Here is a 56,771-nt window from a genome sequence, read left to right on the forward strand (position 1 = left end):
TGCATTCGGACGACGCGTTCAAAATATTCGGTGGTTGCCCCTACAAGAAAAGGCGCCGAACCCAGAAAGGATTCGGCGCTGAATTGCGACGTGTAAACGACCGGCAAGCCGGTGGAGATACACGTTCTTGTTGTTGCCCTCTAATGCCGGCTGGGCGGCGTCAATGGACCACTGACGGTGTCGCACCGTCAGTGGCTGATAAGTCCTCCCGCCCAGGCGGCACATACTGTGGGTCCGGGATGCAAACGACCACGTGAAGTGTCTCGACTACAAAGCCTTGAATCACAGACCGCGGCGCTGCCTCGACTTCGAGCAGCAGCTTGTAGAAGTCCAGACCGCGGGCCTCTGCCTCCAGTTCATAGCGTGCCCGCATGACCTGTTGCTTCGCGTCACGCCACTGCTCGCTATTGATGTCATCGACAAGTCGCGCTGAGTTCAGCAGGGCCAGCTGCTGCGTCTCCGTAACAGACACCGCAAGTGTCACTCCATGGCGACTTTCGACAGCTTCGATAAACCAATCACGCGAGACCTTGTCGACAAGCGGCACGATGTACATCGCCTGCGTCGACGCAGCTTGCATATGAATAACCGCGCAGGGCATGCCGTTCTGCGTTGCTGCGACGCCCATCCCAACGCCGTGTGGGACCAGCGGGCTCTCCAAGAGCTGGACAACTGCCTCAGGAAGTTCGCACAGCAACGCATGCCCTTGGGAAGTGGGTTTTTTCTTGAGTGTTGTGAGTTCCTCCGCAAACTGAATGGGGTCGAGAACGATGCCGGCGGACCGGTGAATTTTGATGGTCATAGAGTCATTTCTCCTGGGGTGGTAGTTGGCCTGCTTCGTGTAGCTACTGACCCCCAGAACCGCATCCGCCAACCTCGGAGATGCGCCGAGGTTGGCTCTTACCTCCCTCGGCGCTTGACGTACCCACTTTCCTGTAACGCCCGTAACAGGCTGCCGTCGTTTTCGCCCTGGACCGCCTCCAGGAGCTGCGACCAGGTTTTGTAGGTCCGCGTTGTGCGGACAGAATACATCGTCTGCGTATTTTTGATTTGCTATATTGGCCGACTGCGAAAAGCCACCATCACGCATGAAGTGCGACGGAAGCGACAACGGACGGTTTTGATAAGCTGGAGGGGGTTATGGCCACGCTGCAACCAAATGCGCAGTCTGGCGCAGGACATTCAATGTCAACACCTGTAAACGAGAGATGAAAATTACTATCGTTCTGCCATTCAAAGGTGATTTAAGTAACGCAACGAAACAGTGATTGCATTAGCTGACGTTCGAAGAACTGCCGTGCCGCTCCAATTAAGCTTTGAGCTGACCGTTATCGTGCACTATCAAATTGAGGGGATGACTACATGTTGAATATGGACGCTGCTGCTTCAGCACGAAATCGTCTAAAGACAGCAGTTGACTGCTACAACTCACATCAAGAGCAAACAAAAAAACTCGCAGAGCAGCTCTATGCGCTCCGTCGGTCGAGCAGCGAAGAGTTGATTGGACCTATAGAGTCCTTCGTAAATGGATTGGCGTCGATTCCAAAAGAATTTAATCGAGCATTTGCGGCGTATCACGTCGAACTTCAGACTTTTGACGGCGTGGTTGCAGAGACCGATACGCGCCTGAAAGACATCAAGGTTACAGGCTCCACAGCAACCGGAGCGGGCGTCGCGGCCGGCGCAACCACTGCGATGCTGGCTCCAACCGCCGCAATGGCCATTGCGACTACCTTTGGGACCGCGTCTACAGGTACGGCCATTGCAACGTTGTCTGGTGCAGCAGCTTCGAATGCTGCTCTCGCATGGTTGGGTGGCGGTGCCATAGCCGCCGGTGGAGGGGGTATGAGCGGTGGTGGTGCATTGCTCGCTTTGGCTGGGCCGATTGGGTGGGGGTTCGCGGGAGCCGCGGCTGTAGCAGGAGCGGTCTATGTCGCAAATGCAAATAGCAATGTCGCGAAAGAAGCTGATGAGAAGCTGAAACCAATTGAAATCGGAATTTGTACGCTCAAACTGGCTATTCGGGAAATATTGCAGCTATTGGACCTTACACGAGAGCACGTTCAAGGCATGAATAAATTGTTCTCGGACCTCAGTGTCAATGCTCCGAAGTCATACGCAGAATTCGATGCCAAGCAAAAACAGACGCTAGCTGCGTTGATTAATCACGTGCAATCTTTGTCTGCTTTATTAAATAAAAAATTACAAGACGCTAGTAATGGAGCTTATTAGTGAAACAAAAAATTAATATTCCAGATTCGTCTTCAGTTTCCGACCAGTTTGCCGGCATTTTCGTTGATGGAATTAATGCAACCAGGTTTCGAGACGCAAACGGGCAGTTAGCAGCCCAAGATGCTTCTTTCTTGAAATCTATCGCGGAGATGGCCAAGGTCCGCGACTTCATTGGCGCCCCCGAACACATTTTAGGTCGAGATAACACCAAACACGGCGAGATTGCCGAGCAAGTCGAGGTGGCCGTGAGGCGCGCTCGAGATGTTTTGGGGGGTATGGAACCCACGGCGACGTTCGATGGAGTTGGCAGAACGGCACCTATGGATTACCGGGTTGGAGGCATTGACGTCCAGTCCAAATTCATTAATGGAAGCAATAACACCTTGAGCCATGTGATTGACCATATGGACCGTTATACGAACTTCGGTCGAGATGGCTCCATCTATCAAATCCAGAAGGAACAAATTGACCAAATTAATTCGGTTCTAAATGGCAATACTGGCGACTTAAGTGCAAAAACAGTCCAAGCAATCCGCGATAAAGTGCAACACATCGAACAATTATCCGGTAAGTCGTTTGATGAAGTCGTTAGACCTTCGGTATCCGACTATTCGGAGGTGCAGGTCGGTAAAATAAATCAGACAATTGACCGACACGAGAGCGACCTTCGCGGGCAAAACGAAACACTGAAGAATCAGATTCAGGCTAGGCATCAACCATCAGTCGCCGAAGGCTTCAAGGCCGCAGGTAGCGCTGCTGCTGTAGGAGCAGCTGTAGGCTTTACAGCGAAGGCATGGGTCAAGTATCGGGAGGGAAAGAATATCTTCAAGGGCGATTTTACTGCGGAAGACTGGGAAGAGGTCGGTGGCGCAGCGCTCAAAGGAGGCGTCGGTGGGGCTATCGCAGGTGGTGCTATTTATGTCTTGACGAATAGTGCGGAGCTGTCAGCTCCTTTCGCCGGCGCATTTGTGTCAGCAGCAAAGGGGGTCGCATCGCTGGTGTCCGATTACCATGCGGGCAAGATTTCGATGGGAACGCTTATTGATAATGGCCTATTTGTTTGTAGCGATGCGGCTCTCGTCGGTATTTGCACGGCAGCGGGACAAACGTTAATCCCAATTCCTGTGATTGGGGCAGTAATAGGGTCGTTTGCTGGTAAGCTTTTATCGCTTTTTCTTGGAAGCAGAGTGCAAGCAGCTCAGAAGCGTCTGAATGTTGAGTTGCAGCAGTTTCGTAAGGCAGTCGGAACAAAGTATCAATCTCTGTTGGAAGAAATGGATGCCAAGTTCCAACAACTGGGCGATTTGACCAATGTTGCGTTCGATGTCCGGCTCAATGAAAACCTTCTGGCCAACAGCGTGGCGCTGGCACGCGCGTATGGGGTCCCAGACGAACGGCTTCTTCACTGCGAAGGTGAGCTGGACAAATTCATGTGCGGTTAGGTGCCAAGTGGGCAGGTGTTGGTGGGCTGCTTTGCCATCGGCTTGCTGCAAGCTAATGGCCCCGCCGCTTGACGTACCCACTTTCCTGTAACGCGCGCAACAGCGAGCCGTCGGTGTCCCCCTGGACTGAATCCAAAAGCTGGGACCAAAGCTTGTATGTGCGGGTGGTGCGGACGCCTTCTGCGGGCGCTTTGCCGTAATGACCGGCGGCCACGGATTGGGCGGCAGTACGGATGCCGGTGAGTGCCTCCGCCAGCGGGTCGGCGGACTCGGTGGTTACGGCGGTTACGGCCGAGCCCTTCGCATGCAGTCCCCCCACCACCTGCTGCAGCTGTTCAACAAGGGCGGCCGGGACGGGTTGCCCAGCACTGCGGTCAGCCGCTTCACCCAGCAACCGTAACGCCTCTTCAATCCGCCACGCAGGGTCCATCTCACGTTGCTCTGCCGCACGATTTTCCTCCGAGGCTCGCTGCCGGGCTGGGGTGCAGACTTTGGATTCAACAAAGGCGAGTTCGGCGGGCGAAAGCTTTGATTGCAGGTTGGGCGAGATGGCGGCGGCAGTGAGGGGGATGCTGCCCACGTATCGCTGGTGCGTGTAGCCGTGGGTGTTGCCGGCGGTGCCCTTGGGGACCCAGGCTGAGCGGTAGAGCAGGGCACGGTTACGGCGGGTTTTGATGTGCATGTTGCTGACTCCGGTGCTGTTGTGTGCATCGTGTAGTCACCACTGTTGGAAAGGAAGCGTCACCCCACAAACGCGGCGCGCTTGAGCGAGCCGTCAAAGATGACCTGCTATCGGCTTCTGGCTAGTCGTTCAGGCTCAACTAAACGCTGTCGGTGGCAATGCTCGCCTGTCCGTTGGCCTCTGGAGTAGCCGCAGGGAGATAGTCCCACGGGAGGTCTTCGTAGAAGCCTTGGACTCGCGCGTAGGCTTCTTCGAATGGCGGTAGCTCGCCTTCGACTTCTGGGGCAAGGTCTTCGTATCCCTCACTGGCCATCCTCTTGATTTCAGGATTGGCAAACGAGCCTCTATTGGGCTCAATTCCGCGTTCGCGGCACGAGGTTGCCAGCAGTTCAAGTAGCCCCTTCTTATCTTCTGCCGTGAACGCGGCCCCGGAGGCTAGCAGGAGGTTTAGGTCGTAAACGTCTTGGCGCCTGTTTCTGTTTCGAATTGGTTGCTGCAGTAGAGAGCGCATTTTCTCTGCGAGCAGGTTCTCGAAGCTATAGACCTGAAGCCCGTCTACATCGCCAAGGCCCAAAAGCTCAACGTCGTAGACAGCCTCGTTGTAGCTGTAGTCAATCTGCACGACAGTGGTGGCCTGTCCGCTGTTGAGCCTCGCGACGGCTGCGATTTTGCTTCTCTGCGCGTATCCGATGCTCACCGAGAGTGTGGGGAACTTTGCATCAGGCCGACGCGGGTTGATTACGGCTCGCTGTCGCCTACACATGGTGTCATAGGGTAACTGGTCGTTCGCTAGCGCAAGCTGCTGGTCGAGTTCCTCTAACAACTCCTTTTCGGAGTTCTTGGCGTACTTTTCGCGTGTGGAGAAGTCCGCATCCTTTGTGAATCGGCTGCTGTCGTATCTGATGGCCATCAGCATTCCCCCCTTCATGACCATCGTCGACCGAAGTGCGAGGGAGGTGCTAATTGCGTGGAGAACGATATGGACAGCTTCTCGGAAGCTGGCTTTCCCTAGGGGGGCCTTTTTGACCCATTCCGGGAGGTCGAGTTCTTCAAGCATCGTCGAATTCCTGCTCTGGAGAGCTAAGTGACGGCACGTTTATGGATAGCTTCCACGTCTCGGAGTAGTTCGAGACGTACTCGCCGTCGGGGTCCAGCTTTCGAGAGCCACCGCGCTGCGCATAGGTTTGCCACTCGCTTGCTGCGTCGAACTGCAGGTGACACACCTCCGTCAGCACGTAGCCAGCGCGAACCTTGTCGATGGACTGACCGTGGCGGCTCACTTCGTCCACGATGAGCTTTAGGTTGCGCTTTGCTTCGCGTCGATAAACGTCAATGACGTGTTGCATACCGCCGCACGACTTGGGTTCGCGCAGCATGTCGAGGAAGACGCGACCAATCGTTGCGACTCTTAGAGGCGAGCCAGCGACGTTCCGAAATGCTCCAAACTGGCTCCGCTCATGAACATGGATAGTTGTTCCTAAGAGGTTGCTCAGAGCCGGGAGCGTTAGTCGAGGGAGGCCAGACTGCTTATACGCCACCAAGTCCTCTGCAAGGTCTCTTGCCATGCGCGCCTTGGCTTGCTTGCGCCATTCGATTGCCGGAGGCCTGGTTAGATAGAGGATTTTTGGGAACCTGTCGGTGAGGCCGTGGTGCTCCATGGCGCTCAGATGCGACACATACGCGAACGGGTCGAGGCAGCATGCAATCTCCGCGGGACTTGCCGCGGAGTGACCGAAGAGCAGATAGGCGCTGCGGGCGCCGCTTATCTTGACCAACAGCCGGACGGCGAGGAGCGCATCCATGACCCGCTCGTACTCCCTCTTAGACGCCTCGATTTCCAGAGACTTGCCCTTCAAATAGACCAGCTTGCCGAGTTCGTAAGCGGTAATGGCCGGTCCGGTGGACGCGCTTAGGCTTTCCGCGACGAGAGGGAGAAGGTCAGTGTGCGCTGGGACTGCTAGGTTTTTTGGATTCGTCATAGCGCCGTACGCTGTGTCCTGAGGACACAGCGTACGGCGCTATGCTTGAAAAATCAAGCATCCGCGCAGCAGTTCTATACGTCCAGCTGCTACACTTGCGTCCTCAGGACGCAAGTGTAGCAGCTGGAGCTACCGTAGCCTAGTCCTCCAGACGATTTGCATCGGAGACGGGCTTTGACTTCTTCGCAGTACGGCCTTACACTGCGTCCTTAGGACGCAGTGTAAGGCCGTACTGATTGACTTCAATCTGCCCCTTCTAACCAACGCGGCCTAAGCGGTGGATGGGCTAGCTGTCGCAGCAGCTCACAGTGCGTCCGGGCATGCGACTCGCGCTTGCCTTCGCTCTGCTCTCACCTATCCAGTTGACTGCCGACCTGGATACACCTTAGTTTGCCTCGACTATCCTGCAGCGTGTTCCTGGTTGAGCCTTTCCAGCAGCCTAGTGACCGCGACACCAAGAGTTGTTGGGAACGTCGAAAGCGCTACGCGCAGATAGTCACCTAGTCTAGTCATCAGACTTGATGGGCGTCTTCCGCGGCGACGGCATGCCAAGCGGCGCTGCTGAAGCCGGCACTCGGATGCAACATGCGAACCGCCAGCACGCGCCTCACGGGTTGACTCATCCTCGGCTGCGGAGCCAAGTCGTACCAGCACGACAGTGCTCTTACGTTCTTTTGAATCGTCGGGCCAGCTGTTGCCTCTTCAGGCAACCAGTTCCAAAGCGTGTACCCGAGGACCCACACCACGTCGGGTCGAAGGACTTCAAGCGTTGCGAGGAAGGGTTCCTTGGCCGCTTCAATCATTTCAGATTTCGGTCCGACACGGGGGCCGTGGCCAACCGATTCCTGAATGAAATTGGCGTACGCGACAGAGTCCCAGAAGCGTCGCTTTTCGTCCAGCGTCGGCGCGTGCCCGATGGCAACCATCGCAATCTTTGTCCAGTGCGCCACACTGTCTTCACCTGAACGCTGCTCCTCAATGCATTGCCGCGTGAGGTCAGCGGTCACGGGCACGTCCGAATCCCACTGGTAGTGAGATTGCCCAAGGATGAGGGTGCGACGCCCCCAAAGACCCTCTTCAAAAGCCCCGCCAACCCATGGCTGAAAATACACGGACGCAGGGAATTCGGGATACGTTCCCATCGAGACGCCTCCATAGTCAAACTCGCCGATTCCGCAGCGAGACGTCAGCTTAGCGTTCTGCAACTCTGACATGGAATCCGTGTAGAGGTCGCACAGATGGTGCCCGTCGCAAGCCACCAGTTCCGCGTCGCGGATGCACGGGGTGCGACTGATTGAGGCCCTTCGAGGGTTGGTGCGGGCGCTATCGGCGACTGGTCCAGAGCCAGAACGTCCGGGCTGACGCGCTTCAAGCCATGCCCGCATCACGCGCCCTCTTCCCGGCGCCGTCTGGTGTGCCTACACTCAAAGCCACTGGAGCACGCAATGACCTCGTATGACCGCAAGAACGACGTCATCGACCTGCTCGCAATGAAGTAGGCCAGCGTGGCACGCATGCTCGCGACGGCCAAGGCGCTCCACGACAGGAGCGAGCTGCGGCCTATGCCAATCCCTGCTCACGTCGCGCTACCTACTGCGGAACCTCTTCGAGTGAGGACTAAGAAGTGAGCGGATTGACCGAATGCGACCAGGATAGCCCCGGCGTCGCGGAGACCATTCGGGCGATGTCGGCAGACGAGGTGCGCAAGCTTCTCGAAGAAGCGCGTGCGTCGGAGCTGCGCCGAACGCTGGAGGATGTGCAGGCAGTTGTCGCCGCTTGGCACGAGTTCGGTAGCCATCCGACTCCTTCGAAGGCTACGGGGTAGCGCTCCCTGTGCATCGCTGAGATGCCGACGGTTACACCGCCGCGGGCACCACGGGAACACGTCCCCTGGCATCACCGTGACCACGGTGGCTGGCAACTGGCGGCACTCTCACCATCGACACGGACATCATCGAGTGCGCCTGGCCCGATGGCACCACAGGCCATCACCTCGACGGACCCGCGGGCGGACGGCGCTGCGTCCAGCAGCGTCCATCGATGAAACTGTTGCTGCGAGTAGGGGTCACGCTACACCCAGTCGGTACGTCAGTGAGGAGGCATCTGCCGCGACCGGGCACGGCAAGGCGGTGCGAACCGCCGCCGGCCCAGCGCAGCATGCCCTCGTGCGAACAGCTCGGCGCGACCAGCGCCGAGACACTGCAGCGCGGGTCCCGCGATTTCATCGATGAAACTCCGCGCCTGAGCCCGCCCTCGCCGGACGAATTTCATCGATGAAACTGGGGCGACCAGGCGCTCGGCAGCACGGCTGCATGAAACCGTGGGCAAGCTGCGACAGCACGGCTGCTGGCAGAACAGTTGGAGCCGACGTCGATAGCACAGTGGCCTTGCAAGTACATCCGGGACGGCGGCGGTTCGCACCGGCGCAGCCGGGCGACGGAACAGCCGACCTTGAGAGACGTCGCGACGAAAACGTGAGCGACGCGCGCCCCTGGCGCGCGAGGTTGCCCGCTGGGGAAAAACCTCCTGCCCCCTGCCAGCGGGCGACCGCTCGGTCAGCCCCTTGAGTCACCCAGATTAAGAACGCGGCGGCGTGGTGCGCAGGACGCTGAGCCTCGGTTGCGCGGTCGTTGCTATACGCAATAAGCCCCGCCGCATCGCAGGAAGTCTGGTCGATGGGCGGCCCCGAAAACTTTCAGCGCTGAAAGACCGCCTATGTCGAAACCCAACACCTCCGCAAAGACAGATGCCACAGCCGACTGTGCTCCCGTGTCATCGCCGCCGGTCACACGTCACACCACCGCCGACATCACTGCGGCAGATGGTGTCATCAACCCTGCGAGCACTCGTAACGGTGTCACTGTCGTGCCCTCCACGAGCGGCTCCGTAACACCCGCCACGGTTACCGGAGCCACCAAGCCCTCGTGCCGCATGCCGACCCGCGGCATCACGGCAAGGGCTTCCAGCCTGTGGCTGCGCGATGTGATTTATGAACGCTCACTCAAGTTAGTCGACCGATTCCGGGTTATCAGGACTATCGACATCGCCGCCTGGTGCTTCCCGGAACGCCCCTTCAAGGCGGCCTTGACCGCCGCCCAGCGCGCCGTGCGCGGCATGGTCAAACAGGGGCTGTTACGCCGTTACAGGACCGACCGATTTCAGACCGTCTATGGACTGACCCAGCGCGGTGTCGATTGGCTCGGTGAACACGGTTACGCCGCAGCCTCCTCGGTGCGGCGGGTTAGCGACATGACCAATCCCGAGCACCGCCTCTGGGCCCAGTTTCTGGTCATCTGCGCCCGGGCGCGCGGCCTTCGGGCGCTGACCGAATCGGAGCTGTTGCAGGAACTGAACGCCGGAGCGAAAAAGCCCGTGCAGGGTTACATCACCGTCTCCGTCAGGCGGGGTAATGGCACCGTCCTCAAGAACCTGCGGCCCGACGCCGTGGCGTTTGAGAAAGCCGGGCTGGATGCCATCTGGTTTGAGGTGGACCGGAGCAAGCGCGGCTCCGAGCGCCAGGCCGACCTGGTCGCCCTGATTCATGCGCTTGGCCGCAAAACGGCGGACGGTAAAACCCTGCGCCAGGTCGTGGTGCAGTGCAAAACCGAGCGCATCGAGCGCGATGCCATTCGTCTCGTCGAACAACTCGCGGCAGCGAGCAATGGCCAGGTGCTCACCGAGGGTCGCAGCCACATCCGCCGCCGGGAGCATGGGGTCTACGAAGTCTGGGCTGCGGTTCCCTATAAGTATCGCGATGGCCGTGTCAGCCTGACAGACGACTGCATCGGCCACATCATCGTGCAGATGCTGCCGACCTGGCTTCCCAAAGTCCGCATCGATGCGACCAATCGTTGGAGCACGGATGGGTGGTTCGAAGCCAATTTCTTGCCCTTCAAATTGCCCCCTGCGCGCGGTCGTTGGGAGTTGCCCGTATCGCCGTTTTTGCCCAGCGAGGAGGAGACCGAGTGACGGTAACCCCTGGCCTAGGGAGTCTCTTTTTCGCACCCAGTCATCAACTTGCGTGCGAGCTCCGCCGCCATATTGGGCGCTCCAAGCCCCAGCCGCGCGTCCGTGAGCACGAGTCGATGTTGTTCCTCTCCTGCCTTGTCGGCTGCTTTATACGGTGGCTAATGCCTGAGCTTCCGGCATCAGTGAGATGACTTGGTGAGCTGTTGAATTCGCCATTTCCGCCAACTCGCGCTAGAGGCTCTGGCCCCGGCGTGCCGGTCCGCTCGGCCCCACCAATCGGCGGAGCCGAGGTCTTCCGTCCTCAGACAGGCACAAAGACGACCCGTCCGCTTAGACGGCAGCTTTGCCGGATGTGCCGATGGGCGATGAGCTGTTGAAACACCCCACCGGTCAGAGGCACTGACTGCCCTGCATGCTTCAGGCGGTAGGTAATAGGCGCCCCTGACATCTGCTCGATGATGGCGCCTTCGTTTAGCAGCGAGAGCGCTGCGAGGTACTGACGATGCCCTTCCATGATGAATCCCCTTTCGATGGGCGCACGAACCCTCTGTCGTGCGTCTTCATTGGGGGTCTTGCAGGCGGGGAGCCCGCGGAGGTGGGTCAGTTCATTTGTGAATCCTACTCCGCTCGTGGCGGCTCAACGCGGTCATTTCTGTAGTCGCTATACGTTGTGATGGCGTCCGCCATCGTCATTCGAATGAGGACAACAAACTTATGCAAGTTTTTGGAAACGTGGCCACGGATGCGGCACGCAAGGAAAGCAAAACGAGCGGCAAGGCCTACTGGGAGTTCCGTCTCGCCGAAAGCCAGCGCGGTATCGACAAGGAGCCGACCTGGTACACCGTGCGGGTCATGAAAGATTCCAACCCGGGTCTCGTGAAGGGCGACTTCGTCAAGGTGACGGGCAAGTTGAAAACTGATTTTTATCTTTCCCGCGAGGGCAAGCCAACCGGCACGCTGTTGATTCTCGCGTTTGAAGCCACGAAGCTTGCCCGGCGGGCAGCGGTCGAGGAGACAGCGGGCGCCGAGGGAGCCGGAGGTACTGACGATTAGGCCAGGCGATGCCAATCACTCATTCACCTTAAATTTAGATTTTTTTCGCCCCCGACCCCGGCTAGCCGTTCTGTTAGGTATTGCTAAGCCATCCCGGTTGATTCAAGCCCCTCCCGCCTCGGCGCGAGGGGCTTTGTTTTGTTGACTGGGGCCCGACGCCTAGCGGGCAGGTCTGGCTGATAGTGGCTGATGTCCTCCGGAGCGACGGGTCCCCGGGCTAGGCCCAGGTGCATGGTCGGGGTTTTTCCGTCCCGGCCCACCTCGCCGTAGTTGAAGTCAGTGCGGAAGATGGTCAACACCTTGACCAGAACGTCAGGGTTGTAGGCGCTTTTGCCGAACCAGAGCCTCCGGTCGGTGTTGAAGCTGGCCACCGCGCGTTCCGCTAACGTGAGGCCAGGCCTCACCTGCATACATGGCGGGGCGGCTACGCTGCGTCAGGAATGTCATAGATGGTCACCTCGATGGAGCCATCTTCATGTTCGAAGACCTCCAACGCCTGATTGACCAGGTCATCCATCGCCGCGAGCTCGTTGAGGGCTATCTGAAATAGGTCGAGCTGCCGCTGCAGGTCGAGGGTGTGCACGGAGTTCAAGCACACGAGACCCGCGTGAATCGGCTGCCTCGCGTGCTCCCCGCCGAGATTGCCTGGCCCGCCACCGCGGAAGTCGACAGAGTTGTGGGTCACCAGCGTGAAGTCACCGGCAACCACGTGTTCGATGAGTACCCAGTCTTTGGTTCCTGCCAAACCCCGGTCGCGCACGCAAGTGGACTCGACGTGGCCCGCGTCAATAGCCATCTGTACGAGTTCCGGTGTGAGGCACTCGTCGATGAGGAACCGGAACGTCATGCAGCGGCTACGCGCTTGACGACGCGCGTGACACGACGCGGGAGCCCTGGATTCGCCTCTGAGATGCGGCGCGGCCGGCCACGGCGAGGATGGACTTCGTTGTAGACCTTGGCGGACTGGATGTGCGCTTCGGTCAGGAACGGGTACGACGCCTTCAGGCGACCCATGTCGATGCCAGCGGCCAGCGAGCCAAGCACGATGTCGACGGGCACCCGAGTGCCTGCGAACACCGCCGCTCCGTCCATGACTTCTTGGTCAGTGGTCACCAGCGCTTCCGCTTGGTCGACTTCCTTGGCACGGGCTAGCGCGCTCTGAATGTAGGGTTTGACGTCAACGACCAAGGTCTTGCGCTCGACCTTCCAGCTGACGGCGTCCAGCAGCATCCAGGTGAGGACGCGGTCCTTCACCGCCAGCTGTTCGACCCGCGCTGTGAGTTCCTCGAGCACCTGCCGACGAGCGCCCGCGAGGAGCAGGTCTTCGTTCGCGAAGTAGAACTTCGCGAAGGCAGCCGCCAAGAGGGTAAACCAGCGGCTGTTGCCTCGCTGTTCGAAGAGGGTCTCTGGCAACAAGCGTTCGTCCACAACCCGATTCATTTGCCGGTCCGTCAGGTCAGCGATGAACGCAGCTTCTGCGGTGGGGATGAAGAGTTGAGTGGACATGGTGACTAATACCTCCGGACAGTCGGAAGTATAGTTCAAAGGGCTCCGGCATGCACAGGACTGACGCAACACCTGCTTGTCTACCGGCGCATCCATCCCGCCGCAACGGGAGAGGCAGTACAGGCTCAAGTTAATTGGATATGCGCAGGAGCTCCTCGGCAATGGCTAGCCGACCCCGGAGGCGTTTTATTTAAGGAAAGAGGTGGCTAGACGTGTCAGCTGGAGCCAAAACGAGGCTTCAGCCGGCACGAAGGTCGCGGTCGGTCGACAGGCGTGTCCCCTGAAGACCGGCCCGCGAGAAAAAAATGAATCATTCGGAAAAACTGCTCACCCTGGAGGACCTGGCGGAAATGCTAGGCCGCAGTGCGCAGACCATCAAAAAAGACCTGCGCCGCAACCCGGATGCAGTGCCGCCGCGCCTCCAACTGCCCGGCACCCGGCTGCTGCGCTGGAGAGCAACAGATGTCCAAGCCTGGCTAGGCCAATTCGTCCGCGGAGCTCATCATGACTGAGCGCTCCAAGACAGCGTCACGCGTGCCTGCATTCTCCGCACCGCTGGACATCCGCACCCTGCTCACCAGCGCACCGCCTCCGCTGGACCATGTCCTGCCGGGACTGCTCAGCGGCACGGTGGGCATGTTGGCCGGGCCTGGAGGCGTCGGCAAAACCATGCTCGAGCTCCAGCTTGCCGTAGCGCTGGCCACCGGGACGTCGGCCTGCGCCGGTTTGTTCTCCGGGCTGATGCCAGCGGCCGCGCCCGCCCGTGTGGTGCTGGTCACCGCTGAGGAATCCGCGGTGGTACTGCAGCACCGGCTGCATGCGATTGCCTGCGCGCTGTTTGAGCAGCGGGAACGCTTTGGTATCACCCGTGACTATGCAGAATTTGTCACGCAACTGGGGAGCAATCTGCACCTGTTCGCCGGTGCGTCACACCGTTACGCGCTGCTCGACCGCAACATGAAGCGCACCACAGTGTTGCAAGACCTGGCCAACGCCAGCGAGGGAGCACGCCTGGTGCTCATCGACCCGCTGCGGCAGTTTCATGAGGGCGACGAGAACGATTCCGCGGCGATGAATCTGGTGGTGCAGACCTTGCGTCGCCTGGCCGAGCGCACTGGTGCGGCGGTGGTGTTCGCCCATCACGCCACCAAGGCAGCCACGTTTGCCGGGCAGGGCGATGCCGCAGGGGCGGCGCGCGGTTCCTCCGCCCTGACCGATGGCGTGCGCTGGCAGCTCAATCTCAGCCGCATGAGCCGGGAACAGGCGCAACAGGCCAGCCTCGCGGAAGACGCTCGTGGGCAGTTCCTGCTGCTCGATGTCGCGAAATCGAACTACCTGCCGCCGCAACCGACGCAAACGCTGCAGCGCTTGGCAGGCGGGGTTCTGGCGCGAGTCGTGGCTGCCGATGGGCGCGACGGATTCCAGCTGAGTGCGGATAAGACGCGGCGAGCCCCAAGCCCGCGGCAACTCAAACTCCAGGGGAGTCGGCGATGAAGCAGACCAGCACGTCCCGCATCGTGCGGCTCGACCCGGCGACAGGGCTGAGCTGCTTGTTTCGACCCCTGCCCAAAAGCAAGGTGCGACCCACTCTGGATGTCGAGTACCGCCCGAAGCACGGCGGGTTGACCCTGCGTTTCAGCGCGCGAGAAGCGCTGGGCATGCCCGAGCAAACGCTGCTGCTGACCCTGCTCGAGCTCGCGCAGGAGCACTATGCCGTCGCAAGCCGCAGCGCCGTGGTCATCGACCGGTATACCCAGGGCATTGGGCAAGACCTGTGGCGCGCCCTGCATGAGAGTCAGATAGCGGCCGATGGCGAAACACTGTACATCCGCACTTCCTGGCGTGAGCTTGCCGGACGCTGTGGCAGCCAGGGCGGACGCAGTCAGCAGCTGCGTGAGGCGCAGTTGCGCCGACTTTGCGAGGTGGTGGTCTGGGAAAAAGCCGACGACGCTCAGCGTTCTTTCCGGCAGTCCCGGCTGGTCAGCGTCGTTCACGGCAGCGACCTGCGCCTTCACCTCGCGGTGAACTGCCGTTTGGCCGGGGCCGTGATGGGCAGTCTCTACGCGCAGGTCTCGCTGACCGAACGCCAGATGCTGGCGACGGACACCGCCCAGGCGATGCATGCCTTTCTGTCGACCACCCTGCGGCCGGGGCGGTCGGTACCTATCGGCATCGACACCTTGATGCACCGCCTCTGGAGCGATGCCGCCGACGGCATCCCCGAGGGCACGCTGCGGGCGCGCAGAAAAGCGGTGCGTGACAGTCTGGAGGCCATAGGCGCTTTGCCGTCCTGGACCGTGGCTTGGCTGCGCCCCGGCATTGCGGAAATCCAGCGCAGCAAGGGCAGCGCCGAGGTCCGCGCGCGCCGAAGCCAATCGCCAGCGTCGGCGATTCCCGACAAGGGAGGGTCAACGGCACTCGTTCCGGCGACTGCCGAGCACTTCGACGCGACCCGGTTCCTGGTGGGCGTTGCCGATAGTCCACGCGCAGGGACTATGGACAACGAACCCATGGACTATCGGCAACGGGGGGATGAGCAAAATCCAAGTAAAAACAATGAGATGGCGACTTTGGAGGCTGCTGTACTAATCTAAACAAGGCGAACCCCGGGGCGATGACCGCCCGGGGTCGCTAACCCCTTCCGCTTGCAGCACGGACAGGGGTTGGGGCATTCCGTCCGGGGCTCGCGCCCCGGTAAACCCTCCATGGAAACCCCTGGCATGCAAAGCCCATGGCCTCGCTCATGGTCATGGCGCCTTCGTCCTGCCCAACGCGGCCACGCGGGGACAGAGCTGCCGAGCATGGCCCCTCAGGGCCAACTGCCGGTTGCTACACAGGATTGAGGTGTGATTTGTGCCTCATCCCAACCAGGACAACTCAAGAAAGGCCAAGATGTCGAAAGTCATTGAACTGAAAAAAAAGAGCGTCGCGAAAGAGCCCTCCTCTGAGGGCGCGCCCAGCGAATCTGAACAAAGCGTCGGGGTGTGGGCCGAGGAGGAGATTCCCAAGGGCGGCCCGTTGATGGCGATGCTGATGCAGTCTGCCCGGGAGCGTGCCCAGACCATGGCGGACCTCGCTGCAGAGCTGGATGTGACGTACGGCTACATCGTGCAGTTGCGCAACGGCACGCGCTCCAGCGCAAACATCAGCGACGCGTTCGCGACCAGGTGTGCGCGCTACCTGGGTCTCCCAAGGCTCACCGTGCTCATGCTTGCCGGACGCGTGACGAGCGCGGATTTCTTTGAAGAAAACGCGCTGAATTACCTGAGTCTCGCCCGGGCTTATGAGCACATCCGCAGCGACCCCTACTGGGGGCCCAGGGCGCCCGCGCTTTCGGAAGAAGAGGCGAGCCGCCACCCCGGGTTGCTCGCCTTGGCGGTTTGGCTCTATGAAGGGGTGACCGGAACCACTCTGCTGCCTGGGGTGTCCGACCCGCGGGAGTTGGCGAGAGCCATCGACGCGTTTCGTGGCCCGCAGAAGAAGCAGAAAAAGTTGTGACCGCCAGCAGAGTTTTTGAAGCGTGATTTATTTGACCGAGGCTCTGCCTCGGTTTTCTTTGGGCCAATTGGCCCTTTACTTCAATCTCGCTCGGTACCGTGCCGAATCAGGCCTCACCGAAACTCCCGCCCCCGCGTCGCCAACCCTCCCAGCAAGGGCGTCAAGTCCTCCAGGTACCCGGCGATGAGGCTGGCCGTGTCGCCCTCCCGCTGCCAAGTCCCGGCGACAGCCAACAGCCTGGACCGCAGCAACACCGTGCGCTGTCGCTGCCGCAGGCTCTTCCAGCAAATCACCTGCACCGTCCCGGTCTCATCCTCCAGCGACACGAAGGTGGTGCCCTTGGCCGTTTCCGGTTGCTGTCGCAAGGTCACGATGCCGCAGGCGCGCACGATGCGGCCGTCTGGCGCCTGGGCGAGTTCCGCCGCCGTCTGCAGCCGTCGCTTGGCCAGCAGCGGTCGCAGTAACGCCAGCGGATGCCGCCGCAAGCTCAGGCCGGTCGTGGCGTAGTCAAACACAATGTCCTCGCCTTCCGGCGGCGCGGGAAGCTCCAGCCAATCCTCTTGGGGCGCCGCGTCATCCAGCAACGCCGGCAGGCGCTCCACCGCCGTGGCCTCCCACACCTGCTGCCGCCGATGCCCGGACAGCGACCGCAAGGCGTCCGCCGCGGCCAGCTGCCGCATCGCCGGGGTGTCCAGTTGCGCCCGCTTGGCCAGGTCCTCGGCATCGACCGGCGGGCTATGCAGGCGCGCGTTGGCAATACGCCAGCCGACTTCCCTCCCCAGCCCCTTGACCAAGCGCAAGCCGAGTCGCACGGTGGGGTAGGGCACCCCCTCCTCCAGCGTGCAGTCCCAGTCGCTGTGCAGCACATCGACCGGCCGCACCGTCACCCCATGGCGCTTGGCATCCTGTACCAATTGCGAGGGGGTGTAAAAACCCATCGGCTGACTGTTGAGCAGCGCCATCAGGAACTCCGCTGGATGATGCCGCTTTATCCAGGCACTGGCATAGACCAGCAAGGCAAAGGACGCCGCATGGCTCTCCGGGAAGCCATACTCCGAGAACCCCTGCACCTGCTCATAGATGCTTTGGGCGAAGTCAGGGGGGTAGCCCCGCTCGGCCATGCCCGAGATGAGCCGGTCGCGGTACTTCTCCAATGACCCGGTGCGGCGCCACGCCGCCATCGCCCGCCGCAGGCCGTCAGCCTCTCCGGCCGAGAAGCCCGCGGCCACCATGGCAATCTGCATCACCTGCTCCTGGAACACCGGCACACCCAGGGTGCGCTGCAAGACGCTCTCCAGGTCTTTGCTCGGATAGACCACCGTCTCCTTGCCCTGACGCCGGTTGAGATAGGGGTGCACCATCCCGCCCTGAATCGGCCCCGGCCGCACGATGGCGGTCTCGATGACCAGGTCGTAGAAGCAGCGCGGCTGCAACCGGGGCAGCATGCCCTGCTGTGCGCGGGACTCCACCTGGAACACCCCCACCGAGTCCGCTTGGCACAGCATGTCGTAGGTCTGCGGGTCTTCACGCGGAATGTCCTGCATCGCGAACACCTGTCCCCGGCTCTGCCCAATGGCGTCCAGCGCCTTGCGGATGGCGGTGAGCATGCCCAGCGCCAGAATATCGACCTTGAGCAGCCCGGCGGCATCGAGGTCATCCTTGTCCCACTCGATGACCGTACGCTCGGGCATGGACGCATTCTCGATGGGCACCAGCCGCGACAGTGGCCCCTCGGTGAGCACAAAGCCGCCGGTGTGCTGTGACAGATGCCGAGGGAAACCCAGCAACTGCCGCACCAGCGCCATCCATTGCTGGACTCCCAACGCTTCCGGGTCCAGGCCCACCTCCTCCAGTCGCTCCCGGGCCACCTCGCGGCCGTCCCACCACTGCACGTTCCGCGCCAGGCGTTCGACCGTCTCCAGGTCAAAGCCCAGTGCCTTGCCGACGTCGCGCAAGGCGCTCTTGGGACGGTAACGGATGACCGCAGCGGTCAGTGCCGCCCGGTCACGGCCGTACTTGGCATAGAGATACTGAATCACCTCCTCGCGCCGCTCGTGCTCGAAGTCCACATCGATGTCCGGGGGCTCATTGCGTTCTTTGCTGATGAAGCGCTCGAACAGCACCTGCTGCTGTTCCGGGTCCACCTCAGTGATGCCCAGGGCGTAACAGACCGCGCTGTTCGCCGCCGAACCACGGCCCTGACAGAGGATGTGACGCGAGCGGGCGAAAGCGACGATGTCGTCCACCGTGAGGAAGTAATGCGCATAGCCCAGCTCGGCAATCAGGGCGAGCTCGTGTTCCAGCAAATCCTGCACCCTGGCGTGCAGGCCGTCGGGCCAGCGCCGCCCGGCCCCCTCATAGACCCGGCGACGCAGATAGCCGTCCGCCGTCTCCCCCGCAGGGATGACCTCCTTCGGGTACCGGTACCGCAGTTCATCGAGCGAGAAGCGACAGCGCGCCGCCACCCGCAAGGTCTCGGCTAGCAGCTCGGGCGGATAGCTCAGCGCCAGACGCAGTCGGCTGCGCAGATGGCGCTCGGCATTGGGTTGCAGCGCATGACCACACTCGGCAATGGGCAAACCCAGCCGAATGGCGGTGAGCGTGTCCTGCAAGGGCTTCCTCGAGCGGCGGTGCATGTGCACGTCGCCTGCGGCCACCAGCGGAATGGCCGTGGCCTCGGCCAGGTCCTGCAGCCGCTCCAGCCAGCGCTCATCATCCAGACGCCGGTGCAACTCCACCGCCAGCCATACCCGGCCCGTGAACCGGGCCAGCAGCCAGGCACCCAGCTCCAGCAGTTGCTCATCGGTAGCCTGCCGCGAAGGCACCGCTAGCACCACGCAATCGGCCAGCGCCTCACCGGTGATACTTTGCCTATCCAGCCGGTAGCTCCCTTTGGGCGAAGCCCGTCGCAGTCGGGTGATGAACTCACAGAGGTTGCCGTAACCGTTCAGATTGCAGGCCAGCACGACCAGGGTGAAGGGCGGTGTTCTTGTCTTCTCATCACCTTCCACCGCGAACTGCGCCCCGACCAGCAAGGGCAGGCCCGCCGCCTTGGCCGCCCCATGCGCCCGGACGATGCCGGCCAGGGAGCATTCGTCGGTGACAGCCAGCCCTGCATAGTGCAGCTCTTGGGCACGCTCGACCAGCTCCTCCGGATGGCTGGCCCCGGTGAGGAAGGAGAAGTTGGAGCGGCAATGCAGCTCGACATAGTCAGGCAGGGGGTCCATGCCGGCCTCACGCGAACACGCCGTGCAGAAACCAGGCGGCGTCCTCGCCGGCCACCCGGGTCTGGAACACCCAGAGTACGCCGGCATGCGCGCTGAGCGCCACCCAGTAGTCGCGCGCCACCTGGCGGCTTTCGGCGGTGCCGCCAGCCAGCTCCACCCGGTGCCACCAGCCGCCTTCGAGCCGGTGGGGGCCGAGCAAGAGCTGCAACTCCCCCTGGTAGAGCGGCCGGTTGCCCCGCACCGCCAGGCGCAAAGGCTCCGGAAGCAGAAAGGTGGGTTGGGGCAGCCCCTCGCTGCGCACTGTGGCGCTCACCGGCCGGGCGCTCACTGGCCGGGCGCGCACCGGTGCAGACGCCGGCACCCACTGCTGGGCCCATTCCGGGCGGGCATCCTCCCGCAGAACGGGCCGGACCACCCGCTGGGCGCCCAGGCGGGCGGCAAGGCGTTCCAGCACCCGGTTCAGCGCGTCGCGGTCTTCCGCGGCATCGGGTAGCAGCGACGCCGTGGGCGGACGGTAATCGCAGACACTGTCCACTTCCAGTATCAGGGTCTCCACCGGCGCCGCCAGTTGCACCCGTGCCAGCTGCTCGGCCAGCAGCCGCGAGAGATGCGCCATGTCGCGCATCGGCTGGGCGGTGCGGATGACCAGCGCGTCGCCTTCCTCCCCCGGTTGGGGCCGCAGGCCGTCATGCTGCCAGCGCAGGGTGAAGGCGGTGACCCCGGCGTTACGCGCCACCAGCCAGCCCTGCAACTGCAGCAGCAGGCGCTTGGCGGCATAGACCAGCGCCATGGCGTTCTCCACCCGGGCCATCAGGTCCAGCCGGGCACAAAAGGTCTGCGGCAGGGTGACCCAGGAGAAGACGGGACTGCGCAGCCCATAGGCTTGGTCCAGCGCTTCGACCATGGCGGGACCGAAGCGCCGGGTCAATCCGCCGCGGGGCAGGGCGCGCAGCTCACCCAGGGTGCGGCAGCCCAGTTGAGCCAGGGTGTCGGCGTGCGGCGCCGTGACGGTCAGGACGGTGAGCGGCAAGGCGTTCAGACGCTCGGCCAGTGGGCTGGTATCAACTTCCTCCCTCTGGGCCCGTGCCAGCGCCAAAGCTCCTAGCGCCGTGGCAGCCCAGGCCACCGACACCACGCCCAGGGCCGGGCTGTCAACCCGCACTTGCGCGGCCAGTTCCCCCGCACCGCCGAACAGCCGCAGACTGGCCTGCACCTCCATCAGCACCGCCTCATCGAGCCGGGTGACCCGGGGCGTGAACTGCAGCGCCCAGAGGGCCAGACCATGCTGGGCGGCGGCCAAGGACTCAGTGCCGCAGGGGTTCGGCAGACACAGGGCGCACCACAGCATGGCGGGCTCCGGCGGGCAGGGCAATACAACGACTGGGCAGCCGGGTTCGCCGGCTCAGCACCGCCTCCAGCGAGGACGGCACCGACGGCAGGATGAGGGTCTGGTCGTGCAACGGGCCGCGACGTTTGAGCACCTGCACCCGCAGGGTCCAGTCCGGGCCGGCCTGGGCGAGCAGGCGCAAGCTGGCCGGGGACGATTCGCTGCGCGCGCCTTCAGGCCGCAAGGCAATGCACAGGGTGCGGCCGCCCTGCAGGCGGCTTTGCAGCCGCCGCAGTGGTTCCGCCCGGGCCTGCGGTAGCCAGGCGAGGACCGCACCGGCCGTGTCGGCCTGCACCAACTGCTCGGTGACCCACAGACGCTGTGCCGGGGTCTCGGTCTGCACCCAGATGAGCTGCCGGGCCTGCAAGCCCAGCGCCTGCAGCCCGGGCAGGAAAGGGGGCTTGGGCGGGCCGACGAGCACCACGTTGCCGCCATCCGCCGTCACCTGCCGCAGCGCCTGACCCAGCAGGCGCCATTCCAGCAGAGAAGGCTGTGGGCTGAGTACCTCGGTGAGACTGCCGCAGGGCCAGCCGCCGCCGGGCAACTCGGCGTCGAGCGCCGCCCAGCCGCTGGACACGACCGCCCCCGTCGGGACGGCGAGGTCATCGCCGCGCCACACCGAGGCGGCCACGGCGGGCGGCAGGTCGGCAAGCCTTGAGGAGGACACAAGGGCAGGAGAGGGCATGGCAGGCAGTCCGGGAAGGCGCTGGAGAGCGCGGGAAGGCAAGCCTACACAAAAACTGGATAAAAAAACAGTCTTTCAATTCTCAGGGGAATGCGCGACCCTGTGTCTGCTGTCGCCTGTCTTCTGTCCCCGTCCCCTGTTCTCTATCCCTTCTCACCGACCCCAACCCGCCAACGGAGCTCCCATGTGTGGCCGCTATGTCCTCAAAAGCTCCCCGCAGCGTTTGCGGGAGGTCTTCGGTATCGAAGGGCCGGATACGGCGCACAGCGAGGAATGGCGGCCACGCTACAACCTGGCGCCGATGCAAAAGGCGCCCATCGTTCGCCTGCTAGAGGGCCGGCGTCATCTGGATTTGCTGCAGTGGGGGCTTATTCCTTCCTGGGCGCAGGACCCGGCCCTGGGCAACCGGCTCATCAATGCGCGCAGTGAAACGGCGGCGGAGAAGCCTGCCTTCCGGGCGGCCTTCAGGAGCCGACGCTGCATTGTGCCGGCCGATGGGTTTTACGAGTGGCAGCAGCAGCCTTCGGGGAAGCAACCGTTCTACATCCATCGCCCGGACGGGCAACAGCTGGCCATGGCCGGGCTGTGGGAGCACTGGATGCCGCCCGGCGCCACCGAGCCCCTGCTGACCTTCACCATTCTGACCACCGAGGCGAACGACGTGATGCGGCCGTTGCATGACCGGATGCCGGTCGTGCTCCATGAGGAAGATGTTGCGCGATGGTTGGACCCGACAGCGAAGGCGGCTGACCTGCAGGCGCTGATGCGGCCGCTGGGCGACAGTGCGTTGGACGCCTATCCGGTTGGCAAGGCAGTCGGCAATGTGCGGAATGACGGTCCCGCGTTACTTGAATCAATCGATGGGACGCATTGAGGCGTAACCGCACCGCCATGAACGTGAACGAAATGGCGGGCGGGGATGCCAGTCAGCGTTTGAGAAAATTCATAACGTGGGTTTATTTATTGGATAGTAATTTGATGCCATAGTGGGTAAAACTGCTCTGGAGAGAATCCGTGCGTCCGAGGTCATGAAAGATTCGCTCAGCTGCGTCAACCAGTGCCAGACGCTGAAGTGGGGTTAAACGGCAAATTTTGTTGACAAGCGGCGCAAAAGGCGTTGACTCGTAATCATCTACTTCAATGCCATAATTTTCCAGAATCAGTGAGGGGAGCGCATCAATCTGTTGAATAGAAAGTGGCCCGCCAATTATACAATTCATCAGAGTCAACAGTTCACTTTCCGTGAATTTATCGCTCAGTTCACTATATGTGGAAGAAACAAGCCATTCGAGTCTTCCAATTCCAAAAAGCGCCACCTCGGCCTCTGTAAGAAATTTGTTTTTAGCGTGAGCGTCTACGTACGGCCGTGCCAAAGGACGATAACTTTCAATTACTGAAGAATATATGGAATCGTCGTTGGGAAGCCGACCTAAAATCATGTTATTTGTATGCTCCTCTGATTGAGTGGAAACTTTCAATTTTCGGGCATCTTTTATATCTGAAACGGTATTTTCCATGGTGGTATTCAATGAATTTGTTGCGTTGATGGTTGCCATCCAGCTGGAAGTGCTCCATTGCTGATGGGATTTCGCATCCGTTCGAACCGAGGAACTTGCGGTCTGATTTGCGGGCAGACGGCGTGCTCTTCTGGTTCAATTAAATTGCGAGGTGTTGAGGCAAACTGCTGATTTGTAAATCGTCTAGGTCATTGAGGCATCTCCTGCTGTTGGGGATGTCATGTCTAGAAATGCGGTTTACTTAAACATTGCAGTCTTAACCTTAAATTCGCGGCTTTACCTTAAAAGTGCGGGGTGCGGTGTCATACGAGACCGCGGCGACGAATCTATGGGTGTTGCGAGTAGCGACAGTGGTCTGTCTGTGGGCGCGGAAACGGCCAAAAGCGAAGCCTCTTGTCAGAGCTCGCGTGCTTTTTGTCCGCTTGGTGCGGGGAAAGCGGTGGCCGGGTCCGCCTAGATAGCAATCTCCTCCCACCTTTGCGCCATCGTGCGCATCGCTAATGCGGGTTCATTTGCTCCTCTGCGGAAAGGCCGTGACTTCACCGCAGTTCTGCGTCTGCTCGGCGTGCTGCAATTGCCCGCCAAGCATGGCGTGGCCACCCCGATTAACCGGCACCCGAGCAGCGCAGATGGGCGGCAGGTTCAGCGCAGCCCGCCCGCCTCGGCGCTGACCAGTTCAATGCCAGTCCAGTCAAGTGCCTGACGGCCTTTGGCCAAGCTGGCGAGCAGTCGCTCGTGCAACAAATCCGCCAGCGGCATGGGCAAAGTGACCTGTTCAGCCACGTCGCGCACCAGGCGCACGTCCTTCATGCCCAGCTCCAGCTTGAACCCAGCGGGCTCATACGCCCGTTTGGCCAGGATTTGAGAGTAGTTTTGATATATCGGGCAGGCAAAAATGGTTTGTCCCAAAAAGCTGGCCAGGGCGCTGCGGTCAATACCGCTTTTTTCGACCAAAGCCAGCGCTTCGGCCATCGCTTCGACGGCGGACAGAATCAGAAAATTGCCGCTGAGCTTGACCACATTGGCCGACCCCGGGTCCTCCCCGAAATCATGGATGCCTTGCCCGAGCGCGTCCAGCACCGGCTTGGCCCGCACCTTCGCTTGCGACGAACCCGATTGCACTATCCACAGCTTCTTGGCCGCCGCTGCTTCCGGACGCCCGAAGACCGGGGCGCTGAGGAACAGGCTGCCCCGCTGGGCATGCTCGGCCGCCAGCTTGCGCGACGTCTCCGGCGAAACCGTGCTCATCGAGATGTGCAGGCCGCCCTGTCCCAGGGTATCTGCAACGCCATTCGGACCGAGGGTGACCGCTTCGAGGGCCGCATCATTGGCCACCATGGTGACGGCGATGCCCCCGGGGGAGACTGCTTGTGCTGCAGAGGCGGTAACCCTTGCGCCCGCTGCGGCCAAGGCCTCTGCACGTGCCGCATTGCGGTTGTAAACGGTCAACGGCATGCCGCTGGACAGCAGGTTCTGCGCCATTGGGGCCCCCATGCTGCCCAGGCCGATGAAAGCGATGGCGTCTGTGTGCATTGTGTTCTCCAGGAAGATTGAGAGGTAGAGTGCAGCCAGAGGAAACAGGCTGCGCCGCGTGCATCGAGAATTGTGCGGCGCAAGAAAAAAACCTGTAGCGCCGCCGCTGTGCTCGGTACCGCTGTGTGACCCGTGACCTCACTAGAGCCCTGCCCATGTACCTGCCCAAACACTTTGAACAATCCGACCCCGCTGAACTGCACGCCTTGATGCGCGGCCATCCGCTGGCGACCTTGGTCACCCTGGGCAGTGACGGACTGGACGCCAACCTCATCCCGCTGCTGCTCATTCAAGACGACGACAAAACCTTCCTGCGCGGCCATGTCGCCCGTGCCAATCCCTTATGGAAACAAACTCCAGACGGCAGCGATGTGCTCGCCGTCTTTCGCGGGCCTGACGCCTATGTGAGCCCAAGCTGGTATCCGAGCAAAGCCGAGACCGGAAGAGTCGTGCCGACTTGGGCTTATGTCTCGGTGATGGCGCGAGGAGTGCTTCGCATCAAGGATGATGTGGTCTGGGTACGCGCGCTCGTCGAATCCCTTACCACGCAGCACGAAGCCGCACGGGTTTCGCCTTGGGGCATGGCGGACGCGCCTGCCGATTACATCGACGCCATGCTCAAAGCCATTGTGGGCATCGACATCGAGGTCACCCAACTGCAAGGTAAGTGGAAGCTGTGCCAGGATGACGGTCAGCGGGATTGCGCTGGTGTGGCGGCTGGGCTTCGCGACCTCGGCACCCAGGACGCAGTCGACATGGCTGACCTGGTCGAGCGAGGCACGTAACCGCGTAACCCTGAACGCTGGGGCCGCAGTGGGCGTTACACGGTGACGCCGTTGCGGCAATTGCATAGGTTCAAGCAAAGGCCACCTGGGCTGGTGGACAGACGGCGATGCCAGCATCGGAACGTGATGACCGCTTGGCATGGCTATCGAGCCCGTCGCGAGGTCGATAGTCGGTAGGTGGCTCATAGCATTGCGTCGGTGCTCAGCATGACAACGGCAGCACTCGCCAGCAGACAATCCAAAAGCTGGGTCACATTGCCGTTCTCATATCTCAACTGTTACCCGTAAACTCAGCTTGGAATTAAATGACCTTGCACGCAAACGGAGCCAACTCTAGTGGTTCCGAGTGGAACGGGGCAAAACAAATAGAAGGACACGGTGTCAGTATCCGGCATGAACCAAGACCTAAAAAAAACCCTCTGGGCCACGGCAGACAAATTGCGTTCCAGCATGGACGCGGCCGAATACAAGCACATCGTTCTCGGCCTCATCTTCATCAAATACATCTCCGACGCATTCGATGAGCGCCGCGAGCAGCTCAAAGCCCAGTTCAACGACCCGGCTTCTGACCTCTACCTGCCCGATGCGGCAGACCAAGAGGCAGCGTTGGAGGAGCGCGATTACTACACGATGGCCAACGTCTTCTGGGTGCCCGAAGCCGCCCGGTGGGAGACACTGCGTGGTCAGGCCAAGTTCTGGGACATCGGCATCCGCATAGACCAGGCACTGGACGCCATCGAGGCCGATAACCCGCGCCTCAAGGGCATTCTGGACAAGCGCTTTGGTCGCGCCCAACTGGAACCCGGCAAGATGGGAGAGTTGGTGGACCTCGTTTCCACCATCGGCTTCGGCTCGGGCACCCATGCCAAAGATGTGCTGGGGGAGGTCTACGAGTATTTCCTTGGACAGTTCGCCAGCGCTGAAGGCAAGAAGGGCGGGCAGTTCTACACCCCAGCCTCTGTCGTCAAGGTCTTGGTCGAAGTACTCGCGCCGCACAAGGGCAAAGTCTACGACCCCTGCTGCGGTTCGGGCGGCATGTTCGTACAGAGTGAGAAATTCATCGAGAGCCACGGCGGACGCTTTGGCGACATCTCTATCTATGGTCAGGAGGCCAACCCCACGACCTGGCGCCTAGTCGCCATGAACTTGGCCATCCGGGGGATGGACTTCAACCTCGGCAAGGAACCCGCCGACACCTTCCACCGCGACCAGCACCCCGACCTCAAGGCCGACTATGTGTTGGCCAATCCCCCATTCAACATCTCCGATTGGGGCGGGGACCGGCTACTGGATGACAAGCGCTGGCTCTATGGCACGCCCAACCCGAGCAATGCGAACTACGCCTGGCTGCAGCACATCCTCTGGCACCTGAACGCCAGCGGGCAAGCCGGCGTGGTGCTGGCCAATGGCAGCATGTCGTCCAACCAAAATAATGAAGGCGTCATCCGCAAGGCCATGGTCGAAGCCGACGTCGTGGAGGTAATGGTGGCGCTGCCGCCACAGCTCTTTTTCAACACCCAGATTCCAGCCTGCCTGTGGTTTCTCACCAAGAGCAAAACCGCCCATGGCCGTGACCGCAGGGGAGAGGTGTTGTTCATCGATGCCCGCAAGCTGGGGCGCATGGAAGGCCGGGTGTTTCGAGTGTTCGACGATGAGGATGTGGCCAAGATTGCCGACACGGTGCATCGCTGGCGGCAGGATGGTCAGCTCGAGGGCCAGGAGCCCTATGCCGATGTGCCAGGCTTCTGCCGCGCGGTGAAACTGACCGAGATTGCCGAACACGGCCATGTCCTCACGCCGGGGCGTTATGTCGGTGCCGAGGCTGTGGACGATGACGATGAGGCGTTCAGCGAGAAGATGGAACGGCTGACGGCACAACTCTCTGAGCAGATGGCGAAAGGCGCGAAGCTGGATGCGGTGATTCGCGAGAAGCTGGGGGGGCTGGGGTATGCGGTCTGATTGGAGGCAATCCAATCTCGGCGAGTTTGTGCGTCTCCAGCGAGGGCATGACCTCACATCTTTAGAACAGCGACCGGGGAATGTGCCAGTCATGGGTTCAGCTGGCCCCAATGGCACCCACGACGTTGCGCGTGCAACTGGTCCTGGCGTTGTCATCGGTCGCAGCGGTGCATCGATAGGGCGCGTGCACTTCTCCTCAAGTGACTACTGGCCACACAACACGTGTTTGTATGTCACAGACTTCTGCGGAAACAACCCACGTTTTGCGTATTACCTGTTGAGTACGCTTGACCTCGCGAAGTACAACTCCGGCAGCGCGCAACCGTCCTTGAATCGGAACTTCATTTATTCAATGCCGGTGGAAATTCCAGGGCGCCGCGAGCAGGACGAAATCGTTGAAGTGCTGCAGACAATCGACGACCGCATCGACCTCCTGCGCCAAACCAACGCCACCCTTGAAGCCATCGCCCAGGCGCTGTTCAAGAGCTGGTTTGTCGACTTCGACCCGGTGCGCGCGAAGGCCGAGGGACGAGAGCCCGAAGGCATGGATGCAGAGACGGCGGCGTTGTTTCCGAGTGAGTTTGAGGAATCGGAGCTGGGGGCGATTCCGAAGGGGTGGCGGGTTGGCGCCTTGGATTCGTTTGCCACGTACCTAAATGGCCTCGCCCTGCAGAAGTACCCGCCAGAAAGTGCGGAGGAGTACCTGCCGGTCATCAAGATTGCACAGCTTCGCGCCGGGCACACGAACAGTGCCGATAAGGCCAGCGCGCAGCTGAAGCCCGAGTACATCGTTCGGGATGGCGATGTCCTCTTCTCATGGTCTGGTTCGCTTGAGGTGGAACTATGGTGTGGCGGAGTTGGCGCCTTGAACCAACATTTGTTTAAAGTGACGTCCTGCAAGGTGCCAAAGTGGTTCTACTACCTGGCAACCAAGCATTTCCTCCCCGGGTTTCGTGACATTGCAGCCCACAAGGCGACGACGATGGGGCATATCCAGCGGAGGCACTTGGCAGAGGCTCGCTTGGCCATGCCCGCACTGGCAGTCTTGGACGAACTATCGCCGTTAATGGGGCCATTACTGGACCGACGTGTGAATGGAGGGCTGCAGGCGCGGGAGTTGGTTGCCATCCGCGACTCCCTTCTGCCCCGTCTCATCTCCGGCAAGTTGCCGGTCAAGGAGGCAAGAGACCAAATCGATGAGGCTTTGCAATGAGCATCGACTGGACAGGTGTATCCGCAATCGCGACGGGCACAGCGGCTCTTGGAACATTCGTGGCGGCGGCGGTAACGGGTTGGATGGCATTGATGACCCGTAAATCAATACGTCAGACCCAAGAGCACCATCGAGATGTCTTTCGACCGTTGGTCGTCTGGATGCCTTACGACGGCATTGACCCTCAAGACCGCAAGGGTCTTATCGAATTCAAGGGAGCGGGCGACGGAAATGAAGCCCATGCGCTGTGGTTGCATGGAACGCTTCAGAACGTCGGCGTAGGGCCAGCACTGAATCTTCGCTTACAACTGGCAGTGATGAACCGTTACGATATTAGAGCAGCCTGTGAGCTCTCCCCAATGAAGGCCAGCGAGCTGAGACAAGGTCCGAAGAGTAGCCCCGGAGGGCAATGTCCCCTGAAGGTACCGGTGCAACTATCCCAGAGATTCAATGACACCGATTTTCAGATGGCCCCAAATGGTCCCTGGTCCATCCATCTGGAATATGAAGACGTCTTTGGACAACGCTTCCGCACTTGCCATGCGTCCAGCCGACATGCTCCCTGGACGATGACCGAAGTTTACAGGGACGAGCACTGGGTGCGGGCATGAGCATCCTCAACGAAGACCACCTCGAACAAGCCACACTCCAGTGGCTCTCTGCCCTTGGCTGGCAAACCGCCCACGGCCCCGACATCTCTCCACCTGACGCCAAGACCCACGGGACCGAACGCGACACTTACCGCCAAGTCTGCCTGTCGCATCGGATTGAGGCCGCCATTCAACGCCTCAATCCTGGCATCCCCTCCACGGCGCAAGTCGAGGCCCTCCGCCAAGTCCTGAGCCCGAACACTCCCGGCCTCATCGCCGCCAACCGCCAGTTCCACCGCTGGCTCGTCGAAGGTGTCCCAGTCGAATATCAGAAGGACGGAGAAACCCGTGGCGACCGTGTACGGCTCATCGACTTCAGCGACGTTGGGCGAAACGACTGGCTTGCAGTCAACCAGTTTTCCATCCAGGGTCCAAAACACACCCGCCGTCCCGACGTCATCCTGTTCATCAACGGCCTGCCCCTAGTCACGCTGGAGCTCAAGAACCCCGGCGACGAGAACGCCGACATCTGGGGCGCATTCAACCAGCTCCAAGCCTACAAAGAGGATATCCCTGACCTGTTTGTCTACAACGAGTTGCTGGTCATCACCGACGGCATTTCCGCTCGTCTGGGTTCGCTCACCGCGAACCGCGAGCGATTCATGGCCTGGCGCACGATTGATGGTCACGCCACCGACCCGCTTGGGCCCATGCGTGAGCTGGAAACCTTGGTCCACGGGGCCTTCGACCGTAAGACGCTGCTCGATTACCTGCAGCACTTCATCCTGTTCGAGGACGATGGCGGCCTGGTCAAGAAGGTTGCCGGCTACCACCAATTCCACGCCGTGCGCGCGGTGGTCGAGAGCGTGCTGAAAGCCAGCGCCCCCGGTGGCTCACGCAAGGGCGGGGTGGTCTGGCACACCCAGGGGGCGGGCAAAAGCATCGAGATGACCTGTCTGGGGGGCATGCTGATGCAGAACCCGCAGATGGGCAACCCAACCCTGCTGGTCGTCACCGACCGCAATGACCTGGACAACCAGTTGTTCGGCGTGTTCGCCGGCGCTACCGAGCTCCTCCATGAAACCCCGGTGCAGGCCGACACCCGCCCCCGCCTGCGAGAACTGCTGGGCAACCGCCCCAGCGGTGGCATCGTGTTCACCACCATCCAAAAGTTCGCACCAGGGGAGGACGAAGACACGTTCCCGGTGCTGTCTGAGCGCAGCAATATCGTCGTCGTTTGCGACGAAGCCCACCGCAGCCAGTACGGATTCAGCGCCGATATCAAAAAAGACGGCAAAGTCACCTATGGCTACGCGCAATATCTGCGCGATGCCTTGCCCCAGGCTACCTTTGTCGCCTTTACCGGCACGCCGGTCTCGCTCGAAGACCGCGACACCCGTGCGGTGTTCGGCGACTACGTCCACATCTATGACGTCGAGCAGGCGGTCAAGGATGGCGCCACTGTGCCCATTTACTATGAATCCCGCCTTGCCAAGCTGGAACTCAGCGAGGAGAGCTCCACGCTCCTGGACGGCGACATCGACGAGTTGACCGAGGACGAAGAGGACGATGCCAGCAAGGCGGCCAAGCTGCGCCGCTGGGCTGCGCTGGAAAAACTCGTTGGCGCACCGCCCCGGATTCAGAAGGTGGCCGCCGATATCGTGGAGCACTTCGAAAACCGCCTTGCCGCCCTGGACGGTAAGGCCATGGTGGTCGGCATGAGCCGCGAGATTTGCGTCCATCTCTACGATGCCCTCGTCGCCCTGCGGCCGGAATGGCACGACCCCGACCCTGACAAGGGCGCCATCAAAATCATCATGACGGGTTCGGCCTCGGATAAACCGATGCTCAAGCCGCACATCTACACCAAAGAGGTCAAGAAACGTCTGGAGCGGCGGTACAAAGACCCCGCCGACCCGTTCAAGTTGGTCATCGTGCGCGATATGTGGCTCACCGGCTTTGACGCGCCATGTATGCACACGATGTACATCGACAAGCCCATGCGCGGCCACAGCCTGATGCAGGCCATCGCCCGGGTGAACCGTGTGTTCAAGGACAAGCCCGGCGGCCTGGTGGTCGACTACATCGGCATTGCCAACGAACTCAAGGCCGCCCTGAAGGACTACACCTTGGCCCATGGCAAAGGCCGGCCGACCATCGACACGCACGAGGCCCTGCGCTTGCTGCTGGAGAAGATGGAGGTCCTTCACGGCATCCTGCACGGCTGCGACTATGCGGACTTCCGCGCCCAGGCTTGGCAGTTGCTGCCCAAGGTAGCCAACCATATCCTGGGCCAGGATGATGGCAAGAAGCGCTTTGCCGATGCCGTGCTCTCCGCAAGCAAAGCCTTTGCCTTGTGCTGCACGCTCGACGAAGCTCTGGAGCATCGCGACGAGCTTGCCTTCCTGCAGGCAGTCAAGGCGGCCCTGACCAAGCACACCACCCAGGACAAGAAACTCAGCGACGAGCAGAAGGAACACGCACTCCGGCAAATTCTCAGCAAGGCCGTGGTCAGCGCCGAGGTCGTCGACATCTTCCAGGCCGCAGGGCTGAACAAGCCAGACATCGGCATTCTGTCGGACGAGTTTCTGGACGATGTGCGGCACATGAAGGAGCGCAACCTGGCGGTCGAGCTGCTTGAGCGTCTGCTCAAGGATGACATCAAAACTCGCTTCAAGACCAATGTCGTCAAGGCGGCCAAGTACTCCGAGCTGTTGCAGGAAAGCCTCAAGCGCTACCAAAACCGCGCGATTGAAACCGCGCAGGTCATCGAAGAACTCATCGCCATGGCCAAGCAATTCCACGAGGAGGCCATTAAAGGCGCTGCGTTGGGGCTAAGCCCTGACGAGAGGGCGTTCTACGACGCTTTGGCTGCCAATGAGTCGGCGGTGCGGGAACTGGGCGACGAGACTCTGAAGAAGATTGCGGTCGAGTTGACGCTGAAACTGCGTAACTCGGTAACCGTGGACTGGTCGGTGAGAGATTCGGTGCGCGCCAGCCTGCGGGTGATGGTCAAGACGTTGTTACGGCGTTACAAGTATCCGCCGGATAAACAGGAAGAGGCGACTGAGACGGTGCTCCGGCAGGCAGAGATGCTGTCGGCGGAGTGGGTGGCATGAGACCGGACGGATGAAACCTTGCTAAGACAGGCTTAACTCGCGCGATTTTTAGGACTTCATGACCGGCATCATCATTGACCGCCAGGATAGGCTCAAGGCCAACACAGCTGCCTAAAGACGAGCAGGCGCGTTTGGCCACGGATGGGATGTTCGCAAGGCCGGCGGGTCGCCGCTTTCAGCCGCGCAAGGCGGCTCGACCACTGCTACTAGCCAGAGCGTCAGACGAGGCTGAATTCTGGGCAAAAAAAAGCGCGGTGTTTCCACCGCGCTTCGCTAACGTACTTGGCACCCAGACTGCCCCGTGAGACCTTATGCTGCGTCAGGTTCCGGAAAATCGTACGAATCCTTTACCGGCTCCAAAACTGTTCGTGCCGATGGAATTTTGACCCACCGTGCCGATTCAATTTTGACCCGGGGTCTAAGGCCGACTGCGTCGCAGTCGGGTGTGGATAAGTCTACGGTTTTTGCGTGGGGTTGGCTCCTGGTGGGTGGGTTTGGATCCTTGGGGCAAGCTGCGTCGGGCGTAGCCCAGAGCGGCTTGCCCCAAGGGCTTGTGGGGGTCAAAGCGGTGTCTCGGGCTCAGCGGGCTGGGGTGCCTGTGCTGTGCCCGAACGCCTTTGCTCCCGCGCCTTGATGCGGGTCTTGGCGGTTTCCGTGCTGTGACGGAAGCGGTAGCTCTCGTTCCCGGTTTCCAGAATGTGGCAGTGGTGTGTGAGCCGGTCGAGCAAGGCGGTGGTCATCTTCGCATCGATGAACACGCTGGACCACTCGCCGAAGGCCAGATTGGTCGTGATCAGCACGCTGGTGTGCTCGTAGAGCTTGGACAGCAGATGGAACAACAAAGCCCCGCCCGCCTGACTGAAGGGCAGATACCCCAGCTCATCGAGAATGACCAAGTCCATACGCAAGAGGCTTGCCGCAATCCGCCCGGCTTTGCCCTGCGCCTTCTCCTGCTCCAGCGCGTTGACCAGATCGACGGTGGAGTAAAACCGCACCCGCTTGCCGTGCTGCGTGATGCCCGCCACGCCGATGGCCGTGCCCAGATGGCTCTTTCCCGTGCCGGGCCCGCCCACCAGCACGACGTTGTGCGCGGCTTCGGTAAAGGCCATGCTGGCGAGTTGCCCCACCAGCGTGCGATCAACCCTTGAGGCATCAAAGTCAAACCCCGCTAGATCGCGGTGCACCGGGAAGCGGGCCGAGAGGATTTGATGGCGTACCGAGCGCACGGCGCGATCTTCCTGCTCGGCCTGCAGCAAATGCTCGACGAGCCACTGCGCGGCATCCAGCCTGGCGTTCGTCCCCAGACCTTGCAAATCGGCCCAGGCGCCGGCCATGCCGTGCAGCCGCAACGCCTTGAGTTCCGCAATGACCTCACGCATGATCTCGCTCCTCGTCAGTCACCCGCAGGCGGTCATAGCGGGCCGTGTCGGCGCGGGGTGGATCGGCCATCGTCAAGGCCGTGGTCACTTGGGCGGGCTGGGGGCCGGTCTGCAAGCGCCCCATCACGTTGACCACATGCTCCACGCTGATGCGCCCGGACGGGGCCGTGGCTTCCAGCACCAGCGCAGCGGCCACCAGGACCGCCTCCAGCCCGGATGCGGGCACCAGCGCCAGCACCTGGGCCATGAGCCGGTCGCCCCCGTCTTGCCGCAGCAGCGCCTGGCGCAGTTGCTGCAAGGGCTGGGGCAGATCGGCAAACGGCGCGCCGTTGCGCAACGCCCCGGGTTTGCGTTGAATCAGCGGCACATAGTGCTGCCAGTCGTAGGTGGTCTGTCCCCGGTTGGCCAGCCGCGCATGGCGGGCCACACACACGCCGTCATGCACCACGACCACCTCGGTGGGATACACCCGGGTGCTCACCCGCCGCCCGGCGAGTTCACAGGGCACGGAGTAACGATTGCCAGCCATGGCCACCAGACAGGTGCTGCTGACCTTGACCGTGTTGTCCACATAGCCGTCGAACGCTGTGGGCATGGGCATGAGGTGCGGCTGCTCGTGCTCGAGCATCTCGGCCACGGTGAACTGGCTGAACTCGGGATGGAAGATCTCCTGCCACAAGCCACGGCAGCGCATGGCCAGCCAGGCATTGAGTTCGGCAAAGGAGCGCCAGGGCGTCGACAGGGCCTCAATCCACACACGTCGCCTGCTGTCCTGGACGTTCTTCTCCACCACCCCCTTCTCCCAACCGGAAGCGACGTTGCAGAAGTCGGGGTCGAACAGGTAGTGGCTGCACATCGCCGCAAAGCGCGCGTTGACGTCGCGCTTCTTGCGCGGGTGCACTTTGTCGACGGCTGTCTTCATGTTGTCATAGATGCCGCGATGCGGCACTCCGCCGAAGGCGGCAAACGCCTGGGTATGGGCGTCAAACAGCATCTCGTGACCTTGGCTGGGATAGGCCCCCAGCCAGAAGGCACGGCTGGCGCACAGCTTGACGTGGGCAACCTGCACGCGGTACGGCACGCCGCCCACCACCATGCTCTCTTCACTCCAGTCGAACTGGAAGGCTTCGCCCAGCGCAAACGTCAAGGGCACGAAGGCGTGCACAGCGCTCGTGCCATCGGCCTGTCGCCAAGCGCGCAGTAAATCGGTGACGCGGCTGTAGGCGCCGTCATAGCCTTGTCGCTTCAACTCGGCATGCAATGCCCTGGCCGTGCGCCGCTGCGCTTTAGGACGCTGCGCATCAATGGCCACGGCCTGCCGGAGCCACTCCACATAGGGCGCGAGCTTGCGCGAGGGTTGTGTTCGCCGCGCCGCGTACCGCGGTACGACATCGCCCGGCTGGCGTAGCCAGGTACGCACCGTGTTGCGCGACAGCCCCGTACTGCGGGCAATCTCTCGAACGGATTTGTTCTGGCGGAAATGCATCCGCCGGATCTTGCCAATCATGTCCATGGTGATCACTCCTGCTCCCCGTGCCTAAAAAAGCAGCAGGGTAGGTGGAACACCCGGGTCAATTTTGCGTCGGCATAACCTTCAAAAGTGGGTCAATTTTCGTTCGGCACGAACACTCCAAAACCTCTCGGGGCATATCCATCATCACCACGCGGTGGGTCATACCTCCGATGCGCTGGTGGCCGCTTTCGGCGCCTGGCAGTCGCGCAAGCACGTCCTTCCAGCCACCGAGCGCCCAGTCTGTTCCCATCATGAGCTGCCGCATCCCGTCATGCTGTTCAGAGCTGGCGATGGCCAGCTTCCAGCGTGCCGGGTCTTTCAACCACATCGGTCGCACTCCAAGTGCCTCCAGTTGCCGCGTGAGCGACTCCCGGTGGGCGGGGGACCCATGAACAATCTGAGTTAGCGTCTCCTGAATGGTCAGGTACTTTTTCTCTTTCACGCCATGGGCCATATGGAACACGACCAACTTGCGCCCCAGCACTCGTCGCAGGCACCGGTCTGCGTCTCGTTCGACCTTGACCTCTTCCGGCTTCTCCAGATTCATCCGCGCGATAAGGCTGCGCAGCTCTTCTGGAGTCGGGATTTGGTCTCGCGTCAGCGCGACATAGCCGGCCACGATGGGCGCGTACTTGTCCAGGAAACGCGGCTCATGGCCGAGTCCGAGGAGTAGCGCCCGCGCAGCACTCAGCGTGTCACGCATCAAGGCCCAGCGCGCCACCAGGAGCCGGCGTAGCCGGGCCCCAAGCTGCACCGTCTCGATATGGCGCGACGGGTCGAGCAGCGGCTCATAGACGTGCCGTGAGGACTCCGGCAGCGCGGCCAGATTGAGCTGAACCACTCTCGTTTCCGTCGCACCATTGAACGATGGCAAGCTGATGCCCGCTATCGCTACACCGGTGGGCGTATTGAAATGCCGCAGTTTCCCGCCAGAGGCCCGGTAATGGCGTGGCGAGCCACTTTGGGTGAACTGACTGCGCACCAACTCAAAGAGGCCGTCCACCGCCGTCTTCCTGCCGCCACGGGCTTCGACCTCATCGAGCAGCAGCGTCGCCGAGCTTTTCTCCATGGCGTGCAGAACTTGTGCCGCCGTAGGAATGCCATCGCGACGCGTCGCCTGCGGGCCGAGTAGATTCGACAAAAGCTCCATTAGCGTGGTCTTCCCCGAGCTCCTTTCTGCCGAGAGGGCCAGAACGGGGCGATGGGGGAGTGCCGAGCCGAAAAATGCGCTGACGAACCAGCCCAGGACCTTCATCGAATCGCCCTCGCTTTCGAAGCCGAAAGTCGAGAGCACTTGGACCACGCGCCGCACTTCTTCGTCGGACGCACAAGGCGTATCCAAGTCGAAGCCCAGTGAAGGACCGCCTTGGTAGACGACCTTTGGTTTTTTGCCGACCAGCGGCACGGGAGCCCCGTCTGTGCGCGTGAGTTGGTGGCCAAAGTTCATTACAAGCTCTTGGCCGTCACAGTACAGTCCCGGCCCCCGTACCTGATTCAGGTCGATAGGCCCGAGTGCGTCGCACGCTTGCGCGATAGCGTCCGCAGCCGAGCCTTCCTCTTCGACATAGGTCTTGAGGTCGTGGTCGTACACCATGCTCTGCTGACGCACATCCTGCCCAAACCAGACCTTCAGTTTGGCCAGATTCAAATCCCGCGCGCGCAGAATCACCAGCATGCCCGTTTTTTGGGAGTGGACGACGTAACTGCCATCCTCTGTGTGTCCGATAGGAACCCAGCCCCCCTCGGGTTTGACAAGCTGCGTGACTGACTCGGTTACCGCGACGCCCTGGGTCAGCTTTCCACCGTTGTTATTGTGGTCGGCTTGACCGAACTGATTTGACTTCATTTAAATTTCCTCTGAAAGGCAGACCAACAGGCGGTCCGCAGGATCGCCGCCATAGAGAGTTCAAACCCCTGCCTTTTTTGAATACAAAGGCAAGGATGGCGGATGGCATCGCGAGGACAGCGATGCCGGGTACTCGGGCTGTCGCGTTTGACCGAATCGGCATGGTGCCGTGGTGATGTCGATTGTTAAAGAGCGTGCGAGTGTCAACTCGCCTTTGTAACGCGCCCGGGCGGCGTGACCGCCCCCGTTGTTACGTTACAGCACCGTCTGGGTGAGAGGGAAGATACCGCGCCAGCCAGGGCCGTGGTAGGGGGGCGCGACTCCCCAAACTAAAACTATTTCGGCAGTGCGTGAACTTGTTCACGCTTTTTGCGTTTGCGTGCACAGGTAATGGTGTCGATGGCGCGTTTTTTCGGCCGAGCAACCCCGGGTCGTCAACCAAGCTGGTTGGCCAAGACCTTTACTCCTCTGCGTTCAATTCCCGAAGCAGTGCGTCTTGACGCTGCCTCTGACGCACAACCGGATTCGTGTCTTTTCGGGTAGCTCGGCTCAAATGGGTGTTGTGAGCGCTTGAGTTCTTCCGTGAGGATAGGGAGGGGTCCGCCCTGGGCAATTCTTCTGTTGTCATCTGGTCTTCTCCACCCGCTCCGATAGCCTGACCAAAAGTACGGTCCAGAAAATCCCGGAAGACTCGGGGGTGCCAGTACTCGCGACTGCCAAAGGCAACCGGGGACGGCAACAAGCCGTCCCGGATGATGTGTTGATTTCTTTCTTCGTGTTGTAGCTTTCAGTTATTCATAGCTATGCACATGGATTGAGCGAGTACCAAGAAGACGAAGCTTTATTTTCCTTAGAAAAATAATTCCGTTAGGCGAAAATTCTTAATTGAATTTTAATATTTTTTGATGGATTTTAATAACATCATAAAACATTATTTTATATATAAATCAAGAATATTTGCTTCAATTTAACGATGTCCGGCATAAATTGCGGGCCGTATCAATCTACTTGGATTGTTCTGGCTTTTTGGATTGCTTTTTGTGATTTTCACCCCCTTGCGACGGCGCGCGTTTCGTAGGTTGCTCATGAAGAGGGACTCCAGGAAAGTATACGGCACCACTTAGAATTTCAAATTGCTGTCTCGCCTTAATCTCCATCTGTTCTTGCTTCCGACTTTTCGGATTATCAATTGGCGGATTGGAAGGCACCAACATTTCTGGCGGCATATTACTTTGTGCCGTCCGGTTAGCGCCGTTGACTACCGAGCCGACCGCCTCGACGACGATATTGTCAAGGGCATTCACAATACCGCGTGAATGCTCGGCCCTTAGGTGCTTGTAGCGCCAGAGCGCTTGTGCGGTGCGATGTCCCGATACGGCGGCAATCTGGCCATCCGAAAGGTTTGTGCGTTCGAATAAACGCGATACGCCTTCATGCCGGGCCACGTGTGGAACAATGCCCTTCTGCCTCAGCTGCAGGTCTCTAGCTAAGACGCGCCAGACTCCGGCGTAATTGAACGGTTTCCAAGTACCTTTTTCGCGTGCTGCAGAGCTGAAGATGTAAGGGGAGCTGGTGTCATCTAATTCGATATAGCGACCAAAGCTGAGAGCCATACTGTTTGGGATGATGATGGCGCGCTCATCTTCATTTTTGGTGCGAGGAATTCTTATTTGAGGCGGATTTGCTCGATACCATTCTTTGCGCGCCGTGGCTAGCTCCCCTGGGCGACAAACCGTCGAAAATAGGAGACGAAAGTACAGGTAGGCGCGTAAATCGTCACGTACCTTGGGGTGGGCCAAGATTTGGCCGATGAGTTCGTCATCAAGACGCACGGTTCGGCGATTCGAGGTGGGCCGCTTCACTCCCCTTGCTGGATTTGTTTCCATCCAATGTCGCTCGACCGCGAAATTGCACATAGCAGAGAGCGCAGCAACCTCTAGACGGATTTGGTCCGGACTCAGGCGGGCCTCTTTATCATCCTTTTTGGCGCGGCTGGGCCGCGTTTTGCGGCGCTTTGCGATGTAGTTTCGAACATCATCGGCCGACAATTCGGACAGATATCTGGTTCCGAGCGCCTCAATAACTGGGAGTTGCTTGCGCAGTTCTACGCGTCGCGTCACCTCGGCTTTTCTGAGCCAGTCTTCGGACTGCACATACGCGGCGAACCCGTCCTGGACTGTTTTGCGTGCATCCTCGCGCTTGACGGTCGGAGCGGCCCATCTTCCAGCGCGCATGCGTTTCTCAGTTGCATCCGCCCAAATCTGGGCTTCCTCGCGCCGCTCAAAGACTTGAGCTGCCTTCATTTCCTTGATGCGGGCGAAGGCGCGAAAGCGCCCGCTTGGAAGCTGAACTACTGAAGCCATGCCGCGGCCCTCCTTGCTCACATTTGCTCACGGCCATCCGTGCGTGAGCAAATTTTGCGTGAGACTGGACTGAGTTGGCAAGCGATGTTTGATGTAAGTGCCTGTTATTAAACGGGAAGTTTGGTAGGCCGTGCTGGGCTCGAACCAGCGACCAAAGGATTATGAGTCCTCTGCTCTAACCAACTGAGCTAACGGCCCAACTTGTTGGATTGCGCGGGAACGTCTCGCGCAAAAGGCGACATCTTAGCGGGCGAAGGTGGGTGATGTGGGTAAGCGAGACACCCTCCATCACATCTGGAACGAGCCGCGCGGCTACGCTTGCGCTTTGGTACTTTCCGCAGCCCATAAAACCCTCTGGAAACGCAGCATGAAAGGCGATACCAGGGGCATTCAATATCTGAATTAGGCGCTGAAGGGTCTGTGCAAAAGCATGGGTCTGCAGAACGATCTGCAGACCGTGTGCGGCCTGCAAGATCGGCGGCGATTAGCGTTCACGGGCTAAGCTTGCATTGCGGCCCGACTGGGCCGCGCGTTGTTTTGAGGGATGCTCTGCATGTCGCAAACTGCTGTTTCTTCTCCCGCCACAGAGTCGGATGATGCTGTCGTCAGCCGAGCCGCGTTTGTGCGCTTGTTCGCTGCGGTCATGCTGCCGATTTTTTTGGCAGCCGTCGATCAGACCTTGCTGGCGGCCGCCACACCGGCCATCGCGCGTGATCTGGGCGACTTTGCCGATAGCGCCTGGATCGCAGTGGGCTATTTGCTGGCCTCCACCATCATGGCGCCGCTGTATGGACGTCTCGGAGATCGCTATGGCCGCCGCGATGCGCTCATGGCGGCGCTGGGCCTGTTTGCGCTGGGTTCGCTGGCCTGTGCTGCAGCGCAGGGCATGTGGTGGTTGATTGGCGCGCGGCTGCTGCAGGGTCTGGGCGGTGGCGGTTTGATGGTGATGAGTCAGGCACTCATCGGCGAAGTGGTGCCGCCGCGCCAAAGGCCGCGCTTTCAGGCGTATTTCGGCGTGGTGTTCGTGCTGGCCAGCGTGACGGGGCCGGTTTTGGGCGGCTTGGTCGTCAGTCACTTCAGCTGGCGCTGGCTGTTCATCGGCAATCTGCCGCTGGCTGCGCTGGCGGTTTGGCGGGGGTCGCGCCTGCCGGCTAGCGCGCGCTATGCGCAACCGGGGCAGTCGCACGATGCCCTGGGCGTGTTGTTGTTCGCCGCCTCGGCTTCCACCCTGTTGTTGTGGCTCACACTGGCGGGGCACCGTTTCGCCTGGGCTTCGCTGCCCAGCGCGCTCATGGCGGGGACGGCATTGGTGCTGGGCATAGTGCTGTTCTGGCGCGAGCGGCGGCATCCCCACCCGTTTCTTCCCCTTGAGTTGCTTCATCTGCCCGCCATCGGATGGACGGCCGCCACCATGGTGCTGTTCGCGGCGGGCTTGTTCGCTCTGGTGTTCTTTCTGCCGGTTTATCTGCAGGTGGGACACGCCACCGGCGCGGCGCACGCGGGCCTGCTGCTGTTGCCGCTCACCGCCGGGCTGGTGCTCGGCTCCAACGCCACAGGCCGCGTGGTGGCGCGCACAGGCCGTCCCGATGTGCCGGCCCGCTGGGGGTTGAGCGTTGCGGCGATGGCGCTGGGCTTGCTGGGCGTGGCGCCTGCGGCGCCGTGGGTCATCGGTGCGCTGGGGGTTGCGGCGGGGCTGGGATTCGGCACGGTGATGCCGACGGCGCAACTGGTGGTGCAGACGGTGGCGGGTCGCAGCCGCTTGGGCGCCGCGGCGGCCACGGTGTCTCTGGCGCGCTCCACCGGGGCGGCGGTGGGCACCGCGGTGTTTGGTTCGCTAGTGTTCGGCCTGACGTCGAGCGCCGACTTGCAGGCCGCTTTGCACACGGCAGACCCCGCCGCGGCTCAGTCGGTGATTCGCGCTTTCCATCTGGCGTTTTTCTGCGCTGGCGGGCTGACGCTGCTCGCCGCCTGGACCTCCACCCGGGTGCCGCGCGTGACGATTTGACGGCGCGCGCCCGGGTCGGTGGAAAATGTCATTTCCCTTCCCACTCGCAAGCTCCACCGCCATGCACAGCCTCGACTCGCTCAGCCGTTTTTCCATCCCCGGTCAACTTCGGTTCCATGCCCATCCAACCGGGCTGATTTTCGCTGAAATCGACCATGCCGCAGGCGTGGCCAGCCTCTGTCTGCAGGGCGCTCACCTCACCAGCTTTCGCCCCAAGTCGCAGCCGGAGCCGGTGGTGTGGGTGTCTGAAGCGGCGCGCTATCTGCCGGGCAAGTCCATTCGTGGCGGCGTGCCGGTGTGCTGGCCCTGGTTCGGGCCGCACGCCAGCGAGAGCAGTTTTCCGGCGCACGGCTTTGCCCGCACCGTGCCCTGGGCGGTGGTGGACAGCGGGGCATCGCAAGGCGCGACGCACCTCACGCTGCAACTGCAGCCCTCAGACGCCACCCGCGCGCAATGGCCGCATGACACGCCGGTTTCCCTGCGCATCCGCGTGTCGGAGGTGTTGGAGATGGACCTGATCACGCACAACGCCACCGCGCAACCGCTGCCGCTCAGCGAGGCGCTGCACACTTATTTCCAGGTCGGCGATATTGCCGAGGTGCAATTGCTGGGGCTCGATGGCTGCAGCTACCTCGACAAGACCGAGGCCTTCGCCCGCAAGCAGCAACAGGGCGCGGTGCGCTTCGCCGCCGAAACCGACCGGGTGTATGTGGACACATCAGCGGAGTGCGTCATCGTCGATCCGCTGCTGCAGCGGCGCATTCGCATTGCCAAGCAGGGATCGGCGTCCACCGTGGTCTGGACGCCGTGGGAGCAGAAAGCCGCCGCCATGGGCGACTTCACCGCGCAGGGCTGGCGCAACATGCTGTGCGTGGAGTCGGCCAACGCGGCAGACAACGCGCTTACCTTGCAGCCCGGCGAAACCCACACCCTGAGCGTGCGCTACAGCGCCGAAGCGCTGTGATCAGCTCGGGGTTTGCGCATCGGCGCGGATCCAGCGTGCGGCTTTCTCGGCGATCATCAGCGTCGGGCTGTTGATGTTGCCGCTGGGAATCCGGGGCATCACCCCGGCGTCGACCACGCGCAGCCCGGCCACCACGCCGCCGCGGCCATCGCGAAGGCGCAGCCGCGTATCCACCACCGCACCTGCGTCGTCGGCCCGGCCCATGGCCGTCGTTCCTGCGGGGTGGAAAATGGTGGTGGCGATGTCTCCGGCTAGGCGGGCGAGTTCGGCATCGGTCTGAAATTGCGTACCCGGCTTGAACTCTTCCGGCGCGTAGCGCGCCAGCGCCGGTTGCGCCACGATGCGGCGGGTCAGGCGCAGGCTGTCGGCCGCCACCTGACGATCCTCGTCGGTGCTGAGATAGTGGGGAGAAATGGCCGGTGCATCGGCAAAGCGCGGGCTTTTGATCTGCACCGTTCCGCGGCTGCCGGGGTTGAGATTGCAGACGCTGGCGGTGAAGGCATCGAAGCTGTGCAGCGGTTCGCCGAAAGCGTCCAGGCTGAGCGGCTGGACGTGGTACTGAATGTTGGGGTGGACGTACTGCGCGCTGCTGCGGGTGAACACGCCGAGCTGGCTGGGCGCCATGCTCATCGGGCCGGTACGCCTGAGAGCGTATTCCAGTCCGATCATCGCCTTGCCCCAGCTTGACGCCGCCCGCGTGTTGAGCGTGCGAGCGCCCTTCACCTTGAACACGGCGCGGATCTGCAGATGGTCCTGCAGATTGGCGCCCACGCCCGGCAGGTCGATCAGCGGCGTGATGCCGTGTTGCTGCAGCAGCGCCGCAGGCCCCACGCCCGAGAGCTGCAGGATTTGCGGCGAACCGATGGCGCCCGCGCTGAGCAGCACCTCGCGGGTAGCGTGCGCCGTGATTTTTTCCTGGCCCGTCCACACTTCGACGCCGGTGCAGCGTTGGCTACCGTCAGGCGCGGTGTCGAACAGCAGGCGAGTGACGTGGGCGCCATTCCAGAGTTCGAAGTTCGGGCGGCCATAGCAGGTCGGGCGCAAAAAGGCCTTGGCCGTGTTCCAGCGCCAGCCGCCTTTCTGGTTGACCTCGAAATAGCTCACGCCCTCGTTGCTGCCGCGGTTGAAGTCGTCGGTGGCGGGAATGCCCGCCTGTTGCGCCGCCTGCGCGAAGGCATCGAGGATGTCCCAGCGCAGACGTTGCTTTTCCACTCGACATTCGCCGCCGTGGCCGTGCAGCGCGGCGAAGAACGGGTCGTTCGCGCGGTCGGCGCCGGCATCGCGGCGCCAGTGGTTTTCGTGGGCGATGAAGTCGGGCAGGCAGGCTTCCCAGCGCCAGGCCTCGTCGCCGGTCAGGGCGGCCCAGGCGTCGTAGTCGCGGGCCTGGCCGCGCATATAGATCATGCCGTTGATGCTGCTGCACCCGCCCAGCACTTTGCCGCGCGGGTAGCGCAGGGTGCGGCCGTTGAGCCCGGGGTCGGCTTCGGTGTGGTAGAGCCAGTCGGTGCGCGGGTTGCCGATGCAGTACAGATAGCCCACCGGAATGTGGATCCAGGGGTAGTCGTCTTTGCGCCCGGCCTCGATCAGCAGCACGCGCTTGTCGGCATCGGCGCTAAGGCGGTTGGCCAGCAGGCTGCCCGCGGTGCCCGCGCCGATGATGATGTAGTCGAAGGGGGTGTCGGCCACGCTGCGCTTACTTGGATGTGGGCATGACGAACTCGGCGCCCTTGGGGGTGCTTTCCGGCCAGCGCTGCATGATGCTCTTCTGCTTGGTGTAGAAGCGCACGCCTTCTTCGCCATAGGCATGCATGTCGCCAAACAGGCTGGCTTTCCAGCCGCCGAAGCCGTGCCAGGCCATCGGTACGGGAATGGGCACGTTGATGCCCACCATGCCGGCCTGCACCCGGCGGCCGAACTCGCGCGCCACGTGGCCGTCACGCGTGAAGCACGCCACGCCGTTGCCGTAGGCGTGCGCGTTCACGAGATCAAGCGCCGAGCTGAAGTCGGGCACGCGCACGCAGGACAGCACCGGGCCGAAGATTTCTTCCTGATAGATGCGCATGTCGGGCATGACCTGATCGAACACCGTGCCGCCGATCCAGAAGCCTTTTTCATGTCCGGGCACTGCAAGACCGCGACCGTCCACCAGCAGCTTCGCGCCTTGCTGCACGCCGGAGTCGATCAGGCCGGTGATGCGCTCGCGCGCCGCCTCGGTGACGATGGGGCCCATTTCGGCATCGAGCTCCATGCCGTTCTTCACCTTCAGCGCCTGCGTACGCTCGACCAGCCGGGGCAGAATTTTTTCGGCCACATCGCCCACCAGCACGCCTACCGAGATGGCCATGCAGCGTTCGCCCGCCGAGCCGAAGGCACTGCCGATGAGCGCGTCCACGACTTGGTCGAGGTCGGCGTCGGGCATCACCACCATGTGGTTCTTGGCACCGCCCAGCGCCTGCACGCGCTTGCCCTGGCGTGCGGCCTCTTGTGCAATGTGATGCGCCACCGGGGTCGAGCCGACAAAGCTGATGGCCTTGACGTCCGGGTTCGCCAGCAGGGCGTCGACCGCCACCTTGTCGCCCTGCACGACGTTGAACACGCCGTCGGGCAGGCCGGCTAGTTTGAGCAATTCGGCCATGAGCAGGCTGGGAGACGGATCGAGCGGGCTGGGCTTGAGCACAAAGGTATTGCCCGCCGCGATGGCCACCGGGAACATCCACATCGGCACCATGCAGGGGAAGTTGAACGGGGTGACGCCGGCCACCACGCCCAGCGGCTGGCGCATGGTCCAGTTGTCGATGCCGGTGGACACCTGCTCGGTGTAGTCGCCCTTGAGCAGTTGCGCAATGCCGCAGGCGAACTCCACGATTTCGATACCCCGCGTGACCTCGCCCTGCGCGTCGGTGAACACCTTGCCGTGCTCGGCGGTGATCATGGCGGCCAGGGTGTCGCGGTGCTGGTTGAGCAGATCGAGAAACTTGAACATCACCCGGGCGCGGCGCACAGGCGGCATGTCAGCCCACTTCGGAAACGCGGCGTGTGCGGCGGCGACGGCGGCATTCACCTGCGCCGCGTCGGCCAGTTCCACCTGTCGCGATACCGCACCCGTGGCCGGGTTGAATATGGCCTGCTTGCGCGCGCCTTCGGCCGAGACGATGCGGCCCGCGATGAAATGCGCCACATCGGCGGCGCCAGTGAACGGGTGAGGTGCGCCCATGAGCGAGTCTCCTGTGAACGGAAGAATGTGGAATGGCAACAAGTCTATGAGCCGTCAGCCCCTTTGCATAGCGATCTAAACTGACAACATTGTTTTGAAAATCGAACAATTAGACCGGAGGAGATCGCCATGTCCACCGTTTCGCCCCCGCGTGACGACTTGCTCTGGCAGCAAGTGCACTGGCTGGGCGCCATTGCCGCTCAGGGCAGCCTGACGGCTGCCGCACAGCGACTCGGGGTCTCCAAGGCGGCGGTGAGTCAGCAGCTTGCCGCACTGGAGCGCCGTATCGGCGTGCCGCTGGTGCGCCGAACCACGCGCACCCTGCGTCTGACCGAGGCCGGGCAGCGACTGGTGGACGAGACGGCACCCGCATTCGCCCACATCGTGCGCAGCGTGGGGGCGGTGCACGATCTGGCGGAAACGCCGAGGGGTCTGGTGCGCGTGACCGCGCCCGTTGCCTTGGGACGCCAGCATGTGGCGCCGCACTTGTTGAGCTTTCTGCGCAAGTATTCCGATATTCAGGTGGAGCTGGAGTTGTCGGACCGGCTGAGCAATCTGCCGCAGGAAGGCTTCGATCTGGCCGTGCGCCATGTAGCCGCGCCGCCCGAAAACCATGTGGCCTGGAAACTGTGCGACACGCGCTCGCTGCTGGTGGCCAGTGCCGCGTATCTGCGTCGGCATGGTCAGCCGCAACATCCTGCAGAACTCGCGCAGCATGCCTGTCTGACCTATTTGAGGCCCGGAGCGGCGGTGTGGATGTTCGAGCAGCCAAACGCCAAAGACGCGGAGCCCCAGCGCGTGCGCGTCACTGTGCAGGGGCCGCTGCGCGCCAATACCAGTGAAGTGCTGCGCGAGGCGGCACGCGCCGGCCTGGGCATCGCCCTGGCACCCGACTTCAGCCTCGACTTGGGCGGGCGCTCATCCACGCTGCGAGCGGTATTGCCTCAATGGCGGGCCGTGGGGTTTTTCGGGCAGGCGATCTACGCGATCCGCCCCTGGAGTCCCAATACGCCCCGCGCCATTCAACTGCTGGTCGAGCACTTGCGGCAGGCGTTGGCAACGGGGTTTTGACTGTCGGGGTTCTCAGCCGTGGGGGTGTAGGTCGCCGCAGACCGGACAGTGCGGGTTGCGCGGCAGATTGATGGTCTGGAAATCAGTGTCCAGTGCATCGATCAACAACAGCTTGCCGCGCAAGGTTTTGCCAGTCTGACTGAGGATTTTCAGCGCTTCAACAGCCTGCAGACTGCCGACCAGACCGACCAGAGGGGCGAGCACGCCCATGGTGGCGCACTGCACTTCTTCCATCGGCGCATCCGGCGGAAACAGGCAGGCATAGCAGGGCCCGCGCTCACCCTGCGCATCGCACCGGGTGTCGAACACGCTGACCTGGCCCGCAAAGCGGATAGCCGCACCGCTGACCAGAGGCACGCCGCGCGCGACGCAGGCGCGGTTCAGCGCCTGACGGGTGGCGAAGTTGTCGCTGCAATCGAGGGCAACGTCTGCGGCCGAGACGAGTTCGTCGAGCAGGGCTGCGTCGGCACGGCGGGCGATCACATCGACTTCGATATACGGGTTGATCTGTCGCATCGCCTCGCGCGCGGAATCGACCTTGCGCTGTCCGATGCGCGCCTCGGTATGGGCGATCTGCCGTTGCAGGTTGGTCAGGTCGACCGTATCGTCGTCCACCAGGGTGATGCGGCCGACCCCCGCACTGGCCAGGTAGAGCGCTGCGGGCGAACCCAGACCGCCGGCGCCGAGAATGAGGGCGCGGCCCGCGCAGATGCGCTCCTGGCCTTCGATGCCGATTTCGTCGAGCAGGATGTGCCGTGAATAACGCAGCAGTTGGCGATCGTCGAGAGACATGCCGGGTGCCATCGCCCTCTCGGACGATGGCTCGTTCTTACTTGCTCTTGGTGGCGCCGCTGGCGTCCGCCTTCGGGCCGCTGGCTGCAGCCGACGTGGCTGGGGTTTTCGCCTTGGCCGTGCTGGCCGGCTGCTTGGCCGTGATGACCGGCTTGCCTTCCAGATAATTCATCGCCTGCGTCACCTGCCAGTCTTCCTTGCTGCCGTACTCGGGCAATTTCGGCAACTTGTTCGGGTCTTTCTGGAGTTCGGCTTCGAGCAGGCGCCGGGCTTCTTCCTGCTTGCGCACATCTTCTTCGACCCGCTTGGAGTCGGCCGACTCGTTGCCGGTGCCGATCTGGTTCTTGTAGTCGATCTCGCGCATGCGCAGCGCGGCGTAGGGGTCGCCGCTCTCCAACGGGTCAACCTCGTAATTCGGGGTGATGCCCTTGCCCTGGATCGACTGGCCGTTGGGGGTGTAGTAGCGCGCCGTGGTGAGCTTGAGCGCGGTATCGGGCCCGAGCGGCAGCACGGTCTGCACCGAGCCCTTGCCGAAGGACAGCGTGCCCATGACCACTGCACGCTTGTAGTCTTGCAAGGCGCCAGTCACGATTTCGGAGGCCGATGCCGATCCGCCGTTGATGAGCACCACCAGTTTCACCGTCTTAACGCCCGCGGGCAGGGTGTCGAGCGGGTTGTCGCCCGGGCGGCTCATGTAGTCACTCGGGGTGTTGCGGTAGGTGGAGTTGGCCTCGGGCATCTGCCCCTTGGTGCTGACGATCACGGCGTCGTTCGGCAGGAACACCGAAGCCACGCCCACGGCGCTTTCGAGCAGACCGCCCGGATCGTTGCGCAGATCGAGGATCAGGCCCTTCATGTTCGGGTCTTCCTTATACAGCGCGTCGATTTTTTTGACGAAGCTGCTCAGCGTGTCCGCCTGGAACTGGGTGATACGAATCCAGCCATAGCCCGGGGCGATCATCTTGCCCTTGACGCTCTGTACCTGAATCAGCTCGCGGGTCACGGTGAAGGTGAGGGTGCGGTTTTCCGACTTGCGCAGCACGGTGAGGGTGACCTTGGTACCCGGCTTGCCGCGCATGAGCTTGACCGCGTCGCTCAGGCTCAGACCCTTGACGGCGGTATTGTCGATGCGGGTAATCAGGTCGCCCGCATGAATGCCAGCCCGGGCAGCAGGCGAGCCCTCGATGGGCGAAACCACTTTCACCAAACCATCTTCGGCGGCGATTTCGATGCCCACGCCGACGAATTTGCCGCTGGTGCTTTCCTTGAAGTCCTTGAAGTTCTTCTTATCCAAATATTCCGAGTGTGGATCGAGGTTGTTCACCATGCCGTTGATGGCGTTTTCGATCAGTTTCTTGCCCTCGACCGGCTCAAAGAAGTCGGCCTTGATCAGCCCGTACACGGCGGCGAACTGCTGCAGTTCTTCCAGCGGTAGCGGCGAAACGGTGTTGCGCGCCAGCGCCTGGACTTGCAGGGTCGCCATGATGCCGGTGATGGCACCAACGACAACCCAGGCTGCGACTCGAAATTTACTGGCCATGGTGGATCAAACGGAGTGTCTGCTAAAGGAGCGGGCAGTATAGGGGTAGCGCTATTTTTGTGACGCGAGCACAGCACATCCCGCAGGGCGTCTGCGGAATAGCGTCAACAGATAATGGATTAGACACAAGGCACGCGGGCCTAACTCAGACCTTGCCTCAGACCTTGCCGCCCGCAGCGTTGAGGTAATAGCGCTGCAGCGGCTTGAGATCGGCGTCGAGCTCGTACACCAGCGGAATGCCGTTGGGGATGTTCAGCCCGGTGATGTCTTCGTCCGAGATGTTTTCCAGGTACTTCATGATGGCGCGCATGGAGTTGCCGTGCGACACCACCAGCGTGCGCTTGCCCGCCTTGATGGCCGGAGCCAGCGACTCGTGCCAGAACGGCAGAACCCGCGCGATGGTGTCTTTCAGGCACTCGGTCAGCGGCAGCTCTTCGGGTTTGAGGCGGGCATAGCGCGGATCGGCGGCCAGTTCCAGACGATGGGTTTCGTCAAGCGGCGGGGGCGGGGTGTCGTAGCTGCGGCGCCAGATGTGCACCTGTTCGTCGCCGTACTTGGCGGCGGTTTCCGCCTTGTTCAAACCTTGCAGCGCGCCGTAGTGGCGCTCGTTGAGCCGCCAAGTGTGCACCACGGGCAGCCACATGGCGTCGAGCTCGTCGAGCGATAGCCACAGGGTGCGCACGGCGCGCTTGAGCACCGAGGTATAGGTCAGGTCGAAGCTGTAACCCAGTTCCTTGAGCAGGCGCCCGGCGGCGCGGGCTTCGCGGATGCCTTGCTCGGTCAGATCGACATCGGTCCAGCCGGTAAAGCGGTTTTGCTGATTCCAGGTGGATTCACCGTGGCGCAGCATGACGAGTTTGTACATGGGAGGTCTCGAAGTGCGAAGGAGTGAAACAATGCGGAGCACAGGCTAATAGTAGTCCAGCTGCAAAATGTCGCTGCACTGCAGCAATCGGTGCCCTACGCATGCCATGCGGCAGATGGAACAAAACCATACATCAGCGCAAGCAGATTTGATTTTTTAGAATTTCACCCCCTCAAGGAGAAAACTGAAGTGCAGTTCCTCATCGAAAACTGGGCGCTCGTGCTCATTGCCCTGACTTCCGGCGGCATGCTGCTGTGGAGTTCCTACGGCGGCGCGTCCGGGTCGGATGGCGTCAGTGCGGCTCAGGCCGTGCTCAAGGTCAACCGCGAAAAGGGCGTGATCATCGACGTCTGCGAGCCCAATGAATTTCAGGCCGGCCATGCCGTGGGCAGCAAGAGCATTCCGCTGGGCCAGCTCGACAAGCGCTTGAGTGATCTCCCCAAAGACAAAAACACGCCGGTGCTGATCATGTGCGCATCGGGCATGCGGGCCAAGCGCGCCGCGGCCCAACTTCGCAAGCAGGGTTTTGTGAACGCTGCGGCGGTGTCGGGCGGGATGCGCTCTTGGCGCGAAGCCGGGCTGCCGGTTGAAAAAGGATGACTTTCGTATGAACAAGGTTCGCATGTACACCTCTGCCGTCTGTCCCTATTGCATCCGCGCCAAGGCGCTGTTGCAAAAACGCGGCGTGGTGGACATTGAAGAAATCCGTATCGATCTCGACCCGGGTCAGCGCCAGCACATGATGGCATCTACCGGGCGCCGCACCGTGCCGCAGATTTTCATTGGCGACATCCATGTGGGCGGCTGCGACGATCTCTACGCCATCGACGCCCGGGGCGGCCTGATGCCCCTGCTGCGCGACGCCGCCTGAAGCCCGCTCGGCTCATCCAGCAGCCCGGCTGGCCAGTGGGTCTGGCGGGGCTGTCATGAGGCGGGCCTAGAATCAGCCACAAGCAATCGACGCCCGCATCCTGCGGGCTTTTTTCCATGGAGAATTTTTGATGAGCGCCACCCCCGAGAACACGCAGTCTGCCGATCCGGTTTTCATGCTGCAGCGTTGCTATTTGAAAGACCTGTCGCTGGAGCAGCCCAATTCGCCGCAGATCCTGTTGGAGCAGCAGCAGCCCAATGTGGACGTGCAAATGAGCGTGGAAGCGCAGCCCGTGGTCGAGGGGCTGTTCGAAATTACCGTGGCGGCGACCATTACAGCCCGCATGCAAGACCGCGTGCTGTTTCTGGTGGAAGGCAAGCAGGCCGGCATTTTCGAGCTTCGCAATATTCCGCAGGAACATGCCGACATGCTGCTGGGCATTGCCTGTCCGCAGACCGTCTATCCGTATCTGCGCGCCAATCTGGCCGACGCCATCACCCGCGCGGGCTTTCCGCCGGTGCATCTGGCCGAAATCAACTTCCAGGCCATGTACGAGCAGCAACAGGCGCAACAGCAGGCCGCCAATGACGCACCTTCCATCATCACGCCCGACCGCCTGAACTGATTTGTTCTGATCGTTTTAACGGCTGATGTCGTCACAACCGCCTCGCTCGCTGACTGTGCTCGGCGCCGGTGCCTGGGGCACGGGCATCGCCTGTCAGATCGCGGCGCATCAGGCCGTCTTGCTCTGGGGCCGCGACACGGCGCAGATGCAGCGCTTGCAGGCGGAGCGGGTCAATGCCGCCTATCTGCCGGATGTGCCCTTGCCGCCGACTTTGACCGTTACGGCCGACCTCGACGCGGCGCTGCGCCACGCAGCCGGCCCCCACGGCCTGCTGCTGCTGGCGGTGCCGGTCTCCGGCCTGCGGGCCGCCGCGCAGGCGGTGCGGATTTTCAACGCCGACAAGCCGCAAGGCGCGCGCGTGCAGCAACTGGTCTGGCTGTGCAAGGGCTTTGAGCAGGGCAGCGGGCTGCTGCCGCATGCGGTGATCGACGCCGTGTTCGCTGGCATGGATGCGCCTCCGGCGACCGGTGCGCTCTCCGGCCCGAGTTTTGCGCTGGAGGTCGCTCGCGGTCTGCCCGTGGCGCTCACTCTGGCTAGCACCGACGCCGCGCTGCGTCAGTCGGCCGTGGCGGCCCTGCATCACGGAGCAATGCGCATCTACGCCACGCCCGATGTCGTGGGCGTGGAGGTGGGCGGCGCGGTGAAGAATGTGCTGGCCATCGCTACCGGGGTGAGTGACGGCATGGGCCTGGGCAACAACGCGCGCGCGGCGCTCATCACCCGTGGGCTGGCCGAGCTTTCGCGGCTGGGCGTGGCGCTGGGCGGGCAGGCCGATACCTTCATGGGCCTGAGCGGTCTGGGCGATCTGGTACTGACCGCCACCGGCGATCTGTCGCGCAACCGCCGCGTCGGCCTGGCGCTGGCGCAGGGGCAGCGGCTCGACCATATCGTGGCCACGCTGGGGCATGTGGCCGAGGGCGTGCATACCGCGCAGACGGCCTTGCAACTCGCCCGCGCGCACCGCGTGTCCATGCCGATCACCGAAGCGGTGAGCCGTTTGCTCGACGGCAAACTCACGCCGCAGGCCGCGCTCAGTGGTCTGCTCCAGCGTCAGCCGCGCGGAGAGTGAGTCCCTCTTCATCCCTGTGGATTTCGCATGATTCAGCTTCTCGTCGGCCTGGGCAATCCCGGGCAGGAACACGCCCTCGATCGCCACAACGCCGGCTTCTGGCTGGTCGATCAGATCGCCACCGCCGCGGGCGTCAGCCTCAAGCCCGAGCGCGGTTTTTTCGGCGATGTCGCCCGGGTGCGTTTGCAGGGGCATGAGCTTTGGCTGCTCGAGCCCAGCACCTATATGAACCGATCCGGCCAGTCCGTCGGCGCGTTCGCCCGCTTCTACAAAATCGCGCCGGAGAACATTCTGGTGGCGCATGACGAACTCGATCTGCCGCCGGGTCAGGCCAAGCTCAAACTGGGCGGCGGTCACGCCGGGCACAACGGCCTGCGCGATCTCATCGCTCATCTGGGCACGCCCAACTTCTGGCGTCTGCGCCTGGGCATCGGCCATCCGGGCGACCGGGACGCGGTGATCGGCTTCGTGCTGGGTAAGCCGCCGCAATCCGAGCTGAAGCTGATCGAGCAGGCCATGGAGCAATCGCAGGCGGTGCTGCCGCAACTGCTCAAAGGCGAGTTCGAAGCGGCGATGATGCAGCTTCATCGCAGCAACCGCAGCGACGGCGGCAAATCGGCCGCTGCGGCCCAGCCGGGGAGGGGCTGAAGCCATGCACAATCTGGTGCGGTTCGGCGTGGGCATGTTGATGGCGGTGGGCGCCGTATCCGTCGGGGCTCAGACCGCCGAGCACTCCGCCGAAAGCCCCACCGCACCCGTCTGGCGTTGCGGCAACACCTACTCGCACCAGCCTTGCGCATCGGGCCAGACCGTTCCTACTCAGGACGCCCGCACCCCCGAACAACGCGAACAAGCCCAAGTGCAACAGCAACGGCTGAATGCGCTGCTCGATGCCCGCGACCAGGAACGCGCGGCGCAGGCGGCGCAAGAGCAGCAGAGAGCGGCAGCGGCCTATCGCGAGCAAAAGCGCCTACTCGCCTTGCAGCAGCGCGAGGCTAAAAAAGCGAAAAGGGTGGCTGAGAAAGCGCACGCAGCGCGCCACAAACACCGGCTTCAACAAACTCGGGGACGCCGCGTAGTCATTCCGCCGAGCCCCGACGCCGCGCCCTGACGCAGCAACTGTTCTTTCAGGAAACGGGCGCCTGCGCCGCGGTCAGTTGACGATACTTTTCCATCAACTGATCTTTGCTTTCCACTCGGTCAGGCCGCACCGGAATGCAGTTCACCGGGCAGATCTGCACGCATTGCGGCGTGTCGAAATGCCCCACGCACTCGGTGCAGCGGTCGGGGTTGATTTCATAAATTTCCGGGCCCATGAAAATCGCCTCGTTCGGGCATTCGGGCTCGCACACATCGCAGTTGATGCAGTCGTCGGTGATCCACAGGGCCATGATGATCTTCAGGTCGGGGCGGTGCGCCGCTGGGCCACCTTGGCCTGCAGCCGCTCCATGACCAAGGGAACCACAAACTTGCTCACGTCGCCGCCGAGCATGGCGATTTCCCGCACGAACGTCCCGGAAATGAACTGGTACTGATCGGCCGGGGTGAGAAACAGGGTTTCGACGTCGGGCATGAGCTGGCGGTTCATGCCGGCCATCTGGAATTCGTACTCGAAGTCGCTGACCGCACGCAGCCCGCGCACCACCACCTGGGCGCCGCGCGCCACGACGAAATCGCGCAACAGTCCGGTGAAGCCGCTGACTTCGACGTTGGGATAGGGCGAGAGCACCTCGCGTGCGATGTCCAGCCGCTCTTCCAGGGTGAACATGGCGTTCTTGTGGTGACCGGCGGCGATGGCGACCAACAACCTGTCGCACAACTTGCTGGCGCGACGCACCAGGTCTTCATGGCCGCGCGTGAGCGGGTCGAAGGTGCCGGGGTAGATGGCGAGCAGCATGGCAACGGGTTGTAAGCGTGGAAAGGAAGTGCAGTTTAGGGGTTTTGCGGCGCCAGCGCGTCGACAGTGTTGCGCCGCAGCAAAGCAAAGTGCACCTGACCGGCCCGACCCCGTCGCCAGACAGCCCAGCCCTCGGTTTCCAGCGTATCGAACAGCTCGGCCGTATCGGTCTCCACATAAACCAGACCTTGTGATGCGACCAGCGGCTGCACCGCCTGCAGCGCGGCGAGTTGTTGCGCGCTGACATAGGGCGGATCGATGAACACGATGTCGAATCGCTCGCCAGCACGCGCCAGGCTGTGCGCACAGGAGAGCGCATCGGCGCCTCGCACCTGCACCTGTGTCGCGCCGAGGCGCTGCGCGGCGGCGGCAATCGCGGCCACGCAGCGGGGATGCTGTTCGATCAGCAACACCGAGGCCGCGCCGCGCGAGGCCGCTTCCAGCCCGAGTGCGCCGCTGCCAGCATAGAGATCGAGCACGCGCAGACCGGCGAGCGTCTGGCCGAGCCAGTTGAACACGGTCTCGCGCACCCGGTCTGGCGTGGGGCGCAGTCCCGGCAGATCGGGCACGGCGAGTTTGCTGCGTTTCCACAGCCCGCCAATGATGCGGACTTCACCGCTATGGGCGCGGCGGGGGCGGGCGGAAGGGCTTGGGGCGCGATGGCCTGGAGACTGGGTATTCATGGGCAGGTAAATTGTAGGAGTCTGTCGTGCATCATCTTGTTCTCTTTTCTTCGATCGGCTGTCCATGTTCCGCTTTTTCAAACGCAAATCCGCTCCCGAAACCGCCGCGCCCGAGGCGACGGCCGAGGTTGCGCCTGAGGCGATCACCGCGCTTGCCGCGCTGCAACTGGACGCGCCCGCTGAAGCCGCACCGGCCGTGGAGCCCGCCGTTGCGGCGAGGTCTGAGCCCGAGACATCGCAGGCTGCCGTGCTCGTCGCCGAAGAGCAGCCGACTTCCGGCTGGTTCAGCCGCCTGCGCTCCGGCCTGCGAAAGACCGGATCGGGCATCAGCGGCCTGTTCGGCGGCAGCAAGATCGACGAAGCGCTGTACGAAGAACTCGAATCGGCCCTCATCATGGCCGACGCCGGCATGCCCGCCACCACCGCGCTGCTGGCTGATCTGCGTCGGCGCGTGAAATCGACCCGCGCCGAAACCCCCGCCCAAGTTCGCGGCCTGCTAGCCGACGCGCTGGCCGATTTGCTCAGCCCCCTGCAAAAACCGCTCGACATCGGTCGTCAGAACCCCACCGTGCTGATGATGGTGGGCGTGAACGGCGCGGGCAAGACCACCACCATCGGCAAGCTCACCCAGCACCTGCTGCGCGCCGATGAAAAAGTGCTGCTGGCCGCGGGCGACACCTTCCGCGCGGCGGCGCGCGAGCAACTCGTCGCCTGGGGGCAGCGCAATCAGGTGCAAGTCATCTCGCAAGACGGCGGCGACCCGGCCGCCGTGGCCTTCGACGCGGTGAGCGCAGGCAAGGCGCGCGAGATAGACGTGGTGATCGTCGACACCGCCGGGCGCCTGCCCACCCAGCTTCACCTCATGGAGGAGCTGAAAAAGGTCAAACGCGTGACGGCCAAGGCCATGGACGGCGCGCCGCACGAAATCCTGCTGGTGATCGACGCCAACAACGGCCAGAACGCCCTGGCGCAGGTGCGCGCTTTCGACGATGCGCTGGGACTTACCGGCCTGGTCATCACCAAGCTCGACGGCAGCGCCAAGGGCGGAGTGATCGCGGCCATCGCCCGCGAGCGTCCGGTGCCGGTGTATTTCATCGGCGTGGGCGAAAGCCTGGACGATCTGCAAACCTTCGACGCGAAGGCGTTCGCACGGGCGCTGGTGGGGGAGGCGTGAGGGATGCTACGGGCTAGGAGTGTGGGCGGCAGAAGGTTGTTGAGGTCGACGTAGGACGGTGGGCGTGCGTTAATACGGCATGCCCACTAGTTACCGCCCCTATGAGCCGGACCAGGTGATGCTGCTGCCGGCGGCGCCGCAGGACTGGCTGCCGCCGGGCCACCTGGCTTACTTCATCCACGACACGATTGACACGCTGGACCTGAGCGCGTTCTACGCGCGCTATGAGGGTGGCGGAGCGCGCAACCAGCCCTTCCATCCGGCGATGATGGTCAAGGTTCTGGTGTACGGCTACGCCACCGGGGTGTTCAGCTCGCGCAAGATCGAGCGCCGGCTGCACGAGGACCTGGCGTTCCGGATGCTGGCAGCAGGGAACTTCCCCAAGCACCGCACGATCCGGGATTTCCGTGCGCTGCACCTCCAGGAATTCTCGGACCTGTTCGTGCAGGTCGTGCGCCTGGCGCGCGAGATGGGTCTGGTCAAGCTGGGCACGGTGGCCATCGACGGCACCAAGGTCAAGGCCA

The 56,771-nt window shown here is 62.1% G+C and carries 51 protein-coding genes, 1 tRNA gene and 1 pseudogene (1 of these 53 running past the window's edge); 27 read left to right on the top strand and 26 right to left on the bottom strand.

The annotated features are described in order from the left end of the window. Positions 1-160: 160 nt before the first annotated feature. On the bottom strand, positions 161-802 hold the full coding sequence (locus THI_RS04175; RefSeq protein WP_013104982.1) for a hypothetical protein: 642 nt from the start codon (positions 800-802) through the stop codon (positions 161-163). Between the two features lie 560 nt (positions 803-1,362). Between THI_RS04175 and THI_RS18360 the strand changes: the two genes are divergently transcribed. Further along, entirely contained in the window at positions 1,363-2,232 is an 870-nt protein-coding gene (locus tag THI_RS18360) for a hypothetical protein (RefSeq protein WP_013104983.1), read from the top strand. Then, on the top strand, positions 2,232-3,674 hold the full coding sequence (locus tag THI_RS04180; RefSeq protein WP_013104984.1) for a hypothetical protein: 1,443 nt from the start codon (positions 2,232-2,234) through the stop codon (positions 3,672-3,674). Before THI_RS18360 ends, THI_RS04180 begins: the two co-directional genes overlap by 1 nt. A gap of 52 nt (positions 3,675-3,726) precedes the next feature. On the opposite strand, the gene THI_RS04185 is transcribed toward THI_RS04180, so the two are convergent. The 4 genes from THI_RS04185 to THI_RS04200 form a co-directional block, all read right to left on the bottom strand. Beyond that, positions 3,727-4,356, bottom strand: a complete 630-nt coding sequence (locus THI_RS04185) for a hypothetical protein (protein ID WP_013104985.1) — start codon at positions 4,354-4,356, stop codon at positions 3,727-3,729. 139 nt (positions 4,357-4,495) lie between these two features. Beyond that, a complete protein-coding gene (locus tag THI_RS04190) occupies positions 4,496-5,413 on the bottom strand; it encodes a nucleotidyl transferase AbiEii/AbiGii toxin family protein (RefSeq protein WP_013104986.1) in 918 nt (305 codons plus the stop codon). Further along, entirely contained in the window at positions 5,406-6,335 is a 930-nt protein-coding gene (locus THI_RS04195; protein ID WP_013104987.1) for a type IV toxin-antitoxin system AbiEi family antitoxin domain-containing protein, read from the bottom strand. The genes THI_RS04190 and THI_RS04195 overlap by 8 nt, the downstream gene beginning before the upstream one ends. 512 nt (positions 6,336-6,847) lie before the next feature. After that, complete coding sequence (locus THI_RS04200) at positions 6,848-7,477, bottom strand: hypothetical protein (RefSeq protein ID WP_141130511.1); 630 nt, start codon at positions 7,475-7,477, stop codon at positions 6,848-6,850. Positions 7,478-7,959: 482 nt separating this feature from the next. Here THI_RS04200 and THI_RS04205 point away from each other — a divergent pair, with 482 nt between their 5' ends. Together THI_RS04205 and THI_RS04210 are read left to right on the top strand one after the other, a co-directional pair. Next, complete coding sequence (locus tag THI_RS04205; RefSeq protein ID WP_013104989.1) at positions 7,960-8,160, top strand: hypothetical protein; 201 nt, start codon at positions 7,960-7,962, stop codon at positions 8,158-8,160. A gap of 890 nt (positions 8,161-9,050) precedes the next feature. Continuing rightward, positions 9,051-10,304: a hypothetical protein gene (locus tag THI_RS04210; RefSeq protein WP_013104990.1), complete on the top strand. Its 1,254-nt coding sequence runs from the start codon at positions 9,051-9,053 to the stop codon at positions 10,302-10,304. 301 nt (positions 10,305-10,605) lie between these two features. On the opposite strand, the gene THI_RS04215 is transcribed toward THI_RS04210, so the two are convergent. Further along, on the bottom strand, positions 10,606-10,818 hold the full coding sequence (locus THI_RS04215; protein ID WP_013104992.1) for a hypothetical protein: 213 nt from the start codon (positions 10,816-10,818) through the stop codon (positions 10,606-10,608). A gap of 200 nt (positions 10,819-11,018) precedes the next feature. Here THI_RS04215 and THI_RS04220 point away from each other — a divergent pair, with 200 nt between their 5' ends. Continuing rightward, on the top strand, positions 11,019-11,357 hold the full coding sequence (locus THI_RS04220) for a single-stranded DNA-binding protein (RefSeq protein WP_013104993.1): 339 nt from the start codon (positions 11,019-11,021) through the stop codon (positions 11,355-11,357). Positions 11,358-11,781: 424 nt separating this feature from the next. Here THI_RS04220 and THI_RS04230 read toward each other — a convergent pair whose 3' ends face one another. Both THI_RS04230 and THI_RS04235 read right to left on the bottom strand, forming a co-directional pair. Then, complete coding sequence (locus THI_RS04230; RefSeq protein WP_013104995.1) at positions 11,782-12,204, bottom strand: DUF5615 family PIN-like protein; 423 nt, start codon at positions 12,202-12,204, stop codon at positions 11,782-11,784. Beyond that, a complete protein-coding gene (locus tag THI_RS04235; protein WP_013104996.1) occupies positions 12,201-12,863 on the bottom strand; it encodes a DUF433 domain-containing protein in 663 nt (220 codons plus the stop codon). Before THI_RS04235 ends, THI_RS04230 begins: the two co-directional genes overlap by 4 nt. Positions 12,864-13,168: 305 nt before the next feature. On the opposite strand from THI_RS04235, the gene THI_RS04240 reads away from it, so the two are divergent. From THI_RS04240 to THI_RS04255, 4 genes are all read left to right on the top strand, one after another. Then, complete coding sequence (locus tag THI_RS04240) at positions 13,169-13,375, top strand: helix-turn-helix transcriptional regulator (RefSeq protein WP_013104997.1); 207 nt, start codon at positions 13,169-13,171, stop codon at positions 13,373-13,375. Beyond that, positions 13,368-14,357: a helicase RepA family protein gene (locus THI_RS04245; protein WP_013104998.1), complete on the top strand. Its 990-nt coding sequence runs from the start codon at positions 13,368-13,370 to the stop codon at positions 14,355-14,357. The genes THI_RS04240 and THI_RS04245 overlap by 8 nt, the downstream gene beginning before the upstream one ends. Further along, a complete protein-coding gene (gene repC / locus THI_RS04250) occupies positions 14,354-15,457 on the top strand; it encodes a replication protein C, IncQ-type (RefSeq protein WP_013104999.1) in 1,104 nt (367 codons plus the stop codon). Before THI_RS04245 ends, repC begins: the two co-directional genes overlap by 4 nt. Positions 15,458-15,755: 298 nt before the next feature. Next, entirely contained in the window at positions 15,756-16,361 is a 606-nt protein-coding gene (locus tag THI_RS04255) for a hypothetical protein (RefSeq protein ID WP_013105000.1), read from the top strand. A gap of 113 nt (positions 16,362-16,474) precedes the next feature. On the opposite strand, the gene THI_RS04260 is transcribed toward THI_RS04255, so the two are convergent. The 3 genes from THI_RS04260 to imuA are packed head-to-tail and all read right to left on the bottom strand — an operon-like array spanning position 16,475 to position 21,660. Then, positions 16,475-19,588 (bottom strand): error-prone DNA polymerase, encoded by a 3,114-nt coding sequence (locus THI_RS04260; RefSeq protein ID WP_013105001.1) that lies wholly within the window; start codon positions 19,586-19,588, stop codon positions 16,475-16,477. Positions 19,589-19,595: 7 nt separating this feature from the next. Continuing rightward, on the bottom strand, positions 19,596-20,936 hold the full coding sequence (locus THI_RS04265; protein WP_041608899.1) for a Y-family DNA polymerase: 1,341 nt from the start codon (positions 20,934-20,936) through the stop codon (positions 19,596-19,598). Further along, positions 20,893-21,660, bottom strand: coding sequence for a translesion DNA synthesis-associated protein ImuA (imuA, locus tag THI_RS04270; protein WP_013105003.1), 768 nt, complete (start codon positions 21,658-21,660; stop codon positions 20,893-20,895). Before imuA ends, THI_RS04265 begins: the two co-directional genes overlap by 44 nt. Positions 21,661-21,844: 184 nt before the next feature. Between imuA and THI_RS04275 the strand changes: the two genes are divergently transcribed. Further along, complete coding sequence (locus THI_RS04275; RefSeq protein ID WP_013105004.1) at positions 21,845-22,534, top strand: SOS response-associated peptidase; 690 nt, start codon at positions 21,845-21,847, stop codon at positions 22,532-22,534. An 82-nt stretch (positions 22,535-22,616) separates the two neighbouring features. Here the strand turns inward: THI_RS04275 and THI_RS18745 are convergent, their stop codons facing one another. After that, positions 22,617-23,216: a hypothetical protein gene (locus tag THI_RS18745; RefSeq protein ID WP_013105005.1), complete on the bottom strand. Its 600-nt coding sequence runs from the start codon at positions 23,214-23,216 to the stop codon at positions 22,617-22,619. A gap of 478 nt (positions 23,217-23,694) precedes the next feature. Here THI_RS18745 and THI_RS19250 point away from each other — a divergent pair. Then, positions 23,695-23,796, top strand: a pseudogene (locus THI_RS19250) (peroxiredoxin); the annotation flags it as partial. A gap of 23 nt (positions 23,797-23,819) precedes the next feature. Here the strand turns inward: THI_RS19250 and THI_RS04280 are convergent. Beyond that, positions 23,820-24,710 (bottom strand): NAD(P)-dependent oxidoreductase, encoded by an 891-nt coding sequence (locus THI_RS04280; RefSeq protein ID WP_013105007.1) that lies wholly within the window; start codon positions 24,708-24,710, stop codon positions 23,820-23,822. 155 nt (positions 24,711-24,865) lie between these two features. Here THI_RS04280 and THI_RS04285 point away from each other — a divergent pair, with 155 nt between their 5' ends. The 5 genes from THI_RS04285 (at position 24,866) to THI_RS04300 (ending at position 32,376) form a co-directional block, all read left to right on the top strand. After that, complete coding sequence (locus THI_RS04285) at positions 24,866-25,495, top strand: FMN-binding negative transcriptional regulator (protein ID WP_013105008.1); 630 nt, start codon at positions 24,866-24,868, stop codon at positions 25,493-25,495. A gap of 393 nt (positions 25,496-25,888) precedes the next feature. Then, complete coding sequence (locus tag THI_RS04290) at positions 25,889-27,454, top strand: class I SAM-dependent DNA methyltransferase (protein WP_013105009.1); 1,566 nt, start codon at positions 25,889-25,891, stop codon at positions 27,452-27,454. Then, entirely contained in the window at positions 27,444-28,667 is a 1,224-nt protein-coding gene (locus tag THI_RS04295) for a restriction endonuclease subunit S (RefSeq protein ID WP_013105010.1), read from the top strand. Before THI_RS04290 ends, THI_RS04295 begins: the two co-directional genes overlap by 11 nt. Next, complete coding sequence (locus tag THI_RS18750) at positions 28,664-29,278, top strand: hypothetical protein (protein ID WP_013105011.1); 615 nt, start codon at positions 28,664-28,666, stop codon at positions 29,276-29,278. Before THI_RS04295 ends, THI_RS18750 begins: the two co-directional genes overlap by 4 nt. Next, positions 29,275-32,376, top strand: a complete 3,102-nt coding sequence (locus tag THI_RS04300; protein ID WP_013105012.1) for a type I restriction endonuclease subunit R — start codon at positions 29,275-29,277, stop codon at positions 32,374-32,376. Before THI_RS18750 ends, THI_RS04300 begins: the two co-directional genes overlap by 4 nt. 560 nt (positions 32,377-32,936) lie before the next feature. Here THI_RS04300 and istB read toward each other — a convergent pair. The 5 genes from istB to THI_RS04335 form a co-directional block, all read right to left on the bottom strand. Beyond that, positions 32,937-33,755, bottom strand: a complete 819-nt coding sequence (gene istB, locus THI_RS04305) for an IS21-like element ISThsp2 family helper ATPase IstB (RefSeq protein WP_013104225.1) — start codon at positions 33,753-33,755, stop codon at positions 32,937-32,939. Next, positions 33,748-35,268, bottom strand: coding sequence for an IS21-like element ISThsp2 family transposase (istA, locus tag THI_RS04310; RefSeq protein ID WP_013104226.1), 1,521 nt, complete (start codon positions 35,266-35,268; stop codon positions 33,748-33,750). The genes istB and istA overlap by 8 nt, the downstream gene beginning before the upstream one ends. A gap of 58 nt (positions 35,269-35,326) precedes the next feature. After that, complete coding sequence (locus THI_RS18050; protein WP_013105013.1) at positions 35,327-37,114, bottom strand: hypothetical protein; 1,788 nt, start codon at positions 37,112-37,114, stop codon at positions 35,327-35,329. Positions 37,115-38,118: 1,004 nt separating this feature from the next. Next, positions 38,119-39,477 (bottom strand): tyrosine-type recombinase/integrase, encoded by a 1,359-nt coding sequence (locus tag THI_RS18365; RefSeq protein ID WP_082894562.1) that lies wholly within the window; start codon positions 39,475-39,477, stop codon positions 38,119-38,121. 121 nt (positions 39,478-39,598) lie between these two features. Continuing rightward, positions 39,599-39,675: transfer RNA gene (locus THI_RS04335), tRNA-Ile, on the bottom strand. A gap of 355 nt (positions 39,676-40,030) precedes the next feature. On the opposite strand from THI_RS04335, the gene THI_RS04340 reads away from it, so the two are divergent. Beyond that, positions 40,031-41,482: an MFS transporter gene (locus THI_RS04340; RefSeq protein ID WP_013105017.1), complete on the top strand. Its 1,452-nt coding sequence runs from the start codon at positions 40,031-40,033 to the stop codon at positions 41,480-41,482. Positions 41,483-41,543: 61 nt separating this feature from the next. After that, positions 41,544-42,446, top strand: a complete 903-nt coding sequence (locus tag THI_RS04345; RefSeq protein WP_013105018.1) for a D-hexose-6-phosphate mutarotase — start codon at positions 41,544-41,546, stop codon at positions 42,444-42,446. Here the strand turns inward: THI_RS04345 and THI_RS04350 are convergent, their stop codons facing one another. Together THI_RS04350 and THI_RS04355 are read right to left on the bottom strand one after the other, a co-directional pair. Beyond that, positions 42,447-44,132: a GMC family oxidoreductase gene (locus THI_RS04350; protein ID WP_013105019.1), complete on the bottom strand. Its 1,686-nt coding sequence runs from the start codon at positions 44,130-44,132 to the stop codon at positions 42,447-42,449. Between the two features lie 7 nt (positions 44,133-44,139). Next, positions 44,140-45,660, bottom strand: coding sequence for a CoA-acylating methylmalonate-semialdehyde dehydrogenase (locus tag THI_RS04355; protein WP_013105020.1), 1,521 nt, complete (start codon positions 45,658-45,660; stop codon positions 44,140-44,142). Positions 45,661-45,789: 129 nt separating this feature from the next. Here THI_RS04355 and THI_RS04360 point away from each other — a divergent pair, with 129 nt between their 5' ends. Next, entirely contained in the window at positions 45,790-46,731 is a 942-nt protein-coding gene (locus THI_RS04360; RefSeq protein WP_013105021.1) for a LysR family transcriptional regulator, read from the top strand. Positions 46,732-46,743: 12 nt separating this feature from the next. Here THI_RS04360 and THI_RS04365 read toward each other — a convergent pair whose 3' ends face one another. The 3 genes from THI_RS04365 to gpmA all read right to left on the bottom strand — a co-directional run bounded on the left by THI_RS04365 (position 46,744) and on the right by gpmA (position 49,928). Next, positions 46,744-47,535 carry a HesA/MoeB/ThiF family protein gene (locus THI_RS04365; protein WP_013105022.1) on the bottom strand — a complete coding sequence of 264 codons (792 nt, stop codon included), beginning with the start codon at positions 47,533-47,535 and terminating at the stop codon, positions 46,744-46,746. A gap of 25 nt (positions 47,536-47,560) precedes the next feature. Next, positions 47,561-49,063: a S41 family peptidase gene (locus tag THI_RS04370; RefSeq protein ID WP_013105023.1), complete on the bottom strand. Its 1,503-nt coding sequence runs from the start codon at positions 49,061-49,063 to the stop codon at positions 47,561-47,563. 157 nt (positions 49,064-49,220) lie between these two features. After that, positions 49,221-49,928 (bottom strand): 2,3-diphosphoglycerate-dependent phosphoglycerate mutase, encoded by a 708-nt coding sequence (gene gpmA, locus THI_RS04375; RefSeq protein ID WP_013105024.1) that lies wholly within the window; start codon positions 49,926-49,928, stop codon positions 49,221-49,223. Between the two features lie 189 nt (positions 49,929-50,117). On the opposite strand from gpmA, the gene THI_RS04380 reads away from it, so the two are divergent. From THI_RS04380 to THI_RS04405, 6 genes are all read left to right on the top strand, one after another. Beyond that, on the top strand, positions 50,118-50,528 hold the full coding sequence (locus tag THI_RS04380) for a rhodanese-like domain-containing protein (protein ID WP_013105025.1): 411 nt from the start codon (positions 50,118-50,120) through the stop codon (positions 50,526-50,528). Positions 50,529-50,535: 7 nt separating this feature from the next. After that, entirely contained in the window at positions 50,536-50,799 is a 264-nt protein-coding gene (gene grxC, locus THI_RS04385; RefSeq protein ID WP_013105026.1) for a glutaredoxin 3, read from the top strand. A 130-nt stretch (positions 50,800-50,929) separates the two neighbouring features. Further along, a complete protein-coding gene (gene secB, locus THI_RS04390) occupies positions 50,930-51,424 on the top strand; it encodes a protein-export chaperone SecB (protein ID WP_013105027.1) in 495 nt (164 codons plus the stop codon). A gap of 25 nt (positions 51,425-51,449) precedes the next feature. Next, the gene (locus tag THI_RS04395; protein WP_013105028.1) at positions 51,450-52,493 is read left to right on the top strand and encodes an NAD(P)H-dependent glycerol-3-phosphate dehydrogenase; all 1,044 of its coding nucleotides are present in this window, start codon (positions 51,450-51,452) and stop codon (positions 52,491-52,493) included. Between the two features lie 27 nt (positions 52,494-52,520). Beyond that, positions 52,521-53,141 (top strand): aminoacyl-tRNA hydrolase, encoded by a 621-nt coding sequence (gene pth, locus THI_RS04400; RefSeq protein ID WP_013105029.1) that lies wholly within the window; start codon positions 52,521-52,523, stop codon positions 53,139-53,141. Between the two features lie 4 nt (positions 53,142-53,145). After that, on the top strand, positions 53,146-53,604 hold the full coding sequence (locus THI_RS04405; protein ID WP_013105030.1) for a hypothetical protein: 459 nt from the start codon (positions 53,146-53,148) through the stop codon (positions 53,602-53,604). A 16-nt stretch (positions 53,605-53,620) separates the two neighbouring features. On the opposite strand, the gene THI_RS04410 is transcribed toward THI_RS04405, so the two are convergent. Genes THI_RS04410 through rsmD form a run of 3 tightly spaced genes read right to left on the bottom strand, consistent with a single transcriptional unit; the run spans position 53,621 to position 55,073 of the window. After that, a complete protein-coding gene (locus THI_RS04410; protein WP_013105031.1) occupies positions 53,621-53,884 on the bottom strand; it encodes a YfhL family 4Fe-4S dicluster ferredoxin in 264 nt (87 codons plus the stop codon). A gap of 8 nt (positions 53,885-53,892) precedes the next feature. Continuing rightward, entirely contained in the window at positions 53,893-54,390 is a 498-nt protein-coding gene (gene coaD, locus THI_RS04415; protein WP_013105032.1) for a pantetheine-phosphate adenylyltransferase, read from the bottom strand. A gap of 35 nt (positions 54,391-54,425) precedes the next feature. Continuing rightward, positions 54,426-55,073: a 16S rRNA (guanine(966)-N(2))-methyltransferase RsmD gene (gene rsmD, locus THI_RS04420; RefSeq protein WP_013105033.1), complete on the bottom strand. Its 648-nt coding sequence runs from the start codon at positions 55,071-55,073 to the stop codon at positions 54,426-54,428. Between the two features lie 64 nt (positions 55,074-55,137). Here rsmD and ftsY point away from each other — a divergent pair, with 64 nt between their 5' ends. Together ftsY and THI_RS04430 are read left to right on the top strand one after the other, a co-directional pair. Next, complete coding sequence (gene ftsY / locus THI_RS04425) at positions 55,138-56,247, top strand: signal recognition particle-docking protein FtsY (RefSeq protein ID WP_013105034.1); 1,110 nt, start codon at positions 55,138-55,140, stop codon at positions 56,245-56,247. Between the two features lie 79 nt (positions 56,248-56,326). Further along, a protein-coding gene (locus tag THI_RS04430) for an IS1182-like element ISThsp1 family transposase (protein ID WP_013104216.1) crosses the window boundary here: on the top strand, positions 56,327-56,771 show its beginning. The gene runs 875 nt beyond the window's last position; 445 of the gene's 1,320 nt are visible here — the first part of the coding sequence; the start codon lies at positions 56,327-56,329; its stop codon lies off the right edge, out of view.

The sequence above is a fragment of the Thiomonas arsenitoxydans genome (assembly GCF_000253115.1).
GTDB lineage: Bacteria > Pseudomonadota > Gammaproteobacteria > Burkholderiales > Burkholderiaceae_C > Thiomonas > Thiomonas arsenitoxydans.

Excerpts from the sequence above, each read along its gene's own strand:
- THI_RS04175 (WP_013104982.1), bottom strand. The coding sequence starts at position 802 with ATGACCATCAAAATTCACCGGTCCGCCGGCATCGTTCTCGACCCCATT.
- THI_RS18360 (WP_013104983.1), top strand. The coding sequence starts at position 1,363 with ATGTTGAATATGGACGCTGCTGCTTCAGCACGAAATCGTCTAAAGACA.
- THI_RS04185 (WP_013104985.1), bottom strand. The coding sequence starts at position 4,356 with ATGCACATCAAAACCCGCCGTAACCGTGCCCTGCTCTACCGCTCAGCC.
- THI_RS04190 (WP_013104986.1), bottom strand. The coding sequence starts at position 5,413 with ATGCTTGAAGAACTCGACCTCCCGGAATGGGTCAAAAAGGCCCCCCTA.
- THI_RS04195 (WP_013104987.1), bottom strand. The coding sequence starts at position 6,335 with ATGACGAATCCAAAAAACCTAGCAGTCCCAGCGCACACTGACCTTCTC.
- THI_RS04200 (WP_141130511.1), bottom strand. The coding sequence starts at position 7,477 with ATGGGAACGTATCCCGAATTCCCTGCGTCCGTGTATTTTCAGCCATGG.
- THI_RS04210 (WP_013104990.1), top strand. The coding sequence starts at position 9,051 with ATGTCGAAACCCAACACCTCCGCAAAGACAGATGCCACAGCCGACTGT.
- THI_RS04215 (WP_013104992.1), bottom strand. The coding sequence starts at position 10,818 with ATGGAAGGGCATCGTCAGTACCTCGCAGCGCTCTCGCTGCTAAACGAA.
- THI_RS04220 (WP_013104993.1), top strand. The coding sequence starts at position 11,019 with ATGCAAGTTTTTGGAAACGTGGCCACGGATGCGGCACGCAAGGAAAGC.
- THI_RS04230 (WP_013104995.1), bottom strand. The coding sequence starts at position 12,204 with ATGACGTTCCGGTTCCTCATCGACGAGTGCCTCACACCGGAACTCGTA.
- THI_RS04235 (WP_013104996.1), bottom strand. The coding sequence starts at position 12,863 with ATGTCCACTCAACTCTTCATCCCCACCGCAGAAGCTGCGTTCATCGCT.
- THI_RS04240 (WP_013104997.1), top strand. The coding sequence starts at position 13,169 with ATGAATCATTCGGAAAAACTGCTCACCCTGGAGGACCTGGCGGAAATG.
- THI_RS04245 (WP_013104998.1), top strand. The coding sequence starts at position 13,368 with ATGACTGAGCGCTCCAAGACAGCGTCACGCGTGCCTGCATTCTCCGCA.
- repC (WP_013104999.1), top strand. The coding sequence starts at position 14,354 with ATGAAGCAGACCAGCACGTCCCGCATCGTGCGGCTCGACCCGGCGACA.
- THI_RS04255 (WP_013105000.1), top strand. The coding sequence starts at position 15,756 with ATGTCGAAAGTCATTGAACTGAAAAAAAAGAGCGTCGCGAAAGAGCCC.
- THI_RS04260 (WP_013105001.1), bottom strand. The coding sequence starts at position 19,588 with ATGGACCCCCTGCCTGACTATGTCGAGCTGCATTGCCGCTCCAACTTC.
- THI_RS04265 (WP_041608899.1), bottom strand. The coding sequence starts at position 20,936 with ATGCTGTGGTGCGCCCTGTGTCTGCCGAACCCCTGCGGCACTGAGTCC.
- imuA (WP_013105003.1), bottom strand. The coding sequence starts at position 21,660 with ATGCCCTCTCCTGCCCTTGTGTCCTCCTCAAGGCTTGCCGACCTGCCG.
- THI_RS04275 (WP_013105004.1), top strand. The coding sequence starts at position 21,845 with ATGTGTGGCCGCTATGTCCTCAAAAGCTCCCCGCAGCGTTTGCGGGAG.
- THI_RS18745 (WP_013105005.1), bottom strand. The coding sequence starts at position 23,216 with ATGGCAACCATCAACGCAACAAATTCATTGAATACCACCATGGAAAAT.
- THI_RS04280 (WP_013105007.1), bottom strand. The coding sequence starts at position 24,710 with ATGCACACAGACGCCATCGCTTTCATCGGCCTGGGCAGCATGGGGGCC.
- THI_RS04285 (WP_013105008.1), top strand. The coding sequence starts at position 24,866 with ATGTACCTGCCCAAACACTTTGAACAATCCGACCCCGCTGAACTGCAC.
- THI_RS04290 (WP_013105009.1), top strand. The coding sequence starts at position 25,889 with ATGAACCAAGACCTAAAAAAAACCCTCTGGGCCACGGCAGACAAATTG.
- THI_RS04295 (WP_013105010.1), top strand. The coding sequence starts at position 27,444 with ATGCGGTCTGATTGGAGGCAATCCAATCTCGGCGAGTTTGTGCGTCTC.
- THI_RS18750 (WP_013105011.1), top strand. The coding sequence starts at position 28,664 with ATGAGCATCGACTGGACAGGTGTATCCGCAATCGCGACGGGCACAGCG.
- THI_RS04300 (WP_013105012.1), top strand. The coding sequence starts at position 29,275 with ATGAGCATCCTCAACGAAGACCACCTCGAACAAGCCACACTCCAGTGG.
- istB (WP_013104225.1), bottom strand. The coding sequence starts at position 33,755 with ATGCGTGAGGTCATTGCGGAACTCAAGGCGTTGCGGCTGCACGGCATG.
- istA (WP_013104226.1), bottom strand. The coding sequence starts at position 35,268 with ATGGACATGATTGGCAAGATCCGGCGGATGCATTTCCGCCAGAACAAA.
- THI_RS18050 (WP_013105013.1), bottom strand. The coding sequence starts at position 37,114 with ATGAAGTCAAATCAGTTCGGTCAAGCCGACCACAATAACAACGGTGGA.
- THI_RS18365 (WP_082894562.1), bottom strand. The coding sequence starts at position 39,477 with ATGGCTTCAGTAGTTCAGCTTCCAAGCGGGCGCTTTCGCGCCTTCGCC.
- THI_RS04340 (WP_013105017.1), top strand. The coding sequence starts at position 40,031 with ATGTCGCAAACTGCTGTTTCTTCTCCCGCCACAGAGTCGGATGATGCT.
- THI_RS04345 (WP_013105018.1), top strand. The coding sequence starts at position 41,544 with ATGCACAGCCTCGACTCGCTCAGCCGTTTTTCCATCCCCGGTCAACTT.
- THI_RS04355 (WP_013105020.1), bottom strand. The coding sequence starts at position 45,660 with ATGGGCGCACCTCACCCGTTCACTGGCGCCGCCGATGTGGCGCATTTC.
- THI_RS04360 (WP_013105021.1), top strand. The coding sequence starts at position 45,790 with ATGTCCACCGTTTCGCCCCCGCGTGACGACTTGCTCTGGCAGCAAGTG.
- THI_RS04365 (WP_013105022.1), bottom strand. The coding sequence starts at position 47,535 with ATGGCACCCGGCATGTCTCTCGACGATCGCCAACTGCTGCGTTATTCA.
- THI_RS04370 (WP_013105023.1), bottom strand. The coding sequence starts at position 49,063 with ATGGCCAGTAAATTTCGAGTCGCAGCCTGGGTTGTCGTTGGTGCCATC.
- gpmA (WP_013105024.1), bottom strand. The coding sequence starts at position 49,928 with ATGTACAAACTCGTCATGCTGCGCCACGGTGAATCCACCTGGAATCAG.
- grxC (WP_013105026.1), top strand. The coding sequence starts at position 50,536 with ATGAACAAGGTTCGCATGTACACCTCTGCCGTCTGTCCCTATTGCATC.
- secB (WP_013105027.1), top strand. The coding sequence starts at position 50,930 with ATGAGCGCCACCCCCGAGAACACGCAGTCTGCCGATCCGGTTTTCATG.
- THI_RS04395 (WP_013105028.1), top strand. The coding sequence starts at position 51,450 with ATGTCGTCACAACCGCCTCGCTCGCTGACTGTGCTCGGCGCCGGTGCC.
- pth (WP_013105029.1), top strand. The coding sequence starts at position 52,521 with ATGATTCAGCTTCTCGTCGGCCTGGGCAATCCCGGGCAGGAACACGCC.
- THI_RS04405 (WP_013105030.1), top strand. The coding sequence starts at position 53,146 with ATGCACAATCTGGTGCGGTTCGGCGTGGGCATGTTGATGGCGGTGGGC.
- THI_RS04410 (WP_013105031.1), bottom strand. The coding sequence starts at position 53,884 with ATGGCCCTGTGGATCACCGACGACTGCATCAACTGCGATGTGTGCGAG.
- coaD (WP_013105032.1), bottom strand. The coding sequence starts at position 54,390 with ATGCTGCTCGCCATCTACCCCGGCACCTTCGACCCGCTCACGCGCGGC.
- rsmD (WP_013105033.1), bottom strand. The coding sequence starts at position 55,073 with ATGAATACCCAGTCTCCAGGCCATCGCGCCCCAAGCCCTTCCGCCCGC.
- ftsY (WP_013105034.1), top strand. The coding sequence starts at position 55,138 with ATGTTCCGCTTTTTCAAACGCAAATCCGCTCCCGAAACCGCCGCGCCC.